General features: G+C 33.3%; 65 protein-coding genes and 1 other annotated feature (2 of these 66 running past the window's edge). Of the genes, 17 read left to right on the top strand and 48 right to left on the bottom strand.

The genetic code is table 11. The features are described from left to right. Positions 1 to 287 carry the 5' portion of a peptidylprolyl isomerase gene (locus BM319_RS00765; protein ID WP_069031815.1) on the bottom strand. The gene continues 151 nt to the left of window position 1, outside the view, so 287 of the gene's 438 nt are visible here — the first part of the coding sequence; its start codon is at positions 285 to 287; its stop codon lies beyond the left edge, outside the window. 222 nt (positions 288 to 509) lie between these two features. Between BM319_RS00765 and BM319_RS00760 the strand changes: the two genes are divergently transcribed. Continuing rightward, positions 510 to 1,343 (top strand): DUF1002 domain-containing protein, encoded by an 834-nt coding sequence (locus BM319_RS00760; protein ID WP_286143689.1) that lies wholly within the window; start codon positions 510 to 512, stop codon positions 1,341 to 1,343. A gap of 519 nt (positions 1,344 to 1,862) precedes the next feature. Here BM319_RS00760 and BM319_RS00755 read toward each other — a convergent pair. The 11 genes from BM319_RS00755 to BM319_RS00705 form a co-directional block, all read right to left on the bottom strand. Then, on the bottom strand, positions 1,863 to 3,323 hold the full coding sequence (locus BM319_RS00755) for a spore germination protein (RefSeq protein WP_069031814.1): 1,461 nt from the start codon (positions 3,321 to 3,323) through the stop codon (positions 1,863 to 1,865). Further along, the gene (gene spoVAEA / locus BM319_RS00750; protein ID WP_069031813.1) at positions 3,320 to 3,883 is read right to left on the bottom strand and encodes a stage V sporulation protein SpoVABEA; all 564 of its coding nucleotides are present in this window, start codon (positions 3,881 to 3,883) and stop codon (positions 3,320 to 3,322) included. The genes BM319_RS00755 and spoVAEA overlap by 4 nt, the downstream gene beginning before the upstream one ends. A 3-nt stretch (positions 3,884 to 3,886) precedes the next feature. Next, positions 3,887 to 4,237, bottom strand: coding sequence for a stage V sporulation protein AE (spoVAE, locus tag BM319_RS00745; protein ID WP_069031812.1), 351 nt, complete (start codon positions 4,235 to 4,237; stop codon positions 3,887 to 3,889). A gap of 11 nt (positions 4,238 to 4,248) precedes the next feature. Next, positions 4,249 to 5,256: a stage V sporulation protein AD gene (spoVAD, locus tag BM319_RS00740; protein ID WP_091021070.1), complete on the bottom strand. Its 1,008-nt coding sequence runs from the start codon at positions 5,254 to 5,256 to the stop codon at positions 4,249 to 4,251. Positions 5,257 to 5,269: 13 nt separating this feature from the next. Next, positions 5,270 to 5,722 (bottom strand): stage V sporulation protein AC, encoded by a 453-nt coding sequence (gene spoVAC, locus BM319_RS00735; RefSeq protein WP_069031810.1) that lies wholly within the window; start codon positions 5,720 to 5,722, stop codon positions 5,270 to 5,272. A gap of 12 nt (positions 5,723 to 5,734) precedes the next feature. Continuing rightward, a complete protein-coding gene (locus BM319_RS00730) occupies positions 5,735 to 6,151 on the bottom strand; it encodes a stage V sporulation protein AB (RefSeq protein ID WP_069031809.1) in 417 nt (138 codons plus the stop codon). Then, positions 6,144 to 6,767, bottom strand: coding sequence for a stage V sporulation protein AA (locus tag BM319_RS00725; RefSeq protein ID WP_069031808.1), 624 nt, complete (start codon positions 6,765 to 6,767; stop codon positions 6,144 to 6,146). Before BM319_RS00725 ends, BM319_RS00730 begins: the two co-directional genes overlap by 8 nt. 287 nt (positions 6,768 to 7,054) lie before the next feature. Continuing rightward, complete coding sequence (sigF, locus tag BM319_RS00720; RefSeq protein WP_056466881.1) at positions 7,055 to 7,810, bottom strand: RNA polymerase sporulation sigma factor SigF; 756 nt, start codon at positions 7,808 to 7,810, stop codon at positions 7,055 to 7,057. Positions 7,811 to 7,822: 12 nt separating this feature from the next. Next, entirely contained in the window at positions 7,823 to 8,263 is a 441-nt protein-coding gene (gene spoIIAB, locus BM319_RS00715; protein WP_025672021.1) for an anti-sigma F factor, read from the bottom strand. After that, entirely contained in the window at positions 8,263 to 8,613 is a 351-nt protein-coding gene (gene spoIIAA / locus BM319_RS00710; RefSeq protein WP_069031806.1) for an anti-sigma F factor antagonist, read from the bottom strand. Before spoIIAA ends, spoIIAB begins: the two co-directional genes overlap by 1 nt. 128 nt (positions 8,614 to 8,741) lie before the next feature. Continuing rightward, positions 8,742 to 9,905 carry a D-alanyl-D-alanine carboxypeptidase family protein gene (locus BM319_RS00705; protein WP_091021069.1) on the bottom strand — a complete coding sequence of 388 codons (1,164 nt, stop codon included), beginning with the start codon at positions 9,903 to 9,905 and terminating at the stop codon, positions 8,742 to 8,744. Positions 9,906 to 10,096: 191 nt separating this feature from the next. Here BM319_RS00705 and BM319_RS00700 point away from each other — a divergent pair, with 191 nt between their 5' ends. From BM319_RS00700 to BM319_RS00690, 3 genes are read left to right on the top strand one after another with little or no spacing between them, the layout of a single operon-like run. Next, positions 10,097 to 10,480: a GntR family transcriptional regulator gene (locus tag BM319_RS00700; protein WP_069031804.1), complete on the top strand. Its 384-nt coding sequence runs from the start codon at positions 10,097 to 10,099 to the stop codon at positions 10,478 to 10,480. A 1-nt stretch (position 10,481) separates the two neighbouring features. Beyond that, the gene (locus BM319_RS00695) at positions 10,482 to 11,360 is read left to right on the top strand and encodes an ABC transporter ATP-binding protein (protein WP_175495530.1); all 879 of its coding nucleotides are present in this window, start codon (positions 10,482 to 10,484) and stop codon (positions 11,358 to 11,360) included. Further along, entirely contained in the window at positions 11,353 to 12,354 is a 1,002-nt protein-coding gene (locus tag BM319_RS00690; RefSeq protein ID WP_175495529.1) for an ABC transporter permease subunit, read from the top strand. The genes BM319_RS00695 and BM319_RS00690 overlap by 8 nt, the downstream gene beginning before the upstream one ends. 76 nt (positions 12,355 to 12,430) lie before the next feature. Here the strand turns inward: BM319_RS00690 and BM319_RS00685 are convergent, their stop codons facing one another. Further along, complete coding sequence (locus tag BM319_RS00685; RefSeq protein WP_069031801.1) at positions 12,431 to 13,729, bottom strand: NCS2 family permease; 1,299 nt, start codon at positions 13,727 to 13,729, stop codon at positions 12,431 to 12,433. 357 nt (positions 13,730 to 14,086) lie between these two features. Next, positions 14,087 to 14,386 (bottom strand): YjcN family protein, encoded by a 300-nt coding sequence (locus BM319_RS00680; protein WP_091021066.1) that lies wholly within the window; start codon positions 14,384 to 14,386, stop codon positions 14,087 to 14,089. A 338-nt stretch (positions 14,387 to 14,724) separates the two neighbouring features. Between BM319_RS00680 and BM319_RS00675 the strand changes: the two genes are divergently transcribed. Further along, a complete protein-coding gene (locus tag BM319_RS00675; RefSeq protein WP_069031799.1) occupies positions 14,725 to 15,198 on the top strand; it encodes a hypothetical protein in 474 nt (157 codons plus the stop codon). A gap of 126 nt (positions 15,199 to 15,324) precedes the next feature. On the opposite strand, the gene BM319_RS00670 is transcribed toward BM319_RS00675, so the two are convergent. The 13 genes from BM319_RS00670 to BM319_RS00605 form a co-directional block, all read right to left on the bottom strand. Next, positions 15,325 to 16,269, bottom strand: coding sequence for a nucleoside hydrolase (locus BM319_RS00670; protein ID WP_069031798.1), 945 nt, complete (start codon positions 16,267 to 16,269; stop codon positions 15,325 to 15,327). Positions 16,270 to 16,470: 201 nt separating this feature from the next. Beyond that, positions 16,471 to 17,778, bottom strand: a complete 1,308-nt coding sequence (locus BM319_RS00665) for a pyrimidine-nucleoside phosphorylase (protein WP_091021065.1) — start codon at positions 17,776 to 17,778, stop codon at positions 16,471 to 16,473. A gap of 96 nt (positions 17,779 to 17,874) precedes the next feature. Continuing rightward, positions 17,875 to 18,693, bottom strand: coding sequence for a purine-nucleoside phosphorylase (locus BM319_RS00660; protein WP_069031796.1), 819 nt, complete (start codon positions 18,691 to 18,693; stop codon positions 17,875 to 17,877). A 13-nt stretch (positions 18,694 to 18,706) separates the two neighbouring features. Next, positions 18,707 to 19,888 (bottom strand): phosphopentomutase, encoded by a 1,182-nt coding sequence (gene deoB / locus BM319_RS00655; protein ID WP_069031795.1) that lies wholly within the window; start codon positions 19,886 to 19,888, stop codon positions 18,707 to 18,709. 286 nt (positions 19,889 to 20,174) lie between these two features. Beyond that, the gene (locus tag BM319_RS00650) at positions 20,175 to 20,876 is read right to left on the bottom strand and encodes a TerC family protein (protein ID WP_069031794.1); all 702 of its coding nucleotides are present in this window, start codon (positions 20,874 to 20,876) and stop codon (positions 20,175 to 20,177) included. 327 nt (positions 20,877 to 21,203) lie between these two features. Beyond that, positions 21,204 to 21,950: a type I methionyl aminopeptidase gene (map, locus tag BM319_RS00645; protein ID WP_069031793.1), complete on the bottom strand. Its 747-nt coding sequence runs from the start codon at positions 21,948 to 21,950 to the stop codon at positions 21,204 to 21,206. Positions 21,951 to 22,134: 184 nt separating this feature from the next. Beyond that, a complete protein-coding gene (xerD, locus tag BM319_RS00640; protein WP_091021064.1) occupies positions 22,135 to 23,061 on the bottom strand; it encodes a site-specific tyrosine recombinase XerD in 927 nt (308 codons plus the stop codon). Positions 23,062 to 23,067: 6 nt separating this feature from the next. Then, on the bottom strand, positions 23,068 to 23,286 hold the full coding sequence (locus BM319_RS00635; protein ID WP_056466929.1) for a YqzK family protein: 219 nt from the start codon (positions 23,284 to 23,286) through the stop codon (positions 23,068 to 23,070). 201 nt (positions 23,287 to 23,487) lie between these two features. Next, complete coding sequence (gene fur, locus BM319_RS00630) at positions 23,488 to 23,937, bottom strand: ferric iron uptake transcriptional regulator (protein WP_056466931.1); 450 nt, start codon at positions 23,935 to 23,937, stop codon at positions 23,488 to 23,490. Between the two features lie 67 nt (positions 23,938 to 24,004). Beyond that, entirely contained in the window at positions 24,005 to 24,655 is a 651-nt protein-coding gene (gene spoIIM / locus BM319_RS00625) for a stage II sporulation protein M (RefSeq protein WP_069031790.1), read from the bottom strand. Positions 24,656 to 24,906: 251 nt separating this feature from the next. Continuing rightward, a complete protein-coding gene (locus BM319_RS00620) occupies positions 24,907 to 25,773 on the bottom strand; it encodes an alpha/beta fold hydrolase (protein WP_175495528.1) in 867 nt (288 codons plus the stop codon). Between the two features lie 615 nt (positions 25,774 to 26,388). After that, positions 26,389 to 27,075, bottom strand: coding sequence for a DUF975 family protein (locus BM319_RS00610; RefSeq protein ID WP_069033358.1), 687 nt, complete (start codon positions 27,073 to 27,075; stop codon positions 26,389 to 26,391). Between the two features lie 78 nt (positions 27,076 to 27,153). Beyond that, positions 27,154 to 27,699: an NUDIX domain-containing protein gene (locus BM319_RS00605; protein ID WP_091021061.1), complete on the bottom strand. Its 546-nt coding sequence runs from the start codon at positions 27,697 to 27,699 to the stop codon at positions 27,154 to 27,156. Between the two features lie 90 nt (positions 27,700 to 27,789). On the opposite strand from BM319_RS00605, the gene mciZ reads away from it, so the two are divergent. Continuing rightward, complete coding sequence (gene mciZ / locus BM319_RS25190; RefSeq protein WP_139116353.1) at positions 27,790 to 27,939, top strand: Z-ring formation inhibitor MciZ; 150 nt, start codon at positions 27,790 to 27,792, stop codon at positions 27,937 to 27,939. Between the two features lie 37 nt (positions 27,940 to 27,976). Then, complete coding sequence (locus BM319_RS00600) at positions 27,977 to 28,885, top strand: aldo/keto reductase (protein ID WP_069033360.1); 909 nt, start codon at positions 27,977 to 27,979, stop codon at positions 28,883 to 28,885. A gap of 28 nt (positions 28,886 to 28,913) precedes the next feature. Here BM319_RS00600 and BM319_RS00595 read toward each other — a convergent pair whose 3' ends face one another. Beyond that, complete coding sequence (locus BM319_RS00595; RefSeq protein WP_091021060.1) at positions 28,914 to 29,411, bottom strand: GrpB family protein; 498 nt, start codon at positions 29,409 to 29,411, stop codon at positions 28,914 to 28,916. Positions 29,412 to 29,765: 354 nt separating this feature from the next. On the opposite strand from BM319_RS00595, the gene BM319_RS00590 reads away from it, so the two are divergent. From BM319_RS00590 to hcp, 4 genes are all read left to right on the top strand, one after another. Continuing rightward, the gene (locus BM319_RS00590) at positions 29,766 to 30,242 is read left to right on the top strand and encodes a MarR family winged helix-turn-helix transcriptional regulator (RefSeq protein WP_091021059.1); all 477 of its coding nucleotides are present in this window, start codon (positions 29,766 to 29,768) and stop codon (positions 30,240 to 30,242) included. Beyond that, positions 30,242 to 31,759: an MDR family MFS transporter gene (locus BM319_RS00585; RefSeq protein ID WP_091021058.1), complete on the top strand. Its 1,518-nt coding sequence runs from the start codon at positions 30,242 to 30,244 to the stop codon at positions 31,757 to 31,759. Before BM319_RS00590 ends, BM319_RS00585 begins: the two co-directional genes overlap by 1 nt. Positions 31,760 to 31,934: 175 nt before the next feature. Continuing rightward, positions 31,935 to 33,014, top strand: coding sequence for a glycerophosphodiester phosphodiesterase (locus BM319_RS00580; RefSeq protein ID WP_286143654.1), 1,080 nt, complete (start codon positions 31,935 to 31,937; stop codon positions 33,012 to 33,014). A 295-nt stretch (positions 33,015 to 33,309) separates the two neighbouring features. Beyond that, positions 33,310 to 34,599, top strand: a complete 1,290-nt coding sequence (hcp, locus tag BM319_RS00575; protein ID WP_069033364.1) for a hydroxylamine reductase — start codon at positions 33,310 to 33,312, stop codon at positions 34,597 to 34,599. 687 nt (positions 34,600 to 35,286) lie between these two features. Here the strand turns inward: hcp and moaA are convergent. Next, positions 35,287 to 36,294, bottom strand: coding sequence for a GTP 3',8-cyclase MoaA (gene moaA / locus BM319_RS00570; RefSeq protein ID WP_069033365.1), 1,008 nt, complete (start codon positions 36,292 to 36,294; stop codon positions 35,287 to 35,289). Positions 36,295 to 36,585: 291 nt separating this feature from the next. Between moaA and BM319_RS00565 the strand changes: the two genes are divergently transcribed. After that, positions 36,586 to 37,302, top strand: a complete 717-nt coding sequence (locus BM319_RS00565) for a Crp/Fnr family transcriptional regulator (protein WP_069033366.1) — start codon at positions 36,586 to 36,588, stop codon at positions 37,300 to 37,302. Between the two features lie 229 nt (positions 37,303 to 37,531). Here the strand turns inward: BM319_RS00565 and BM319_RS00560 are convergent, their stop codons facing one another. The 13 genes from BM319_RS00560 to asnS all read right to left on the bottom strand — a co-directional run bounded on the left by BM319_RS00560 (position 37,532) and on the right by asnS (position 49,219). After that, positions 37,532 to 37,714, bottom strand: coding sequence for a tautomerase family protein (locus BM319_RS00560; protein ID WP_069033367.1), 183 nt, complete (start codon positions 37,712 to 37,714; stop codon positions 37,532 to 37,534). A gap of 6 nt (positions 37,715 to 37,720) precedes the next feature. Then, positions 37,721 to 38,491, bottom strand: coding sequence for a 2-keto-4-pentenoate hydratase (locus tag BM319_RS00555; protein WP_091021057.1), 771 nt, complete (start codon positions 38,489 to 38,491; stop codon positions 37,721 to 37,723). A gap of 15 nt (positions 38,492 to 38,506) precedes the next feature. Then, a complete protein-coding gene (gene dmpG / locus BM319_RS00550) occupies positions 38,507 to 39,526 on the bottom strand; it encodes a 4-hydroxy-2-oxovalerate aldolase (RefSeq protein WP_069033369.1) in 1,020 nt (339 codons plus the stop codon). A 30-nt stretch (positions 39,527 to 39,556) separates the two neighbouring features. After that, positions 39,557 to 40,438, bottom strand: coding sequence for an acetaldehyde dehydrogenase (acetylating) (locus BM319_RS00545; protein ID WP_091021056.1), 882 nt, complete (start codon positions 40,436 to 40,438; stop codon positions 39,557 to 39,559). A gap of 14 nt (positions 40,439 to 40,452) precedes the next feature. Beyond that, the gene (locus BM319_RS00540; protein WP_091021055.1) at positions 40,453 to 41,235 is read right to left on the bottom strand and encodes a 2-keto-4-pentenoate hydratase; all 783 of its coding nucleotides are present in this window, start codon (positions 41,233 to 41,235) and stop codon (positions 40,453 to 40,455) included. A gap of 23 nt (positions 41,236 to 41,258) precedes the next feature. Then, positions 41,259 to 42,731, bottom strand: a complete 1,473-nt coding sequence (locus tag BM319_RS00535; RefSeq protein ID WP_091021054.1) for an aldehyde dehydrogenase — start codon at positions 42,729 to 42,731, stop codon at positions 41,259 to 41,261. Positions 42,732 to 42,787: 56 nt separating this feature from the next. After that, positions 42,788 to 43,249, bottom strand: coding sequence for a RidA family protein (locus tag BM319_RS00530; RefSeq protein WP_069033372.1), 462 nt, complete (start codon positions 43,247 to 43,249; stop codon positions 42,788 to 42,790). Beyond that, positions 43,218 to 44,255, bottom strand: a complete 1,038-nt coding sequence (locus BM319_RS00525) for an amidohydrolase family protein (RefSeq protein ID WP_175403475.1) — start codon at positions 44,253 to 44,255, stop codon at positions 43,218 to 43,220. The genes BM319_RS00530 and BM319_RS00525 overlap by 32 nt, the downstream gene beginning before the upstream one ends. After that, the gene (locus tag BM319_RS00520; RefSeq protein WP_069033373.1) at positions 44,240 to 44,779 is read right to left on the bottom strand and encodes a 3-hydroxyanthranilate 3,4-dioxygenase; all 540 of its coding nucleotides are present in this window, start codon (positions 44,777 to 44,779) and stop codon (positions 44,240 to 44,242) included. Before BM319_RS00520 ends, BM319_RS00525 begins: the two co-directional genes overlap by 16 nt. Positions 44,780 to 44,830: 51 nt before the next feature. Further along, positions 44,831 to 45,577, bottom strand: a complete 747-nt coding sequence (locus tag BM319_RS00515) for an IclR family transcriptional regulator (protein WP_091021053.1) — start codon at positions 45,575 to 45,577, stop codon at positions 44,831 to 44,833. Between the two features lie 59 nt (positions 45,578 to 45,636). After that, the gene (locus tag BM319_RS00510) at positions 45,637 to 47,136 is read right to left on the bottom strand and encodes a 4-hydroxyphenylacetate 3-hydroxylase family protein (protein ID WP_069033375.1); all 1,500 of its coding nucleotides are present in this window, start codon (positions 47,134 to 47,136) and stop codon (positions 45,637 to 45,639) included. A 259-nt stretch (positions 47,137 to 47,395) separates the two neighbouring features. Further along, positions 47,396 to 47,650 carry a YqkE family protein gene (locus BM319_RS00505; protein ID WP_069033376.1) on the bottom strand — a complete coding sequence of 85 codons (255 nt, stop codon included), beginning with the start codon at positions 47,648 to 47,650 and terminating at the stop codon, positions 47,396 to 47,398. Between the two features lie 177 nt (positions 47,651 to 47,827). After that, the gene (asnS, locus tag BM319_RS00500) at positions 47,828 to 49,219 is read right to left on the bottom strand and encodes an asparagine--tRNA ligase (RefSeq protein ID WP_069033377.1); all 1,392 of its coding nucleotides are present in this window, start codon (positions 49,217 to 49,219) and stop codon (positions 47,828 to 47,830) included. A gap of 50 nt (positions 49,220 to 49,269) precedes the next feature. Then, positions 49,270 to 49,508: a binding site (T-box leader), on the bottom strand. Positions 49,509 to 49,916: 408 nt separating this feature from the next. On the opposite strand from asnS, the gene BM319_RS00495 reads away from it, so the two are divergent. Beyond that, positions 49,917 to 50,162 (top strand): zinc ribbon domain-containing protein, encoded by a 246-nt coding sequence (locus tag BM319_RS00495; protein WP_069033378.1) that lies wholly within the window; start codon positions 49,917 to 49,919, stop codon positions 50,160 to 50,162. 20 nt (positions 50,163 to 50,182) lie between these two features. Further along, complete coding sequence (locus BM319_RS00490) at positions 50,183 to 51,100, top strand: alpha/beta hydrolase (protein ID WP_439097776.1); 918 nt, start codon at positions 50,183 to 50,185, stop codon at positions 51,098 to 51,100. 38 nt (positions 51,101 to 51,138) lie between these two features. Here the strand turns inward: BM319_RS00490 and BM319_RS00485 are convergent, their stop codons facing one another. Together BM319_RS00485 and BM319_RS00480 are read right to left on the bottom strand one after the other, a co-directional pair. Further along, the gene (locus BM319_RS00485) at positions 51,139 to 52,302 is read right to left on the bottom strand and encodes an iron-containing alcohol dehydrogenase (protein WP_069033380.1); all 1,164 of its coding nucleotides are present in this window, start codon (positions 52,300 to 52,302) and stop codon (positions 51,139 to 51,141) included. A gap of 58 nt (positions 52,303 to 52,360) precedes the next feature. After that, the gene (locus BM319_RS00480; protein WP_091021052.1) at positions 52,361 to 52,948 is read right to left on the bottom strand and encodes a GNAT family N-acetyltransferase; all 588 of its coding nucleotides are present in this window, start codon (positions 52,946 to 52,948) and stop codon (positions 52,361 to 52,363) included. A 194-nt stretch (positions 52,949 to 53,142) separates the two neighbouring features. On the opposite strand from BM319_RS00480, the gene BM319_RS00475 reads away from it, so the two are divergent. The 3 genes from BM319_RS00475 (at position 53,143) to srtD (ending at position 55,175) form a co-directional block, all read left to right on the top strand. After that, positions 53,143 to 53,352 (top strand): CDGSH iron-sulfur domain-containing protein, encoded by a 210-nt coding sequence (locus tag BM319_RS00475; protein ID WP_069033382.1) that lies wholly within the window; start codon positions 53,143 to 53,145, stop codon positions 53,350 to 53,352. A gap of 143 nt (positions 53,353 to 53,495) precedes the next feature. Continuing rightward, a complete protein-coding gene (locus tag BM319_RS00470; RefSeq protein WP_091021051.1) occupies positions 53,496 to 54,551 on the top strand; it encodes a processed acidic surface protein in 1,056 nt (351 codons plus the stop codon). A 3-nt stretch (positions 54,552 to 54,554) separates the two neighbouring features. Beyond that, complete coding sequence (gene srtD / locus BM319_RS00465; RefSeq protein ID WP_091021050.1) at positions 54,555 to 55,175, top strand: class D sortase, LPxTATN-specific; 621 nt, start codon at positions 54,555 to 54,557, stop codon at positions 55,173 to 55,175. Between the two features lie 58 nt (positions 55,176 to 55,233). Here srtD and BM319_RS00460 read toward each other — a convergent pair whose 3' ends face one another. From BM319_RS00460 to BM319_RS24480, 4 genes are all read right to left on the bottom strand, one after another. Further along, complete coding sequence (locus BM319_RS00460) at positions 55,234 to 56,163, bottom strand: aminoglycoside phosphotransferase family protein (protein WP_139116354.1); 930 nt, start codon at positions 56,161 to 56,163, stop codon at positions 55,234 to 55,236. A 134-nt stretch (positions 56,164 to 56,297) separates the two neighbouring features. Beyond that, the gene (locus BM319_RS00455; RefSeq protein ID WP_091021049.1) at positions 56,298 to 56,792 is read right to left on the bottom strand and encodes a DinB family protein; all 495 of its coding nucleotides are present in this window, start codon (positions 56,790 to 56,792) and stop codon (positions 56,298 to 56,300) included. Positions 56,793 to 56,969: 177 nt separating this feature from the next. Further along, on the bottom strand, positions 56,970 to 57,416 hold the full coding sequence (locus BM319_RS00450) for a BclA C-terminal domain-containing protein (RefSeq protein ID WP_069033387.1): 447 nt from the start codon (positions 57,414 to 57,416) through the stop codon (positions 56,970 to 56,972). Between the two features lie 217 nt (positions 57,417 to 57,633). Further along, on the bottom strand, positions 57,634 to 57,671 hold the 3' end of the coding sequence (locus BM319_RS24480; RefSeq protein ID WP_175495527.1) for a hypothetical protein. 139 nt of this gene lie beyond the right edge of the window; only the last 38 of its 177 coding nucleotides appear in the window; its start codon lies beyond the right edge, outside the window — the gene reads right to left on this strand; its stop codon occupies positions 57,634 to 57,636.

Raw genomic sequence — 57,671 nt, 5'->3', positions numbered from 1 at the left:
CCAGTATCTTTTCCAGCATGTGCCATTGATAAAGCTCCAGCTTTGTGTTTTAATGGGTTACCAACAGTTTCACATTTAATTTTGTATCCTGGGCCACCTGTTCCGTTACCGTTTGGATCTCCACCTTGAGATACAAATCCAGGAATTACACGGTGGAAAGTTAATCCATTGTAGAAACCTTCACGGATTAATTTTTCAAAGTTTTCAACTGTACCTGGTGCATGCTCTGGGAATAATTCGATTAAGATTTGTTCACCATTTTCAAATGTTATACTTGCTTTTTTCATAATAAAAATCCTCCTTATGTATGTACAATTTCATAAGACTTAATTGTCCTATATTTTTCATTACTGAATAAACTAGTAACGCTGATATAATCATACAAAAAACAAAAAGTAATGACAAGTTTTCTAAAAGTACTATAATAGTGTTGTAAGATGTAAAATTTGGATTATTGTAAAGGGAGTGTCTCTTTGTTAAAACGAAAGTTATTAGCGTTCACCATCTCAATGGGATTAATAGCTATGCCTTTATCGGTATTTGCTGATTCTGTTCCTGGTGATACGATTGTTACTCTTGGACAAAATCTGTCTGAAACGCAAAAGAAAGCATTATTAGCTGAAATGGGTGCACCATCTGATGCTAGAATTGTGACTGTTTCGAATCAAGAGGAACATAAATATTTAGATGGTACTGTACCTAGTGCTCAAATCGGTACTCGAGCTCTTTCATCTGCTATGATTACAATCGGTGAAAAAAATACAGGCATCGTCGTTCAATCAAATAACATTTCATGGGTTACTAACTCAATGTATACAAATGCTTTAATCACGGCTGGATTAAAAGATGCAAATATTGTAATTACTGCTCCATTTGAAGTCTCTGGTACTGCTGCTTTAACTGGGATTATGAAGGCATATGAGCTGAGTTCAGGTGAAGTTATACCTGATGATGTTAAAAAAGTAGCAAATGAAGAAATGGTTAAAACTGCCCAACTTGGTGATTCAGTAGGTAATGAAAAAGCTGTACAACTTGTCACTAAAGTGAAAGAAGAGCTTGCTAAAAATCCAAACATGTCAACCGATGAATTAAAATCATTAATTGATCGATTAGCAAAGGATCTTGGTATTACACTAACTGCAGATCAAAAGGCTAGTTTGATGTCTTTATTTGAAAAAATGAAAGATTTAAATATTGATTGGGATCAAGTAGGAAACCAATTAACAAAAGCTAAAAATAAAATTTCAGATTACCTAAATTCTAAAGAAGGTCAATCTTTTATTCAAAAACTTAAAGATTTCTTCTCTGCATTATTTGATGCGATTCTTTCATTCTTTAAATAATGGAAAAACAAACCCGATTACTAAAAAAGTAACTGGGTTTGTTTCTTTTATAAAGGGATTTGTCAATTTAGAAAAAGCGAGATGAGCCTCGCATAAGTAACGAGCTGAGTACATGGGTCCGAATGTGCAAATAAACGTTGAATTTTTGCAAATAAATCGTGTGGTGCAATTAAAATCTGAAAAGCGCAATTAAATTAAACAAAACTGAAATTAAATTCCATAGAACCGCAAATAAAAATAAAATTTACCTATACTAGTATAGGTATTACAGTTTCAATATTGTACAATATAAGCAATTGATAGCTCTAATTCTTTTCTTTTTACAATAAAAACTTAATAAATCGGCTAATTTCTATAAATAAGTTCGATTTTATCTACTACAAATGAAAAGTGCTGTTGAGATACCTCCTCACTAGCCCTAGTACATATTTTAAAATTAAAATGAGGGCGTCTATTCGTCAGTTAATCTAACTCCTAAGACATCCCCTCTTTTTATTTCACAATATAAGACTTACCAGATTAAATGGTAGCATCACCAATTGTTTTTCCGCCTTTTTGTTTTTGACTTTCACTAGCTTTTGTACGGATAACTAAATGCCAGAAGGCTCTTCCATCAAATGGGATGAATGGCCAAAAATAAGGTGTATTTAAAGTATTCAAGCTTGCTAAGAAAAGTATAAATAGTGTTGAACCTATCATAAAACCTTTAACACCTAATATTGCAGTTAAAATTAATATAAAAAATTTGGCCAATTTATTTGCAAGTGCTAGCTCATAACTAGGTGTAGCATATGATCCAATCATTGACACAGCCGTATATAGGACTACTTCCGGTTGGAAAAGTCCTACATCAATTGCGACTTGTCCAATCAATACTGCTGCAATAATCCCCATTGAAGTGGAAACTGCATTTGGTGTATGTATACTTGCCATTCTCAGGAATTCAATCCCCATATCAGCAATAATTAATTGTAAATAAATTGGTATATTACTTGTTTCCTTTGGACCAATATAACTTAATGATTTTGGTAATACCTCTGGGTAATTACATAATAGTAACCAAAATGGTAATAAAAAGACTGACATAAAAATTCCTATATAACGACACCATCTTAGGAATGTTCCAACTGAAGGAGTTTGTCTGAATTCTTCTGCATGTTGCATATGGTGGTAATACGTTGCAGGCGTAATGATTACGCTCGGAGATGTATCAACGATAATACATACATGTCCTTCGAGAATGTGGTTTGCAACAACGTCAGGTCTTTCCGAATATCTAACTAAAGGAAATGGATTGTATCCTTGTTTTAAAATAAATTCCTCTAATTTCTTATCTGTCATTGTAAGTCCATCAACGTGGATACCTGTAATTCGATCCCGAACTTCTTTAACAAGTTCCGCGTGCGCTAAACCTTCTATATACGTTAAACAAACATCTGTTTTTGAACTTTCACCTACTTGAAGAATTTCATTTCTTAAATTTTCATCGCGAATTCTTCGTCTAATTAGGCCAGTATTATTTATAATGTTCTCAGTAAAGCCATCTCGTGATCCACGTACTACTCGCTCTGTATCTGGTTCTGTTGGGCCACGCCCAGGATAACTTCTAACATCGACTGCAAGTCCTTTATCTTCTCCATCAACTAATACTACAATTAAACCAGATAGTACTTTCTTAATAACATCTTCAAATGTTAAAACGATCTCTACTGATTGATGGACAATCGTATCCTCAATATTTTTAAACATTGATTTATTTTTCTCGACTTTTTCTAACCCAATTAAGTCATCTAAGAATCTTTGAATAAAGCTTGTATCCGTTAATCCGTTAACATAATATAGATTAACTTCAACTTTATTTACAAATATCACACGTTTTCCGACATCAAAACTTACTCCATAACCTATACGGTCACTTATTGTATGAGCATTTGTAACTAGTTTATTTGTGAGTTTTGTCGGCTCTTTTTTCGTAGTCATTGGAGTTCACTCCTCTCGAGGATATATTCAATTGCTTTTCTTGTAATAGGTGATCCGATTTCAATATCATCTCTTCCACCCATTTTTCCAATATCGCCGATTCCTAAAATGAAAGGAATATTTAGTTGATCTAAATTATAAACGGTGTCTCCATTTATTCTTCCGATTTCAATATCAGGTACTCCATACTTATCGACACCGTATTCAGTTAAATTCCCTTCGTTATCGATACTTACATCCACTTTTGTCCATTCTTGATGATGTGTATTTGATGCTACTGCTAGTGCAGCAATAACTTCAATATGTTTATCACTTGCTACATATTTTAAAGCTTTTTCTCCAGGACCTTCTCCCATAAAGCCACTGTCATCAAACAATACAAATACTGGTTCTTTTTGTGCTTGCATTATGATTTCAACCATTCTCTTTCCAGAGAACTTAGTGGGATTACCTTGCGATTGTGATATTGTGCATCCGCCAAATTGTTTTGCCAAATACTCAATACTCCGATGCGCATAAACATCTCCGTCGGTTACGATAATGATCCTTTTCTTTTTCATAAGTTAACCTTTTGGCTTAAAAATAAGTGCAACTATAAATGAGAATAAAATTGCTGCTGAAATTCCAGATGAAGTTAGGGAAAAGATCCCCATTCCAATACCAATAAATCCGTGATCACTTGCTTCTGCCATCGCTCCATGTAATAAGGAATGGCCAAAACTAGTAATTGGAACTGTTGCACCTGCACCAGCAAATTTTATAAGCTTATCGTAAATCCCAAACCCATCTAAAATTGAGCCAATTACTACAAATATGCACATCACATGCCCTGGTGTTAATTTTGTGAAATCAAAAAATAATTGACCAACTACACAAATTAGACCACCTACTATAAAAGCATTAACAAAATCCATCTGAACACCTCCTAACAGCTTTCGAAAACGACAGCATGTGAAATAGTTGGAATTGATTCTTTTTGTTGAATCATTGTTGGGCTTAAAAGAGCGCCGGTTGCTGCTACTAAAATTCGTTTATAAGTACCTTTATTTAACTCTTGAAATAAATGACCATATGTTACAACTGCTGAACAAGCGCATCCACTTCCTCCAGCAAAAACTTCCTGATTTTCTCGATCGTAGATTAGCAATCCACAATCATTGTATTTTCCTACCATATCATATCCTTCTTCTCTAACCAGTTGTTCGCAAATCGGTGCGCCTACAGCTGAAAGATCTCCAGTTACGATAAAATCATAATCATCAGGTGTCGTATTTGTGTCCTTAAAATGTTGTACAATTGTATAGGCTGCCGCTGGTGCCATCGCAGAACCCATGTCGAATGGATCAGTCAATCCTAAATCCTGAACTGTACCAATTGTGGCGCATTTTACTTTTATTTTGCTTTTTTTATTTGAAAGGAGAACACTTCCTGCTCCAGTTACTGTAAAAGTTGCAGAATCCGGTTTTTGTCCACCGTATTCTGTAGGATATCTATATTGCCTTTCAGCAGTAGCATTATGGCTACTTGTTGCTGCCAATGCCATTTTTGCGTACCCACTATCGATTAACTGTGCACCAAGTGCAGCTGTTTCCATTGAAGTCGAGCATGCACCAAACATACATAAAAAAGGAAGTTGCAATTCCCTTGCCATAAAGTTCGCAGTAACATTTTGATTTAGTAAATCACCTGCTAAAAATACATCGATATCCTCTACGGTTTTATTTGCTTTTTTTAGCGCAACGGAAACTGCATTTCTCATTAATGCTCTTTCTGCTAATTCCCAATTATCTTCACCACAATGAAGATCTTCATAAGCATAATCAAATTTGCCACCTAACAGTCCTAAGTTCTCTCTTGGTCCGACAGCAGTTCCAGATGCTTGAACATAAACACCATTTTGAAACTCCCAAGTTTGTTTACCGACTAAAGCCATATGTGCTCACCTCCTATAAGAATACTTTAAATGCGTATCGTATCATTCCAACGACGTATGCCGAAACAACTCCATAAACAATTACACAACCAGCTAGTTTAAACATATTTGTTGCAACCCCTAGAACGAGACCTTCACTTCTATGTTCCATAGCAGCACTTGTCATAGAGTTGGCAAAGCCTGTTACAGGAACTGCAGATCCTGCACCTGCAAATTGTCCAATTTTGTCATATATACCAAACCCTGTAAGTAAGCTAGAAATTAATACAAGTGTAGCTACTGTTGGATCACCCACATTTTTTTCTGTAAAGTTAAAATAGTTAATATAGATTTTCGTAATACACTCACCTAAAAGGCAGATAAATCCTCCAACTAAAAACGCTTTAATACAATTTTTTAATACCGGCTTTTTCGGTTGGTATGGTTTTATATTCTCTTTATAATTAGCTTTTAATTTCCCACTCATTTCATCCATCCTTTACTCTATAAAATAAATCCAATGAAATAACGATCCAAAAACTTTACCTAGTGCAATTGCCATTAATAAGTACACAATTTTCTTTTGAATGCCAATACGTTTCGCTAAGATTGGAAAAACATTTAATACTTCGGTTAACGCTGCAGCTAACATTCCAATAAAAATACCTGCTAACAGCCCAATAAAAACGGAAAAGATATTTGGCAAATTAAAAACGGTATTTCGCAAACTAATCCAGCAACCAAAAATTGCTCCCAAAATAACTGCAAACTCATAAGCTCGAATTTTTTTAATCGTTTTTGTTAACTGTGTTAGTCTCGGAATGATTCCAATAACCGATAAAAATGCTACAAAGCCCGTACCAACAGCAATACCTCCTGAAAAACCTACAAACACTATAAACAATTCTCTAATCATCGGTATTTACACTTTTGTTTGGCTTTTTATTTTCGTTGACTAACACATATTCGTCCATTGACCGTTGATACTGATACATTTCTACTTCAAGAGGACTCGGTTCTTCGTTTAATCTAGTCTTAAACCACTGATTAAAAAATAAAATCATCCCAATTCCTAGACCAAAAGAATAAGGTACTTGAAGTAATAAAGGTTTATGATTATGTTCTCCTGTAATCATGTAGTAAATTCGTTGTTGAACCTGTTGCATGCTAACATCTTCGTGGAAATAAATAATCGCTAATGAAGAACCTGTAAATAGCAAGATCCAAACGAAACAAAACAGAAAAAAACGATCCTTTGAAACTTCATTTTTAAGTTCTATTATGCACATTGTCACTCCAACGAGCTCGAACGAAATATCAGGTTCAATTTCAAGAATTAATGGTAAAAGCTCTAGAATATCAATAACTGTATGTGTACCATCCTCCTTTTTTGATTCATGTACAATGATGTTTTGAATTCGGGTTAAATCAACATTAATCCCTTGTAATCGTGCAATCTCTCCAAGATGTACACGTTTACCTACTTGTACAACGATTCGATTGAGTAATTTAATATATAACACCTTATTCATACTTTCCCCTCAGTTTCAAAGCTTTATGAATTCAATTACAACTAGTATGTGAAAACTTCCCAAAAATATAAGTACAGTAAGATTGATCTAAGTAGTTCAGTTAGTAAAAATAGGAAAATGTAGTCTTTAGCACTATCGAAAAAAAGCATCTGATAGTGTAACTTGAAGATATTGATCTTTATTTGAAACCGGAGTTACAGTATAAAAACAATAATAAAGACAAAATAAAAAAGCTGAAAAATCGTATAGTATTCCCTACGATTCTTCAGCTTTTTTAGCTCAAGTTTTTATTTAATTTTGTCTTTCATTTGTTGGAGAATCTTTTTCTCAAGTCTTGAAACTTGCACTTGAGAAATTCCTAATCGTTCAGCAACTTCTGATTGAGTTTGATCTTTATAATATCTTAAATAGACAATTAATCGCTCTCGATCATCTAGTTGTTTTATCGCTTCTTTTAATGCAAATTTTTCAAACCAATTTGTTTCATGGTTATCAGCAATTTGGTCTAACAATGTAATAGGATCACCATCATTTTCATACACCGTTTCATGTATTGATGAAGGAGCTCTACTAGCCTCTTGTGCAAGTACAACATCCTCTGGCGTAATTTCCATATGAGTAGCAATCTCGTTAATTGTAGGCATTCTTCCAAGCGTTTTACTTAATTCTTCTTTTGCTTTTCGAATCTTATTATTCGTTTCCTTTAATGAACGACTCACCTTAACCGTTCCGTCGTCTCGAATAAATCGTTGGATTTCTCCGATAATCATCGGAACAGCATATGTAGAAAATCGTACATCATAAGATAAATCAAATTTATCTACCGATTTCAATAATCCGATACAACCAATTTGAAATAAATCATCTGGTTCATATCCACGGTTAATAAAGCGCTGAACAACTGACCATACAAGTCTCATGTTGTGCCCGACGATGCTGTCTCTAGCCAATTGATCTCCAGCCTGACTACGCTTAATTAACTCTTTTAATTCATGATCCTTTAACTGCGCACGGGGTTGATCTTGCTTGACTTCTACGTCCATAGGCGATTCTCCTTAATTACTTAAAACATTGCTATTTGATAAGTACTTTTTAACCGTAATCGTTGTACCAACATTAATAGTGGATACAACTTCACATTGATCCATGAAATTCTCCATAATCGTAAATCCCATGCCGGATCTTTCTAAATCTGGTTTAGAAGTGTATAAAGGTTGCATTGCTTCATCTAAATCAGCAATACCAATACCTTCATCTCGAATTGTTAAAGTTACTGTTTGATCTTCAAGTAGAACTGAAATGAATACGATACCTTCAGGATTATTTTCATAACCATGAATAATCGCATTTGTAACAGCCTCAGATACTACCGTTTTAATTTCAGTTAATTCATCTAATGTAGGATCTAGCTGTGTAATAAATGCAGCTACAGTTACACGAGCAAATGATTCATTTTGACTTAATGCGGAAAATTGAAGGTTCATTTCATTTCGCATTATGCCACCCCCAATACATTAAGTCCATTTGACTCATCATCAGCTAAATGAACAATCTTAAATAAACCAGACATGTCGAACAACCGTTTAATTGATGGAGAAATTGAACAGACAACCATTTCTCCACCTTTATTTCGAATAACTTTATATCTACCTAAAATGACACCTAAACCAGAACTATCCATAAATGTTAAATGCTCAAGATTTAATAAAATATGTTTGATAGTCTGTGACTCTAATACCTCGTTTACTTGTAAACGTAAATCCTCAGCAGTGTGATGATCTAGTTCCCCTGCAAGTCTTACACAAAGGATTGCATTTTTCACTTCAAGTTCAATATTAAGACTCACTACAATAACCTCCTTATTTGACGGTTATTGAAAGTTTCGTTAAAACTAAACCGAATTCCTTCACGCATGACAAAACTAGTGGTAAAACGCCAAATCTTTTAGTAATACTCGAAATTAGTCGGAAAAAATCAGTTGAATCCTCCAACAGTACGCTTAAATAAATCATACCAATTAGCTTTACTTACAGATTTATTAGCTACCAAGTCTGTTTTAGATAAAACTTTACTACCTTGTTTTAATATTAATACTCCGACAACTTGCCCTTTTTTAATTGGGGCTTGAATATTTTTGTTCAGCTGAATATCTTTCGTAATTTTATTCAACTCTTGACCTTTCTTTAATACAACTGAAACTGGGCTTTTAGTTATAACATTTACACCTTTAGACTTACCTTTACTAATACTAAGCCTTTCGATATTCTCACCTTGTTTAATTAATTGCTTTACTTGATATTGATTAAATGCATAATCAAGTAAATTTGTCATTTGTGCATTTCTTTCTTTAGAAGTTGGTGCACCCATAATCACACTAACTACTCGCATGTTGTTCTTCTTAGCAGTTGCTGTTAAACAATATTTTGCTTCTGCAGTAAATCCAGTTTTCAATCCATCCGCTCCTGGATAAAAACGAACTAGTTTATTCGTATTAACTAGCCAAAATTGTTTTTCAGTATCTTTTCTCAAATAATCTTCATAAGTACCAGTAAACTTTGTGATTAATGGATATTTCAAAAGCTCTCTTCCCATGATTGCCATATCATACGCAGATGAATAATGACCAGGTGCAGGAAGCCCAGTTGGATTTTCAAAATGTGTATTTTTTAATCCTAACTGTTTTGCTTTTTTATTCATTAAAGCGACAAACGCCTCTTCTGTACCTGCAATTTTCTCTGCCATTGCGACCGATGCATCGTTTCCTGATGCGATTGCAATTCCTTTTAACATTTCTTTTACTGTCATTTCTTCACCAGGTTCTAAGAAAATTTGTGATCCACCCATTGACGCAGCATGTTCACTTGTCATTACTTTATCATCTAACCTGAGTTTTCCTTTATTGATTTCTTCCATAATAATAAGCATTGTCATAATCTTAGTCATACTTGCTGGTGGAAGCTCTTTTCTAGCGTCTTTTTCATATAAGATTTTTCCAGTATCTTGTTCAATAATTACGGAAGATAATGCACTTTTTGCCAAACTTACATCATTATTTTGTGTCTCTCTTGCATTTACTTTAGGTAGTGATAAAGAAAAGATCATAACACTACTTAAAAGAGTTAGTAATACCCTTTTCATCTATAACCCTCCATTCTTTTCATACATATTTTTTCCAAATATAAGTAGTTTAATCAACCTCAGAAGAAAATATTAGAAAGAATGGAACTATTTACATACATGAAAACATATGATATAAGTAAAGTGTATTAATCATACCCATACACTTAATACACTCCATACACTTAGAAAACATTTGAGGTGGTGATCTCTTGATAATTATTTTAGACCCAAGAAGCCATTTACCCCTTTGGGAGCAAATTGTTCTACAAACAAAAGAACAAATGCTAAGAAAGATTTTGGTAAATGGAGATAAACTTCCTTCCGTACGTGAATTAGCAACTACATTAGTGATCAATCCAAATACTGTTAGTAGAGCCTATCAAGAACTAGAGCGCACTGGAGTCATCGAAACGATAAGGGGTAAAGGAACATTTGTAATTGGTTTAACAAAAGAGACTGTTACAACAGATACCCTTTTAAAATATAAAAATAAACTTTCAAATTTATTAATTGATTGTTTAACAGATGGAGTAAAAGAGGAAGAAATAATGAATTGGGTAAAAGAGTTCTATTCTAATAAAGGAGCTGAGTAGTTTGTTGAAAATCCATCATTTAAGTAAAAAACTCGATGAACATGAAGTGTTAAAAAATCTAAACTTTCAAATAGAAAAAGGTAAAATTACAGGCTTAATCGGTAGAAATGGGGCTGGTAAAACGACACTTTTAAGGACAATCGTTGGCATTCTATCTCCAGACGAAGGCTCAATCAGTATTGATGATGAAGAGATTAACTCATCACCTAATACTAGAAGACAAATTGCATATATGAGTGATTCTACAAATTTCATTAATCAATATAGTGTGAAAGAGCTTATTACAATCTATGAAAATTCATATCCAAACTTCAATAAACACAAATTTCTAGAAGCATTAAATAAATATAAATTACCTAATACTTCTTTACGTAAATACTCAAAAGGGATGAAAACACTTATCTATTTACTATTAACCTTTTCAACAGATGCAAAATATGTCATTTTAGACGAACCAACTAACGGTTTAGATCCAGTCGTTAAACGGACAGTTTTGCAACTAATCATTGAATATGCAAGCACAAATTCAGTCGGTGTGATTATTTCATCACATCATCTCGCTGAGCTAGAAAAAATAATTGATCAATATTTATTTATTAAGGATGGACGAATTAATTCAATCTCTACAATGGAAGAAAGTACGAGTCAATTTTATAAATTACAAGTAGCATTTGCAGACGGCTTACCTAAAATATTTGAAGATGACCCGTCTATATCTGTATTCTCAAAAACTGGCAAAGTAGCAATTATCATTATTAATGGAAATAAGAACGAATATATAAAACGAATGGAAAAAGAAAATCCGCTCCTTTTAGAAGAACTTCCATTGACATTAGAGGATTTATTTTTCATAAATGATGGAGGCGACTTATATGTTTAGTAAAGCATTGTGGCTAATTAATTCCAAGCAATCTAGACTTGCACTTATTTTATTATATCTTGTCTATCTGATCATTCTTCCATTTAGCTATTACAATAACACTGACGAATTAAATCGAGCATTACTAACTAATCCTAGTAATCCGTATCTTTATATATCAGACTTTAGTATGCTAGCATTTATTTCACCGATCATTGTATTAATATTAAGTATTTTATTAATAGGGATTGGACGAAATACAGGAGGAATTGATTTCCAATTTTCGCTTCCGTACTCACCTAGAAAACTTTATTTATCAAAATGGGTATTTGGAATTGCTCATATTTTTATGGCGACTGTTGGATTAATTATTTTAACTCTATTAATCCATTACAATACGAATCTACACAAATATATTGATGCTTCATCATTTGTTACCATTTTTTCTGTCATATTCCTATTTACGATTGCTTTTTTTACAATTGGTCTATCGATTGGAACAATTACAGGTCATTATTTTTCTCAAACACTTTTCACTATTTTTACGATTTTCTCACCTAGTATTATCTATTTTAGTCTTTATTCAAACTTAAATGGTATCTTTAACTATCAATTACCTGACAAAAGCTTTGAAAAAACGATCACTAGTTGGTCTATTCCATATCAAGCAGGCCAACTATCAATTTCAAAGGATTTTAATGAAAAAATCGTTCATTATCCAACTATAGACTACGGAAATTTAACGATCATTATCCTTTATATCGTTGCATTTCTACTAATTGGTTTATTATGTTATAACAGATCTGCGAATGTCAATAACGGCAAATTATTCGTTTATAAAAAATTCGGTTTATTCGTAAACGTCTTATTTGTCTATCTTTCAGCGACATTAATCGCTTTATTAACATCTACCATTGCAAATGGAAATAACATGATTATTTACGTGATTGGATTAATAATTGGTACTGTTGTTGGCTATCTCTTCTATAAACGATTAAATAAATTTTTTGATTAATGTTTTGCAAAATCTAAATTTCTAAAAACAACAAATTAAAAAGCGCTGGTTCTAGTAAAAGAATCAGCGCTTTTTTTTATGCAATAAAGTTTAATGCAAAACGTACAAAGAATAATGCTGAAATTGCCACCATATATGGTGTGATTTCAGTTTTCTTACCTGCTGCCATTTTTACTAATGGATAAGCAATAAAACCGAATGCAATTCCGTCAATAATACTATATGTTAAAGGGATGAATGCTAAAATTAAGAAGGCTGGTATTGCCTCAGTAGGATCATCCAATTGAATATCTGTAATATGTTTAACCATTAATGAACCGATAATAATTAAAATTGGTGCAATCGCAGATGTTGGTATATATGCGATTAATGGCATAAAGAGTAAACATCCTAAAAATAAAAATCCAGTTACAACAGAAGTAAGACCTGTTCGACCACCAGAACTGATCCCTGCACTACCTTCAACAGCAATAACTGTTGGACTAGTTCCAAGTAAACCGGATAAAATAATACCAAACGCAGTTCCTTGAACAACCTTTTGTTGCTTATGCTCTTGGTTCATCATGCTTAATTGACCATGAATAATACCGATTGATTCGAATAATACAACCATCGTTAACGAAAATACTGCAATCCAAAATGGAAAACTCAACACATGAGTAAAGGTCAGTTGTCCGACAACCTCACTAGCAGATTTCATTGTAATTTTTGTTGTATCATGTGCTTTTTCAATTCCACCATGTAAAATGAATGAAATGATTGTACCTAAAATAACCGTAATTAAAAAGTTTGCAGGTACATTTTTAATAAAAAGATAAATTGCAATACCTAGCGTAATAACTGTTGCTAAAACATCCACATTTGTAAAATTTGCAATCGATACAAACGTACTTTCATTTTTTACAACAATCCCACCAGCTTGAAGTCCGATAAACGTTAAGAAAAATCCAATTCCAACTGTAATTGCACTTTTTAGAGATAATGGAATCGCAGTTGTTAATTTCTTAATTAATTTTGTGAATGATAAAATTGATAATAAGATTCCACTTACAAATACAACAGCAAGTGCTTCTTTCCAATTCATTCCCATTTCTCCAACCATTGTATAAGTAAACAATGCGTTGATGCCCATTCCTGGTACTAATACTAAAGGTGAATTACTCCATAATCCCATCATAACGCTTCCAAAGAAAGCTGACAGAATTGTGGCAATCATTGCACCTTGGAACGGTATACCTGCATCATGCAAAATTGTACTATTAACGGACAAAATATAGACAAGTGTTAGAAATGAAACTGCACCTGCAATCAACTCCGTTTTAATGGTCGTACCGCTACCTTCAAGATTAAACTGTTTGTTCAATAAATTTTTCAAAGAAATTCCTCTCTTTTAGTGTCTCCCTCTCCCACCCATGCAACAAGGCACGATTACAATTATACTAAATTTAATCAAATAATTAAACAAGAAAATAATTTTCTTTAGTGTTTTAATGACAAGTGCTTCACGATCACAACAATACTAACAGTTTCTCAACTTGTTATAACTTATAGTTATTTAGTGTTTCGTTTAGAAAAATATTTTTTATGATTAAGTTGATTGGAAATAAAAAAGTACTTGATTTATATAAGAAATACATGGGCAAAAGACCTCAAGTTGTTAGGCAACACCTTAGGCCCCTGCTGCTTAGAGGAACGTGAGCATCACTAATCCCCGTAATTGAAACAATTAATATTAGGCATTTCCATAATAATCAGCCATATAGATAAAACCTTTTTTTCGAAGGATATAATTTTCTTCATTTAAAGAATAACATTTTGCGTGTTCATTTTTTAGGAATTCCTTATCACCTTGATTATGTTCTTGGTCATCTGCAATTTCAGACTTTACGGCTAAAATAGGATGACCATTAAAAAATACATGAGTCCTCAATGCAATAGATGGTGAAGAATGTAACACAAAAAATAAAATGATCGGTATTATTATTACCGGACTAAACATCAGAATGATTTCTTTCCACGTCGTTTGCCTCAACTTTTCACCTCTTATTTCATAAACTATTTATCATTCTTTTTGTTAATTAAATAAAGGAACTGATTTAAGCTCAGGTAGTCTTGCTTTTGAAGAACTTCAATTAATTTGTCTAATTTATTTTTCTTGATTATGTGTTAATTCGCTAAAAACTTTTTAACTCCTTTGTTCTGCAATCATCCTCTATTTAAACTGGAAGTCCGATCATATATTAGACTTAAATATACATTAGTTGTATACCGATTATATTAAAACAATATAAGGATTCACTAATTTCTCCTATATTTTTTTAATTTCATCTCGTAAGATGAAACTAGAGAATTAAATTAGGAGTGTGTATTTTGAAGGAATTATTAAAGAAAGTGTCAGCAACAATTGGTTTTACATTGCTAGTTACAAGTCCCATTATCTTCCCAATGTTGTTTTTTATATTTGGGATGTCCACTGACGCCGATGGTACTGGGGCAGGTGGGGAATTATCAGGATCGTTTTACTTTACGATGTACTTGTTAGTCTATTTTATTGCCATCATACTGATAACTTCTATTATTACTAAATTGATAATCAATAAAAGTATTGGATTTAAGCTTATTAGCTGTACTGTTTTGTTGTTTTTACCCTTTATTTTACAGAAATTTTCATTCACTGAAATGTATGGCTTCCTATTCATTCCAATAGGGGTTATTTTATTAATCACTTTTGCAGTCTATAATAAACTTGATACGTGGAAAAAGCCTTTTATATGGTTTTTAATCATCTTTCCATATATCATTTTTGCACTTATGTTATTGGGAAGCTTAAGCTTAAGTATTTAAAAAAAATAATAATGTAACAATAAGCAAAAACAAACCCTTGCTTAATATGGCAAGGGTTTGACAAAAGTAGCAATAAAGCTAAAGTTCGATTCAATTAATTTGATAATTTCTCTATTAATTTTTAATCTAGAATTTCTCCCCGGTCATAACAGACATAAAATCCTTATAAAACCCTTCATAATCTAATCCTACTGCGATATGTTGTTGAGGTCTCCCCTCAAATTTCTCTGGGGTATCGGTTACACGAAAATCTGCAATACTTTGACCTCTAGCCACATCGGTTGAATCAATTACAACAGCGGATTGATAAAATTTAAAAAGATCGCTACGAATTACTGCCATGAGAGTTACCGCATCATGAACTGGACTCCCTTTTATGCCGGGTACCTTCTTTTGATAGAAGTTGTAATAATAGAAATCTAATAATGGTTTTACAAGATCTGTTTTCCCTTTAGAATGAATATAATTGGCCATTGAAGGAGTAACGATGGCATTTTGTGTTACATTTAATGGGAAAATATAAGCACCTTCTACATACTTCATTACGATATTTGCTGCGATCGGATCTCCATGAATATTCGCTTCTGCAATTGGTGTAACATTTCCCGGATATAGAAAGGCCCCACCCATGATATAGTAAGAATTCACACTTTTCATCAGATCTTCGTATAAGATAAACAGGGTGGCTAGCGAGGTTAACCTCCCAGTATTTACAATAATTAGTTCATGCTTATACTGCTCAATCAAATCGATAACTTCACAAAAATTTTCTAAGTTCTCCAACTTTAAACCTGGATCGATTGGACCTAAACCGAATGGACCATGTATATCAAGGTAATAGGTTGGGACCTCCCCCGTCATTGGTTTCTCAGCACCTCCATAGACTTTAATATATTCTTTTCCTGACCTTTTAAGTAAAAACCGAACATTCCTGGTCGTTTCTAATTTAGATACATTCCCATAATCCGCCACAATCCCAATAATATCAATATCTTCTGTTAATCGTGCATAAACCAAAGCGATCGCATCATCAATACCAACATCACCGAAGAATAACACTTTCTTTCCCATTAGATTAGCTCCCTTTATATCAAAACTTTAGAACATTTCTTTTATTATTTATTCCTTTGATATAAAGGTATGTTGTTATCTTTTTGAAAAGTATAAAAAAAAGATCGTATATTATTAACTTAAAAAGTAACATGACATTTTGTTTAATAATTAGAACAAAAAAAGCTATTCTCATCTTTAGAGAATAGCTTTTAAAAATTTTTAAGCTTCCATAATTAAATCGTAAACTAATGTAGGTTCTTCTACTTTTTCTGTAGAAATTTTAATGTTTTCTAGTAAGTCTTTTTCAACTTCACTAATATCTTCTGTGCTTGAATATACAGTAACTAAAGATTCACCTTTTTTAACTGCTTCGCCTACTTTTTTGTTCAGCATTAATCCAACAGCTAAGTCAATAACTGATTCTTTTGTTGCACGTCCTGCGCCTAATTTCATTGCTGCTGTTCCGACTGCATCAGCGACGATTTGTGAAACATAACCGTCTTGCTTAGCTACTACTTCTTGAACATATTTAGCTTGAGGTAGTTTTGATGGATCATCTACTACTGAACCGTCTCCACCTTGAGCTACTAAAAATGCTTTAAATACTTCTAAAGCTTTTCCGTTTTTCATATTTTCTAGAAGTTTAGCTCTTGCTTCTTCTAATGTTTCAGCTTTTTTAGCTAATACAACCATTTGGCTTCCTAATACTAAGCATAATTCTTCTAAATCTTTTGGACCTTCACCTTTAAGAGTGTCAATTGCTTCTTTCACTTCTAATGCATTACCAATCGCAAAACCTAATGGTTGGCTCATGTCAGAAATAACTGCAACTGTTTGTCTTCCGACGTTGTTACCAATCTTAACCATTGCTTTTGCTAAATCGCGTGCATCATCAATATCTTTCATAAATGCACCTGCACCAGTTTTAACATCTAAAACAATCGCATCTGCACCAGCAGCGATTTTTTTACTCATAATTGAACTTGAAATTAATGGGATTGAGTTAACAGTTGCTGTTACATCACGTAGTGCATATAACTTTTTGTCAGCAGGTGTTAAATCTCCTGTTTGTCCGATAACGGCTAATTTAATATCATTTACTTGTTTAGTAAATTCTTCTTCTGTTAATTCAACATGGAAGCCTTCTACAGCTTCTAATTTATCGATTGTACCACCAGTGTGACCTAAACCACGTCCGCTCATTTTCGCAACAGGAATATCTAAAGAAGCTACTAATGGACCTAATACAAGTGTAGTTGTATCACCTACTCCACCAGTTGAATGCTTATCAACTTTGATTCCTTCAATGTTAGAAAGGTCAATTGTATCACCAGAATGTACCATTGCCATTGTTAAATCACTATATTCTTTTTCAGTCATACCTTTTAAGAAAACTGCCATCGCAAAAGCACTCATTTGGTAATCAGGTACACTACCATCTGTGAAACCGTTGATTACAAAATTAACTTCTTCCGTTGTTAATGTTTTTCCGTCACGTTTTTTTTCGATTAAATCTACCATTCTCATTTTTGAAACGCCTCTTTCTAATTTGTATAGATTACTTCTAATGAAAAGTGACTTCCACATAATGTAGAAGTCCTTTTATATTTGTTAACTTTTGAATTAACCAATTTTACGAATAATCTCTTTTACTAATGATAAAAATGATTCTCTTACTCTTTGTGTTGTTTCTATAACTTCTTCATGGTTTAGTGGTTGGTCTAAAATGCCCGCTGCCATGTTTGAAATACATGAAATACCAAGTACTCTTAATTCAGCATGACGTGCCACAATTACTTCAGATACTGTTGACATCCCAACAGCATCAGCACCTAATGTTCTAAACATGCGAATTTCAGCTGGAGTTTCATAAGATGGTCCTGTCAGTGCAGCGTAAACTCCTTCTTGAAGTTTTACATCTACTTCACTAGCAGCACTTTTTGCAATTTCTCTTAATTCACGGTCATATGGATAAGACATATCTACAAAACGAACGCCTAGCTCTGGGTTATTTGGTCCAATTAGTGGACTAGTACCAGTAAAATTAATATGGTCTGTAATTAACATTAAATCACCAGGTTCGTATGAAGTATTAACTCCACCTGCAGCATTCGTTACGATTAATTTTTCTACACCTAATTCTTTCATGATACGTACAGGGAATGTAACTTTTTCCATGCTATATCCTTCGTAGTAGTGAACTCTTCCTTGCATTGCTACTACTTCAATACCGTGTATCGTTCCAAAAACTAGTTGTCCTTCATGCCCTTCTACTGTTGATGTTGGGTATTCAGGAATCGTATGATACGGTATTTTTTCTTGGTTTTCTATTTCATCAACAAGAACACCTAAACCAGATCCTAAAATCAATCCAATTTTAGGCTGTCTGTCAACTTTACTTTTAATAAAATCAGCGGCTTTATCGATATTTTCTTTATTCATATGTAACTCCACCTTATCTCAATTTTTCAAAAAAACTTGATCCATGTGATGGCATTGCAACTTTAAAGTTTTCTGCAATGGTTGCTCCAATATCAGCAAAAGTTTTTGGTATTTCTAATTCTTTACCTTCTGAAAACTGTTTACTATAAACTAGTAATGGAACATATTCTCTTGTATGGTCTGTACCAGTATATGTCGGATCATTTCCATGATCGGCAGTAATCATTAATAAATCATCTTCTTTTAATAAATCAAATACTTCAGGCAATCTTGCATCGTATTCTTCTAAAGCTTTACCGTAACCTAGTGGATCTCTTCTATGACCGTATACTGCATCAAAATCAACTAAATTTAGGAAGCTTAAACCAGTGAAGTCCATTTTTAATGTTTCAACTAATTTATCCATACCGTCCATATTTGAAACTGTACGTAATGCTTTCGTAATTCCTTCACCATCGAAGATATCAGCAATTTTACCGATTGAAATTACATCAAAGTTTGCATCTTTTAATTCATTCATAACAGTACGTCCAAATGGTTTTAATGCATAGTCATGACGATTTGGTGTACGTTTGAAGTTCCCAGGCTCACCTACAAATGGTCTGGCGATTACACGACCAATCATGTACGGATCATCTAATGTTAATTTACGTGCAATTTCACAATAACGATATAAATCTTCTAAAGGAACAACTTCTTCATGAGCTGCAATTTGTAAAACAGAATCAGCAGACGTATAAACGATTAAATCGCCTGTTTTCATATGCTGTTCACCAAGTTCAACTAATATCTCGGTTCCAGAAGCAGGTTTATTTCCAATTATTTTACGATCAAAATGGGTTTCCAATTCACTTATTAATTCTTTAGGGAATCCATCAGCAAAAACTTTAAATGGTTTATCAATGTGAAGACCCATGATTTCCCAATGTCCAGTCATTGTATCTTTACCAACTGATGATTCTTCCATTTTTGTGTAATAAGCAAGTGGCTTTTCGGCCTTTGGAACCCCTTTCAATTCTCTAATATTACTTAGTCCTAGTTTTGCCATGTTCGGCATATGTAAACCATTCATTTCTTCAGCAATATGGCCTAGTGTATCTGAACCAACATCATTAAATTTTTCTGCATCAGGAGCTTCTCCGATCCCTACAGAATCCATAACAACGAGGAACACTCTATTAAATTTTCTATTCATTTGTTTTCCTCCTAACTCATCGAAACAAACTGAAACTTAAATGATAGCGTCAGATGTCTGACAACTAAAGTATACTTATTGTCCTAATTCTTTTCAAGAATTATATTTTCCAATTTGTGTCTATTGATACTATAATTCCCCAGAATCCTGTTATTTTGACATAAATATTTCATAATTATTTTCTTTTTTTTTAGTCGCTAATAAAAATGATATGCGAAAATTTCTGCTTACATACTGTATTGCAAAATAAAAAGCCCAAGCTTTATAAGCTGGGCCTTTTATCGTATTATGCTGTTTGATTTTCTGAACTTGTAACTTGATGTTTTTGTGCTTTTCTTTTAGCAACTATTGTACCAGCTGCAATTACGATTGCTGTCATGACAATTTTAAACGCTAAAGCAATTGTATTATTTTCAAAAGCATCGTTAATCATTTTTTCATGAGTAATCATACCAGCAGCAGTCCAAGCTAAGATACCTGAACCAATTGTTGTTATAATTGGGTATTTGTTCATAATTTTCATTAATAATGAGCTTCCACCAACAATAATTGGAATTGAAATTAAAATACCAATTACGATTGCAACTAAGCTACCATGTGATACACCAGCTAAAGCTAAAACATTATCAAGACTCATTAACGCATCAGCAATGATAATTGTTCGAACTGCTCCCCATAATGTTGCACCACTTTTAACTTCACCATGTCCTGAATCATCGACTAATAATTTAAATGCAATCCATAATAACATTAAACCACCGATTGCATAGATAAACGGAATTTTTAATAAATACACGATTACTGCTGCAAATACTATACGTAGTCCAATTGCACCTAAAGTACCAAATAATACTGCTTTTTTCTTTTGGTCTGCTGGTAAGTTTTTCGCTGCTAATGCGATTAGAATAGCATTGTCACCACTTAATAACAGGTCGATAAAAATTACATTCAATAGTACGCCAATACTTAATCCACCTAATAAATCCATGACTCTTCCCCCTTATGAAACTACTATTTTTAATTAAACAACCTGTACTGTGACTACAAAATAAAAAGACCTTTGCCAATAGTTGTAATTCTACGGCAAAGGTCTTGCTGAGCACACATATGTATGCCAACAAAGCCGATGAGAATTTCTTCTCATGTAATGACGACTTTGTTTCAGGATCTCTCCTGACGCTACTCCCCTTTGGAGTATTCGATTGTTTATTAATAATATAATAGTATTCTAGCTAGTCCATTATGTCAATAGATTTTTAATTGGTTTTTAATTATAGTTTTTATGCTTTCATTATCAATGCAAATAATAATTAACTTATTGCATTGTTAATATTTTTGGTCCATTACTTGTAATTGCTAAAGTATGTTCATATTGGGCTGAATTTTTTCCATCTCTTGTTCTTGCAGTCCAGCCATTTGAATCCATTGTTGATTGCCATGATCCTAAATTAATCATTGGTTCAATCGTAATGACCATCCCTTCACGCAGTCTTAAACCTTTACCTGCCATACCGAAATGAGGAACATATGGCTCTTCATGAAGAGTTGGTCCTATGCCATGTCCGGTAAAATCACGCACAACAGAATAACCTAATGACTCAGCATAAGATTGAATCGCAAAACCAATATCACCAATACGGTTTCCTACTACAGCTTGCTCTATCCCTTTATATAGGCATTCTTGCGTAACTTTTAATAAATCTTTGTTTTCTTTAGCTATATTTCCTACACCGTATGTCCAAGCCGAATCAGCAAGCGCACCATTTAAATTTACAACCATATCAATCGTTACAATATCTCCATCTTTTAATGGTTTTTTACGAGGAAATCCGTGGCAAATCTCATCATTAATTGATGCACAAGTTGCATATTTATATCCTCGGTAACCTTTTTGCTCCGGTTTTGCACCATTTTCTGCTAAAAACTTTTCAACAAATTGATCGATTTCCCATGTAGTAATCCCCGGTTTAATCATTTTGGCAATTTCCTTATGCGTAGCAGCCAATAAAGTACCTGCTTCATTCATTAAGTTAATTTCACGTTCAGTCTTAATCGTAATCATTTATTTCATCCTTTCAAGTCACCTAGTTTCAGTTCATCTATGATTAATTTAATATATTATGCTATTCACATTATAACAATCATTATCCAAGAAAAAAGAGCTTAATTTAAGCTCTTAATGTGTAAATAAAATTTTAATAATCTGAGTTTCAGGCTGATTCAAGCGTTTGGCGGACAGTCTGAAATTAAGCTCTTGGATGAAACTCTTTATAAACATCCTTAAGTCTATTTTTCGTTACATGTGTATAAATTTGAGTTGTAGATATATCTGCATGTCCTAGCATTTCTTGAACTGATCTTAAATCAGCGCCATTTTCTAATAAATGTGTTGCAAATGAATGACGTAAAGTATGCGGTGTTAGTTCATGTTGAATATTTGCTTTTTCGGCTTGTTTTTTTAAGTTTTTCCAAAATCCTTGTCTAGACATTCTATTTCCATGATGATTTAAGAAAAATGCATCATTATTTTTTTTACCCTTTAATTCATTTCTCGACAATTTTAAATAATTTTCAATTGATTCAATCGCAAGTTTACCTAAAGGAATAATTCGTTCTTTACTTCCTTTACCTAAACATCGCACAAATCCCATTGTTAAATTAATGTCAGATAGATTTAATGATAATAACTCTGACACACGCATGCCAGTAGCATATAACAATTCTAACATTGCCTTATCTCTAATACCAAACGTAGAGTGATCAGGTACTTCTAATAAAGCCTCTACTTCCTGTAGTGATAAAACCTTTGGAAGTACTTTTGGCGCTTTTGGAATTTCTATTAAGAGTGAAGGATCGTCTTTCATACCATCAACCTCACGAATTAAAAATTGATGAAATGAGCGAATTGTTGCTAATTGACGAGCCATTGTTCGAGCTGTTAAATCTCTTTCTTTTAAATATTTTAAATAACTAATAATATGTAACCTAGTTATATTTGAGAGACCATTTATATTTTCAACAACGTCCAAATATTTTCCGTAGCTTTCTAAATCCTTACCATATGATAGAATTGTATTTTTAGATAAACCTTTTTCAACTTGGATAAAATGGATAAAATCCTCCGTAGCAAAATCAAATTCTTTTTTAAAAGGTGTTTTATCAGTCGTTGTCACATTTCATTACTCCCCGTTTTGATAAAACCGTACCAATTGGTTAAAAGCACCATCCTTTTTATGAATGTCCACCTTTAACATTGAGCCTTCTGGTCGGTCATATCGATGCATATTTTCATATTCAGAATGAATCCATTGAATAGCAAAATAAAATAAAATTGTACATGTAATGAATAAAATTGTAACTTTTATTACATTAAAAACAATACTTGCTCTTTTTTTCATATGACCACCACCTTTTGCTAGAAGTAAAGACATCATTACTACATACTATGCAAAAATAGGACAAATCATACTTCAAAAAATCAACATTAATCATTCAGTGTCATTTTTAGAACATGAAAAAGAGCAGACTCTTTTTATTGAACTGCTCCGTCTTTTAAGAATCAAAAATAAAATGATTTTAATTAAATTAAAATCATTTTACTACTCTTCGTTTTGATCATGGCAACGATGACATACACCATGAAATGATAATCGATGATCTTTAATTTTAAAATTCCAACGTTCTTCAACTGTCTTTTCAACTTCACTTAATAGATTTTCATGAATTTCATCTACTGCTCCGCAAACCGTGCAAATTAAATGATGGTGAAAATGTTGCGCACCTTCATGTCTTAAGTCGTATCTTGAAACGCCATCACCAAAATTTATTTTATCAACAATTGTTAACTCAGTTAGTAATTCTAACGTACGATAAACAGTAGCAAGTCCAATTTCTGGCGATTTTTCTTTCACTAGGAGGTAAACATCTTCTGCACTTAGGTGATCTTCTTCGTTTTCTAATAAAACACGAACAGTGGATTCCCGTTGTGGTGTTAATTTGTATCCTGCTAAATGTAGTTGTTTCTTTATTCGTTCAACTCGTTCTTCCATTCTTTTCACTCCCTCGCCACTTGATAATAATTATAACAAAGAAAGAGAAAGTGTCAAAAATTATTTGTTAATTTTTTGAAACAATTATTTCTGAGATGGCTTTTAAAAAATAAGTTGAACCATATGCCTCAATAATACTTGCAATACTTAAGCAAACCGCAACAACTCCAAAGACAATAGAATACGAGACTAACTGTTTCATAATTGGTTCATTATCATTTTTAATAAATTGTTTTCGAATCATTCGAATGGATAGCTGAACTGCTAAAACTGTTAATAGTATATATAATGGTAAAACGATAACATTTTGTGGAAAAACTGAAGAAAATGCTAATAAAATACCGTGCCAACCTAATTGATTGACTAAAAATCCAACTGTAAATCCAACTACCAATCCTTTCATAAATAATAAAATAAGAATGATTGGTAATCCGATGATTGAAATCCCTAAAACCCAAATCAATGCTAAAAACTTCAAATGAGAAGAATAGCTAGAAAGGAACACTTCATTTCCGCTAATATAATCACCATTATTAACTTGTCCAAAAAAATGTGTAATAAAGGATAAAATATCCTGCTTTTGACTCACATTCATACTATTTACGATGACTGCTCCAAATACTACACCAAAAAGTAAGATCACACTAACAAAAATATAGAGTGACAAATAATCTTTAACATGTTTTTTCATCGTTGATTTGACTGAGCTTCTTGTCATGATATCATCTCCTGGACTATATTCTCTCTTCATTTTATGAATGGACAAGTAATTTATTCTATTAATTTATAAAAGTTGGAAAATTAATAATAAAGAAAAAGTGGCTTTTGTTCTTATTTTATAGAGAGGATTAATAATTTTAGTTCCAGGATTCTCGCTTTTCGTGGGGCGAAATTGGATTATTTCAACAAAATTTTTAAAAAAAATATAAAAAGCTGTTAAAGTCCGGCAACGACTAAAACAGCTTTGTTTTAATTTAATAATTCAATTTGTTTTTTTATGATATGACCAATCGATTTTGCATTTTCTTCATTATTTCCATAAATAGTTGAATGTGTGTGACCTTCTAATGTTTGACGGTTCCCTTGATTCGTTGTTTCACAATATTCATTATGATATTTTTCGACTTTATGTAGTAATTCCTTTTTTTTCTTCAGATTAAGCTGTAAACCACTTTGATTTGAAGCTGTTAATACTAGTAAAGGAATATTCATTTTAATTTTTAATGCGTCCTTTATTCGTAAGTTACTATAATTTAGGTTTTTCCACTCACTAACAACAGTCTTCCAATGTTTATAGCTTTTAACTGCACCAATCATTTCGAACTGATTATCTGGGGCCGTTTTCAATATTTTATTAATTAACTTATTTGGAATTACCTTAGTAAGATTAAATTGGTTCGCGTTCTTCATCATTATCGCGAATTGATAAAGTAACTTATCATAAAATTTCTGCTCATGCTCCTCTAGAGTCGGATGTGTTGGATCGAGTAAAATCATAGATTGGATGGCATTTGGAAAAAGACGAGACAATTGGAATACAATATATGCTCCCAGAGAATGCCCTACAGCAATTAATGGACTTTTAATATTTAATGCTAATAACATATCATAGCATTCAAAAGCTTGTTGCTCTGTTGATCGTTCTGTTGTCCATATTCCACTTTTTCCATAACCTAAGCGATCGTATGTAATAACTTTGGCATATTTACTCAACTCTTCTTGTAAATACTTCCATTGATGAAGAGTATGCATCATTCCACATTCTAAAAGAACTGTGACTTTGCCATCCCCTTTTACTCGAACGTGATATGTGCCAAGTTCACCATTAACAAACAATATTCTCACCTTCATCGTATTTGATTAGTTGTCTTATTGTATTCATTTTTCCTGTTTTCTATTTTATCTACCTTCTCAATTAAATTACCAAATTTTCGTAAAAGGAGTAGAGTGATGTTGATTTCCACTACAGGATGCTCGCTTTCCATGGGGCGAGACCTGAGCCTCCTCGGCAAGCCTGCGGGGTGGGTCTCAGCCTTCCCGCTTATCCCATAGGAGTCGAGCACCCTTCCGTTCCAATCAACTTTTTCATCAAAAAAAGTCTGCAATAGACCTTAATCAAATAGCCTTTACTTAGAGTATCTTAACTGTTGTAAATTAAGTATCTTCTAGGTCAATAAAAATGGAACATTAATTAAACTAATCAATTCAATTTGTTTTTCTTAAAATTAGTTCATAATATTTTAAACTTCTGAAAATGCCATTACTAGTGCTATTAGAATCATGAAATTACTCAAACAGATTAATATTTAAAACCATTAATAGTCATCCAGAAAATGCTAATTTCATCTTTAATTAACTGTTCATTTAATCTCCGTTTTCCTTATTGACCATTTTATATTTCAACACACAGAAAAGACGTTAAAAAAATTAACGTCTTTAGTCTTAAGATTTTTAAATTGTTTCCTTTTTTTCTTCGTAGGCTTCTTTTACTTCTGCATAGAATTGAGCCTGAGTAGTATAAAAGTATGGTGCTACATAAAACAATGCAAGCCCAAAAGTGATGATGACTAATAGACCCCAACCGATGAATGAAAGTACTAATAAAAAGTATTTCCATTTATACCCATCCATCATTCTTCTACTTAATGTAATGGCATCAAGGGCATTCATTTCTGGATAATCTTTTAAAATATAGCCAACTTGTGAATAAGCAATCGATTTGATAATACCAGGAATGATTAATAAAAGCGTCCATAATACTGTAAATAAAGTTACTAAAAACCCAACTATTATTCCTCTTATAAATTGATGACCACTTTTAAAATAGTAAAATAAGTCCGATATGCTTTTTTCCTCATCACGAATCAACTTTAAAAAGTAAACAAGTAATCCATAGCCTAGTAATGTATTTATGATCGCAGATATAACTTCAATTACTGTAAGTACCCCACCTGGAATTAGTTCTTGTTGTTTTGAACTTGGAAATAAAGTTCCAGTGTAATGCTTATCTACTGGTGCATTAAGTAACATATAAATAAGTCCTTCTAAAATACCAAAAATTACTAACGTTAAAATCGCTTTTCCCCAATTACCGGATAAATGACTTTTAGCTGTTTTTTTAATTGACGAAATTCTCATCTACTCATCCTCTCAAAAAATGTCACTTTATTTTAACATGTTTATTACCATATTTTGAGATTTATTTTTAATTTTATTTTAATTTTTTTGTAATAATTGTAAATATTGGACTGCAAAACATGTTTTTGCATCATGGATTGAACCTTTTTTTAGTTCCTCTAGACACTCATCTAATGTTAACTCAAACATTTCAACAAATTCATCTTCGTCTAACGCAGCACTATTTTCTAATTTCTTTAAACCTTTTGCTACATATATATGTATGTACTCATCTGCAAACCCCGGTGAAGTATAAAAAGATTGGATATGCTCCCAATTTGCTGCTTCATATCCTGTCTCTTCTTCTAACTCTCGTTTAGCTGTTACAAGTGGCTCTTCGCCTTTTTCTAGTTTTCCTGCTGGAATTTCTAGAAGACTTCGTTCTAGCGCTTTTCGGTACTGCTCAACAAAAACAATTTTTCCTTCATTTGTAATTGGAATAACAGCCACGGCGCCAGGATGCTTTACGATTTCACGCGTACTGGTATTTCCATTCGGTAATTCTACCTTTTGATGATAAAGAGATATAACTCTTCCTGTGAATATTTTTTCTTCTGCTAGTGTTTTTTCTTCAAATTTTTTCATTTTTTTCATCACCTTGTTCTATTTAATATGGTTGTCACATACATTTTATCATTTATTTCATTTAAATACTTTCTGAAATGAGGTAGTCTGATGAAAATGTGTATGACGGAAAATTCTGTTGTCCTCGTGGGCTCCAAAACAGAAATTTTAAAAACCCTCGAAGTTATTAGTATGCAATATAAAACCGTTCAAGAATGGATTCAAAACTCAAATGGCAAGCTTCTCTATGTTGTAAAATAATTCTCTTTTCCCTACAATTAAATTTGGAGGGATTTATATGAAAAAACGTAAGCTTGGTTCTACTTTATTAGAAATATCCGAAATTGGTTTAGGATGTATGTCTCTTGGGACAGAAGAAAATGAGGCGATTTCGACTATTCATGCCGCAATCGATGCTGGCATCAATTACTTTGATACTGCTGATTTATATGATTTTGGTAAAAATGAAGAAATCGTTGGAAAAGCTTTAAAAGGTCGTAGAGATCAAGTCGTTATTGCAACGAAAGTCGGAAACCGTTGGAATAATTCAAATGATAAATGGGATTGGGATCCATCGAGAGCATATATTAAAGAAGCTGTAAAAGACAGTTTACGCAGGCTAAATACAGATTATATCGATTATTATCAACTTCACGGTGGGACTATCGAGGATCAATATGAAGAAACTATTTTTACTTTTGATGAACTAATAAAAGAAGGCTTAATTCGCCATTATGGAATTTCTTCAATTCGTCCGAATGTTATTAATCGATTTGTAAATCATTCATCTATACAAGGTGTTATGATGCAATATAATGTACTAGAGCGTAGGCCTGAAGAATTTTTTCCGCTTTTCGAAAAACATACTATTTCTGTCATTGCACGTGGTTCCGTGGCAAAAGGGCTATTAACTAGTAAATGGGAAAAGAAACTATCTAACAAGGGCTATATGTCTTATTCAGAACAAGAATGTAATGATACAATCCACAAGCTTCTCGGGCTTCTCGATGAGAAACAATCCTTACATAGCTTAGCTTTACAATATGTTCTTTCTCATAAAGCAGTTTCATCATTAGCTGTTGGAGCTAGAAATAAAGAACAATTACTAGATAATATTAACGCTTACTTTGCAAAACCATTAAATTCACAACAAATCGCCCAAATAAAAGAAATTTCACTTCTTACGAAATATGAAGAACATCGTTAAGCCACTCCTTCCTTCCCTGGAAGGAGTGTTATTTCTTCCATCTACTTGCTTTTCTATCGATTTCATCTAAAAATTCTTTTCGTCCTCTTTTATATTCTGATTTGTTTTCAGCAAGTTCTTTTTTTAATTTTATATATTCCATTGCTTGATCAGTATGCGCAATCATATACTCCCTAAATGCAATATTTCGTTCAACAGCAGCATTTCCTTTTGCGTATACTTGAATATGAAAACTACAATTATCATCACATTTGATAAAAAATCTTCTGTCTTGATTAGATTGGTCCCCAAATTGTTCGTACCCTATTGTTTTTAGAACATCACTATACTCATCAAACTTTTTTAAGCATTTGACTACGATCATTAAGTCAATGATTGGCATCGCAAACATATTCGGAATTGAAGTACTCCCTATATGATAAATCGCTGCTTTCTCCGGTAATAATAGATCAATTGCCTTTTTTTCAGACTGAAAATCATCTTCCCAGGAAGTACGATAAGGTACAATTTCAATATTCTTATTCATCTGTTTCCACCTACACTTTTTTCATTTACTTCCTTTTATAGCATTCGTTAAAGGACACTTAATTATTGAAAAAATTAATTAGTGAAGTAAGCGCATAAAAAAAGATTTGATGACTTTTTACCTATCTCCCAATCCCTAGAATTAAGCTATTTCAAATTATATAACCTAATCCCTTTTTCCTTTGTCATACTAAAAAATGTTCAAAAATCATAATTTAATACTAAATTAAATTTTGGTTAAAATACTCACAATTTCTTCTTTAATTGGTTCCTTTGAATTATAATTATTTTAGTTACTAAGATATTTAGTTACGTTAACTTTTTAGTACTTCCTATATTTTAAGGAGAGAATGAAATGTCAGAAAACCCAATCATTCGAAGTGAATTTATTCCATCTCTAATAATGGAATTTAGAAAATTTAGCACTTCTATCGTTCTTTTTAACGAAGGGCTTGCCTCAAACCTTCATTTAAATGCGACTGATTTACGATGTCGAGAACTGCTTTGCCATACTGGTCCGATTACAGCCGGAAAGTTATCTCAATTAACACATCTTTCTACTGGTGCTATAACAGGCGTTATTGATCGACTTGAAAAAGTCAACTTTGTTGAACGTATTCAAGATCCGAATGACCGTAGACGAGTAATAATTAAACCTGTATATGAACGTGATGATGAATTAGCAGAGCTTTTTAAACCATTATCTGACTCTCTTTCTAATATTTTTAACCAGTATGATGACAAAGAGTTAACATTATTATTTAAATTTTGGAATGATATAAATGAATTGATTCCAAAAGAGACTAAAGCATTAAATAAGGGGGAAACTTAATGGTTTCAAAAGACAGCAAGGTTGGCTTTGTCGTAGCAGGTCTATTATTAGGAATGCTAATGGCAGCTATGGATAATACAATTGTTTCAGCTTCGATGCCGACAATTGTTGGAGAACTAGGTGGTTTAGATCAATTCATTTGGGTAACCTCTGCATATTTGGTTGCTACTATGGCAAGTATGCCGATATTTGGTAAGTTATCAGATATGTATGGACGTAAACGATTTTATTTATTAGGACTTATCATTTTCTTAATTGGTTCTGCATTATGTGGAACAGCAAATAGTATTGTTCAATTAAGTGTTTATCGTGCGATTCAAGGAATTGGTGGAGGCTCACTAATGCCAATTGCATTTACTATTATTTTCGATATTTTCCCACCTGAAAAACGAGGAAAAATGACTGGTTTATTTGGTGCAGTTTTTGGTCTTTCTAGTGTATTTGGACCACTTTTAGGAGCATATATTACTGATCAAATTGATTGGCGTTGGATTTTCTATATCAACTTACCTTTAGGTATTATTTCTTTATATTTAATTTCTCAGTTTTATAAAGAAAATCTACACCTTAGAAAACTTAAAATCGACTGGTTTGGTGCAATTACACTTGTCGGCTCTGTTGTCAGTTTAATGTTTGCACTTGAACTTGGTGGAAATGAATACGATTGGAATTCTGGTCCAATTATTTCCTTATTTGCAATCTTTGCAGTATTGTTTATCGCATTTATTCTAATTGAAAGAAAAGTTGAAGAGCCAATTATTTCATTTAGCTTATTTAAAAAGCAGCTATTTGCGGCAACTCAAGGTGTTGCATTTTTCTACGGTTCTGCTTTTATTATTACGACTGTATTAATCCCACTTTTTGTTCAATCAGTTTATGGTGGTACAGCTACAAATTCTGGTATCATTCTTATTCCGATGATGCTTGGTTCTGTTGTAGGTAGTCAGGTAGCAGGACAATCGGTACGTAAATTTAGTTATAGAAGCATTATGTTAGTTTCAGTTGTTTTATTCTTTATTGGAATGTATTTATTAAGCACATTAGATACTAATACAGCTCGATCAACAGTAACGTTTTACATGATTATCGCTGGTCTTGGAATGGGTTGTTCATTCTCACTTTTAAGCATGGCAACTCAACACAAAATTGAACCTCAAAAACGAGGCATCGCTACATCAACAAATACTTTCTTTAGAACATTAGGTATGACAATTGGTGTTACTATTTTTGGTACAATTCAAAACCACGTATTTAAAAACAAAGTAAGTGATTTACTTGGTAATTTAGGTGCATTTGGCGGAAAAGTTGATTCACGTGCATTATTATCCGCTGATGCAAGATCTAAAATTCCACCTGATGTACTTCATAAAATCTCGGAAGCAATGGCCCATTCTGTTGCGACTACTTTTAAATGGACACTAATTCCGATTACTTTAGGTTTTATCGCGATTATCTTAATGGGTAAAGAAAAGTTAACCTTTGAAGTAAAAGAAAATAGAGCGAAAAAAGCTCAATAAAAATAAAGCCAAATCCGATCTAAGATGGATTTGGCTTATTTTTTCATCTAAAAAACTAATTATTTTTACATTTTTCAACATTTATTTACTTTTTTTTATTATTTTAATCATTTGAACTTTAAATTCGTCATCTATTCTTATAGAGTAATAGATTTATATGAGGAGATGATTAAAATTGAATGGGAAAAAGTTAATTTTAGCAGCAATGACATCACTATTGGTATATTCAGGAGTTAGCCAAGTTTCAGCACAAACAACTACTGCGAATCAGAATACGTTTAAGCCATTTGGTCCAAAAGGATTTGACCTTCAAGCTCACCGTGGAGGACTAGGGCTTACAGTTGAGTCAACTTTAGCTTCATTCTCTCATGCACTTGAACTAGGCGTAAGTACACTTGAGCTTGACGTACAAATAACAGAGGATCATCAAGCTGTTATTACGCACGACCGTAAGATTACAGGTACAAAATGCTCTGACACGAAACCAGCGTTCGTTGGTGATTCGGAGTACCCATACGTTGGAAAATACATAAAAGATTTAACGCTTACTCAAGTAAGAACCCTCGATTGTGGTTCAAAAGGTCTACCCCAATTCCCTGGTCAGCAACTAAGTCCTGGTGCTCGTATGCCACTATTAACCGAGGTATTTGATCTTGTAAAGAAATATAAAGCTAAAAAAGTGTGGATGAATATCGAAACGAAAGTTGAAGCTGGAGCACCAGAACAAACAGCTCCTCGCGAGGAATTCGTTCAAATCGTTGCCAAACAAGTACGTGAAGCTGGGATGTTGAACCAAGTGTCAATTCAAAGCTTTGACTGGGGTTCGCTCAAACTTATGCATGAAGTTGAACCACGATTGCCTCTTGTTGCGCTAACGAACGGACCAGAATTTCTACAACCTGGCAAACCTGGTAAATCACCTTGGTTAGGTGGAATCGATATTGATGATTTTAATGGAAATCTTGTTACTGCGGCTCATTCATTAGGTGTAGATGCAATATCTCCAGTCCATGGGTTCCCACAGGATGGCAAAATTACTGATGCGAACTACACGCCTTATATTACTAAAAGTATGGTTGAAGAAGCTCATCAGTACGGGATGAAGGTCATTCCATGGACAATTGATGACCAACCAACAATGCAAAAGCTTATTGATGATGGTGTTGATGGAATCATAACCGATTACCCTGACCGACTACGTGATGTGATGAATCAGAATCATTTTAAGTTACCTAAAAGCTACTCTGCTAAGTAATTCATAAATTTAATTTCAGTCTTTTATTCTCTCATTATACAATTTTTTAAAATTATAGCTTTGTTCAATTTAAATATTGATTTTTGAAAAAAGGGTGTCTATTTAGGCACCTTTTTTTATTAGAAGATAAATATATTTCCTACTCTCTATTTGTTTTCTATGAATTTTAATTTTATATCCTTTTTTTTGAAAAAATTTATTTTTTAGTTTAGAGATTTCATGTGATTTAAGTCACAAACAATGATTATTCCCCCCCTTATAATGAAGTTAGTAAAAATTGTTAGGGGGATGAAGGATGTTTTGTAACCAATGTGAACAAACTCCGGTTGGTGGTTGTAAAATTGTAGGTGTATGTGGAAAAGATGAAACAATTGCAAGTTTACAAGATACGATGGTTTATGGGTTAAAGGGAATTGCAGCTTATCGAACACATGCAGCTCAATTAGGGTATACTGATCCATTTGTGGACCAAGTAACACATGAAGCTCTTTATATGACTTTAACAAATTCAAATTTTAATTTACAAGAACACATAGATATGGCTATGAAGGTAGGTAAAGCTGCAATTCGTGTAATGGAGCTTTTAGATGAAGCTCATATAAAACATTTTGGAATTCCTGAACCTGTACAAGTTTCTTCTAATAAAATTGAAGGAAAATGCATTGTTGTTACTGGTCACAATTTATTTGCATTAGAAGAATTGTTAAAACAAACAGAAGGTAAAGGGATAAATATTTACACTCACTCTGAAATGCTACCAGCTCACGGTTATCCTGAATTGAAAAAATATCCACATTTAAAGGGTAACATTGGAAAAGCATGGTTTGATCAACGTCGTTTATTTGAAAAATTCCCAGGAGCAATTTTAGCAACCACGAACTGTGTGATGCCAATAAAAGGTAGTTATGCAGATCGCTTCTTCTCATATGAAGTGGCGGGATTAGAAGGAGTAACAAAGATTATAGAGGAAGATTTTTCACCATTAATTCAACGTGCTTTAGAACTACCAGCAGCAAATATCGAATCAGAAGAAGTAATGACTACTGGATATCATCATGAAACAGTTTTATCGATTGCGCCTGAAATTGTAGAAGCTGTAAAAAATGGGAAAATTCAACGCTTCTTTGTTGTAGCAGGTTGTGATGCCCCAGGAAAAGGTGGAGAATATTATCGTGAACTTGTAACTTCTTTACCGAATGATACAGTGGTTTTAACAACATCTTGCGGTAAATTTCGCTTTAATGATGTAGACTACGGTACTGTATATGGTACAAATATTCCTAGATTTATAGATTTAGGGCAATGCAATAATTCAGTTTCAACAATTAAAATTGCGGCTGCATTAGCAGAAAGTTTTAATTGTAGTGTCAATGAATTGCCAGTAAGTATTATACTTTCTTGGTTCGAGCAAAAAGCCGTGGCCATATTATTAGGGTTATTTAGCCTTGGAATCCAAGATATTCGAATTGGACCAAAAGCACCTGACTTTATCAATGAGGGAGTATTGAATGTATTAGTTGATACATTTGGTTTAAAATTAATTACAAATGCTCAAGACGATTTGGAAACAATATTACAAGGATAATAGCCTGAATGAACAAGGAACTTCTCTTCAATGAGAAGTTCTTTCTGTTGAAAAAGGAAGTTGTCAATTAATTTTATCACTGATAAATAAGTTGTGTGGTATGATTTCCACTACAGTGTGCTCGCTTTCCATGGGGCGAGATTCTTTAGCCTCCTCGGCAAGCCTGCGGGGTCTCAGCCTTCCCGCTTATCCCATAGGAGTCGAGCACCCTTTCGTTCCAATCAACTTCTTAATAAAAAAGAATAATCTTAAAATCAATAGATTAGTCTATTAAACGAATGAATTTCCCTTTATTAATCTAATTGTAAGTGATAGATAATCCACGACTTACAAATCATATAAATAATGATCCCCAAAAAGATATTTGTTTAATAATGACGTTAACTATGTTAAATTTTTGCAAGTTAGTTAAAAAATATATTATCAATCAATTGTCTTTCAGGTAAGAGAATATAGATAGAACATATTTAAAAATATTGCATTTTCATCAAACATCATTTATTGTTCGTATTTTTTATATTGACCACAATATTTTTCAACACTCTAACTTTTCATTAAATGAGAAGTTTTTTTATTATGTTTGTTTCAAACCAATATCCATTTAATGCTGAATGTTTTCGGTCATCCTCTTACGAAAAGATGATTTAAAGGACAATAAAAAACAACTATTAAAAAATAGTTGAATTTTTATCCACCAATATAAGACATTTCAATTTTACGATTTTTATGACTTTCTTCTGTTCGGATCTCGGAGTATCTTTCATCTCGTTTTTCCCATATTGATTGTATTGTTGCTAATATGTACTTATCCGAAACTCCAGAACGCAATAACTCACTTAAGTCATAGCCTTCTGAAGCGAATAGGCAGGTGTATAGCTTTCCATTTGTAGATAGTCGGGCTCTCGTACATGAACCGCAGAAGGTTTCTGTAACGGATGAGATAAATCCTACTTCAGTATTCGTTCCTTTATATCGATATCGTTTTGCTACCTCACCAATATAATCTTGCTCTATAGGCTCCAACTGATATTGTTCTTGGATCATATCAAATAATTGCTTCTTTGAGATAACGTCTTTAAAATTCCATCCATTTGTACACCCTACATCCATATACTCTATAAATCGTAATGTAATATTTTTTTCTTTTAAAAAACGGACCATAGGTAATACTTCCGTATCATTTAGACCTTTCTTTACTACCATATTTACTTTGACTTCTAGCCCTGCTTCCCTAGCTGCAAAAATTCCGTTTAAAACTGTGGAAACGCTCATATTCATATTATTTATCTTCATGAAAACTTTATCTTCCAGAGAATCTAAGCTTACATTTACGCGGCAAATTCCGGCTTCTTTTAGCGCTTTGGCGTTTTTTGCCAAAAATACACCATTTGTTGTTAAAGTCACATATTTAATTCCTTCAATTTTTGAAAGACGTTTAACCAGTATTGGTAGATCTTTTCTTAAAAGAGGTTCCCCTCCTGTTAAACGAATCTTTTCCACACCTATTTTTGCAAACAATTTTGCTAATCGAACAATTTCCTCAAAGGATAGGATTTCATCTTTACTCATAAAGGGATAGTCAACTCCAAATATCTCTTTAGGCATACAATAGCTGCATCTAAAGTTACAACGGTCTGTTACAGAAATTCTTAAATCTCGTAATGGTCGATTGCGGGTATCGAAAATATTCGTCATTTTTTTCTCACCCCTTCTTTTGTACGGTTTTTAGTTTAGATTAGCACACAAAATTATTTCGCCGTATGATGTATGTCACAACCTTGTCCTTGATGGCCGAGTAACTTATCAATTTGCCACATAAAGTTTATCCCGCTTCAACGTCAATCTTTTCATATTCTATCTCCTTAGAGTTCTATGCTATTCAATAGCATGGTATTATAATAATAAATGTAATACCTAAAATACTTGTTTTCTGGATATATACATAAAAACATTAGTGTTCAATTATAACGGGGCGGAGATACTTTGATGGAAAAAAATAATAATAGAAAAAGTGACCTTTCAATCGTTTCTAAAGATTTGGCTTCCTTATTACAGTCAATCGGATCAACACGTTCAGTAAAAAAAGGCACCTTCTTATTTCAAGAAGGAGAAGATGCTAAAGAATTGTATCTAATTAAATCAGGAATTATCCAAATAAGTAAGGTGACTCTATATGGTGATGAATTAAATCTTCGCATTTGTCAAAAAGATGATTTAATTGGAGAATTGACTCTTTTTTCAGAAAATGCAAATTATATGCTTAGCGCTTATACTTTAGAAGCAGCAGAAGTACAGGTCATTCCTAAAGATCTATTGGAGAAAGAACTAATTAACCATGCTCCATTGACATTTGAATTTATGAAATGGATTTCTACTCACCTTAGAAAAAATCAATCTAAGATTCGAGACTTAGTGTTAAATGGTAAAAAAGGCGCACTTTACTCCACGCTTATTCGTATATCGAACTCATACGGGGAATTAATAGAAAACGGAATTCTTCTTAATATTCATCTTACCAATCAAGAATTAGCTAAGTTTTGTGCTGCTACAAGAGAAAGTGTCAATCGGATGTTAAGTGATTTAAAGAAAAAAAATGTTATTAGTTATTCTCCTGATGGAAAAATTATTATCAAAGACTTACAATTTCTTAAAAATGAAATAGGCTGTGATAACTGCCCAAAGGATGTATGTAACATAGATTAGTTCTCTATAAGACTATTAAAGTATTAAGCTGATTGAACTTGCCTTTACTTAATATTATTAAAAAATAAGTAACCTTAACCTAGGCACTAAATAGTTAAGGTTATTTTATTTTTTATTGCTTAAATTATTTTTAAAATAGATTGATCCACCATAGATCCCACTTGTATAATCAAAAAATCCCCTCCTTAAATTCCCAACAAGAAAAAAGCCCCTTAAAAAAGGGACTTTTTTACTCATCCTTTGCAACTCCTCCAACGGACCAATTTGCTTTTTCGAATTCGTTTATTAAAATTCTTACCTGCGCTGGCTGAACATCCAATGTACGACAAACAACTTCATTTATTTCTCTCATTAATTGTTTTTTTAAATCTGGACTTCTACCTTCAATCAGTTGAATTTGAATGATTGGCATAAAGTACTACCTCGTTACTTGTAGTGACATTGTCTCGATTCCTTCAAAACGTGCTTCTACAATATCGCCCTCTTCAACGTGGATCGCTTCTGTAATACCGCCCGTTAAGATAATCATCCCTGGTTCAATTTGGTCGCCGTTTTTACTTAGCATCTGCACTAACTTTACGACAGATTCTACAGGATGATCTAGTACATCAGAGCTTACACCACTTTGTACTTTTACACCATTTTTATATAATTCAACGTTAATTTCATCCCATGAAGTATATGTAGGTGAATATTGTTGTTTACCAATGATAAATTTTGATGAAGATGCATTATCTGCCACTACATCTGTCAGTGTAAATGAGAAATTCTTATATCGACTATCGATTACTTCTAATGCAGGTACAATATACTCAGTTGCTTCCCATACATCTTTTGCTGTTACATCATGTCCAAATAATGGTTTATTAATCATAAATGCGATTTCTGGCTCCACCCTCGGATGGATTGAACCTTCCATCTTTAATTCATTTTCTTCTAATTCCATCGATTTTGTTAAGCGTCCATAAATCGGCTCATCAACATTAACAGATTTTTGTTTAGCAATACTTGTTAGTCCCATTTTCCAACCAATTAATGGATCTCCATTTTTAATCGCATGATCAATGCTTAATTTTTGAATTTCGTAAGCATTATTAACGTTTAATTCTGGATGTTCAATCGTAATTTTATCCATTTCTAAACCATTTTTTTGGTGCATATATATTTTATTTGCAATTTCAGTTATCATAAGTACCGTCTCCTCTCAAAAAACAGACAATTTTTTATTTGCTAACATACAAGCAACTTCTTGAATCATATCCTCTTGCCCACCGACTACTTTTTGTTTTCCTAATTCAATTAAGATATCTCTTGCATCAACATTCCATTTTTTAGCTGCTCGATTGGCATGTAATAGAAAACTAGAATACACTCCTGCATAGCCTAAAATTAGACTCCCTTTTGTAATCTCTTGTGGTGTTTGAAGAATCGGTGCAACGATTTCCTCTGCTAAGTCCATCATCTTATAGAAATCAATTCCTGTCTTGATTCCTAATCGCTCTAATACCCCAATTAACACTTCAGTTTGTGTATTTCCTGCACCAGCACCTAAGCATCGTACACTGCCATCAATTCTAGTAGCTCCTTCTTCTATTGCTACTAGTGTATTTGCCATCGCTAGAGAAAGATTATTATGTGCATGGAATCCTACTTCAATATCAAGAGACCCTCGTAAAGCAGCAATACGTTCTTTTACTTCATGTGGAAGAAACGCCCCTGCTGAGTCAACCATATATACGACATCAGCACCATAACTTTCCATTAATTTGGCTTGTTCAACTAATTTTTCAGTTGGTGCCATATGGGACATCATTAAAAACCCGACTGTTTCTAATCCAAGCTCTTTAGACATCGTAATATGTTGTTTCGAAACATCAGCTTCAGTAACATGGGTAGCTATACGAGCCATTTTTGCTCCGATTTTTGCTGCCGTTTTTAATTCTTTTACTGTTCCAATACCAGGTAATAGTAAGACAGCAATCTTTGAATGATTACACGTATTTACTGCTGCTTCGATCAATTCAAATTCATTTGTTGTTGATAAACCATATTGTAGTGAAGAACCACCTAAACCATCTCCATGTGATACTTCAATATAAGGCATTTTTGCATCATCAAGAGCCTTCGCAATTCGAACGACTTGATCTACTGTATATGAATGTGCAATTGCATGACTTCCATCTCGAAGTGCTACTTCAGTTACAATAACTTCTTTTCCAAACATTGCACTCCCTCACTTTCTTTAGGCGATTTTTTAAACGGTTTTTACAACTTCATATTGTGCAATCTCTTCTGCTACTTTTACTGCTGATGCAGTCATAATATCTAAGTTTCCTGCATAGCTTGGTAAGTAGTCCCCTGATCCTTGAACTTCTAAATAAACAGTTACAGTTGAACCATCTATAATTGGATCCATTCTTAAACGGTACCCTGGAACATACGCTTGAACCTTTTTCACCATTTGCTTAACGGATTGAATCATGCTTTCATGGTTAAAATCTTCATTCGTAACTTTGCAATAAACTGTATCTCTCATCATAATTGGCGGTTCTGCAGGATTTAAAATAATGATCGCTTTTCCTTTTTTAGCCCCACCAATCTCTTCAAGTCCTCGAGCCGTTGTTACAGTAAACTCATCGATATTAGCACGTGTACCAGGACCGGCACTTCTTGAGCTAATTGTTGCAACGATTTCAGCGTATTCAACTTCTGCAATTTGACCTACTGCATGAACGATTGGGATCGTTGCTTGCCCACCACATGTTATTAAATTGACATTTTTTTCGACTATATGTGAACCTAAATTGACAGGTGGTACGACAAATGGCCCAATTGCCGCTGGCGTTAAATCGATCACACGCTTCTTTAATTCACCAAGTACTTTTGCATGATGAAAATGAGCTTTTGCAGAAGTCGCATCAAACAATAAATCAGCCAGTTCTTTTCGTTCAATGAAACCTTGAATACCATTATCGATTACTTCAATTCCTAATTCTTTTGCACGATTTAACCCATCAGATTCTGGATCAATTCCGATCATTGCTGTTAATTCTAGAAATGGATTATTCTGTAATTTCATCATTAAATCTGTTCCAATATTCCCCGAACCAATGATTCCAACTTTTAATTTATTCATAAATAGCACCTCATTTATTTAAATGAAATCGAGACGTCACCTAATAATGGAAACTTCGCAGTAAATAAGTCCCCAGCATTTACATTAATTGCAGCTGATAAAGCTCCTGATAAAATAATTTCTCCTGCATTTAGAGAGATTTCAAATTCGCTTAATTTATTGGCTAACCATGCTACACAATGAATTGGGTTTCCTAACACTGCTTCTCCCTTACCTGAATTCATCAATTCTTCGTTACGATATAATTCCATCGTAACATTCGGTAAGTCAATTTCCTTTACATCGAAACGCTCATTGCCAAGAACAAATAAGCATGATGAAGCGTTATCGGCTACTGTATCCTCTAATCGAATCTTCCAATTTTCAATTCTACTATCAACTACCTCAATTGCAGGGACAATATAATCTGTTGCATTTACTACATCCTCAAATGTAATATTTGGACCGATTAAGTCTTTTTTTAAGACAAATGCAATTTCAGCTTCTACTTTTGGTAAAATCATATTTGCAACTTGTACTTCACCGAAATTAGGAATATTCATATCTGTTAGTAAGTGACCGTAATCTGGCTCATCTACCCCTAATAACTCCTGCATGGCAATCGAAGTTAATCCAATTTTTTTCCCGATAATTTTCTGCCCTTTTTTCAATTTTTCTTCAACATTTGTTAATTGAATTTGATAGGCTTCCCTTTCAGTTAATCCAGGAAAAACTTCAGTTAAAGCTTTTATACTAACTCCACTCTCTTCTGCTTCTTGTAGCAGAATCGTAAGCTCGTCTACACTAGTAATCTTCACTTTCTCACGTCCCTTTTTAATTCTTATAATTTAATCGTGATATTCGATAATTCACTATAAAACTCAAAGCTATGAATTCCACCTTCACGACCTAAACCGCTTTGCTTCATTCCTCCAAATGGTGTACGTAAATCTCTTAAATACCAAGTGTTTACCCAAATAATTCCGGCCTCGATTTGATGAGCAACACGGTGGGCTCTGCGTAAATCATTTGTCCAAATTGTTGCACCTAAACCATAATGAGTATCATTTGCCCATTCAATCACTTCTTCTTCCGAATCAAAAGGCATAACTGTTACGACGGGACCAAATATTTCTTCTCTTACACATCTAGAATCACGACTTAGCCCAGTAATGATTGTCGGTGTGATAAAGCACCCTTTTTCAATTGATGCTGGTCTACTACCACCTGTTAAAATAGTTCCGCCTTCTTCTTTTGCAATCTCGATATAAGATAACACTTTTTCATAATGTTCTTTACTAATGACCGCACCGACTTTTGTGCCTTCTTCAAATGGATCGCCAATTTTTAATTCCTTTGTTTTTGCGACAAATTTATCAATAAATTCATCAAAGATTGATCTCTGGACGTAAATTCTAGATCCACATAAACAAACTTCTCCCTGATTCATGAAAGATGATTTTAAAGTTGTTTCAATCACTTCGTCTAAATCTGAATCAGCAAAGATGATGTTTGGATTTTTTCCACCAAGCTCAAACGATAATTTTTTTAACGTTGGAGCTGCCGCCTTCATAATTGCTGAACCTGTTTTTGTTTCACCAGTAAATGTGATGGCATCAACATCTCTGTGCTCTGTTAAAGCTGAACCTGCCGCATTTGCACCAAATCCGTGTACGACATTTACAACTCCGTCAGGTACGCCTGCATCTTTACAAATTTCAGCTAAGACTGTAGCTGTCATTGGTGTCCATTCAGCTGGCTTCATAACTGCTGTATTGCCAGCCGCTAAACAAGGTGCAAGCTTCCATGTCAATAATAATAAAGGTAGATTCCATGGGTTAATCATCCCAACTACACCAACTGGCCTACGATATGTATAATGTAAGGCAGTTTGATCTTGCATATGAGACTCAGAGCTTAACGTTGTAATATAGTCAGCGAAAAAATAAAAATTATGAGCCGATCTAGTAATATCAACTTCTAAAGCAAGATCATATGGCTTTCCAGTATCCATTGCCTCTAACGCCGCTAATTCTTCTTTTCGAGCTAATATTCCGTCGCCGATTTTTCTTAATACTGCCGCTCTTTGATTGCTAGTAAATTGTTTCCACTCACCTTTTAAAGCTCGTTTTGCTGCTTTTACTGCTAGATCAATTTCTAACTCGCCACCTTCAGAAACAGAACCTAGCACTTCTTCGGTCGCTGGATTAATATTTAAAAATGTTTTTTGATTAAAGGAAGGAATAGATTGTCCATCAATAAAATGCTTACAATCAATCGGTAATGTTTTATTTTTCTTCTCTGTAACTTGCATAATAGGCACCTACCATTCTAATAGAATAAAAGGTGACACGAGTGCCACCAAATTTTTCAATCCTCTATTTCTACTACCATTTCAATTTCGATCGCTGTATTATGTGGAAGCTGTGCCATCCCAACAGCAGACCTAGCATGTTTTCCTCTTTCACCAAACACTTCTACTAAAAGGTCAGAAGCTCCATTCATCACTTTCGGATGATCATAGAAATCTTCTGTGCTATTTACGAAACCTAATATTTTTACAATACGTTTTACTTTCGAAAGTTCACCTAATTCGTACTTTAATACACTAATTAAATTTAACATTGACTCTCTAGAAGCAGCATAACCTTCCTCGAGCGTTAACTCTCGTCCAACTTTCCCATGGTATTCATCTACACCTTGACCAGATGTAAATAGTAGATTACCAGTACGAACAGACTTTACATAATTACCTGAAGCCGGTCTTATTGGTTTAAGTGCATAACCTAAACTTATTAATCTATCTTCTGGAGTCAATACTTTGTTTTCCATGAAGTAAATCTGCCTCCTTAATATTTAAAAATTTCAGGGCATTTTTGCCTAATATCGCTTCTTTCATTTCTTTATTAATATCCATTTGATTAATCACTCTTCCGGGTGGCGTTTCCCTTAATAAGAAAGGATAATCCGAGCCCATCACAATTTTGTCATAACCAAATCGGTTAATTAAAAATTGAATATTAATAGGATCATAGTGAAGAGAATCAAAATAGAAATTATTTACATAATGACTTGGTGGATAGGCCGTTTTCCGCAAATGAGGCCATACCTTCCATCCTTGATCTAATCGAGGTAGAATAAATGGGAATGATCCCCCGCCATGTGCAAAACAAATCTTTAATTTCGGATATTTTTCAATCACTCCGCCAAATGTTAAGCTAGCTGCAGCTAAAGCTGTTTCGCTCGGCATTCCAACCGTGTACATAAAGTTATGATCTGGAGTTCGATCCTTCGCTAATGTTTCCCACGGATGAATAAACAATGGGACATTCCATTTTTCAGCCATTTCAAAAAATGGACTAAACTCATCACTGTCTAAATTTGTTCCATTTACATTTGTACCAATTTCTAGTCCACTTAATCCAAGCGTATGAATACAGCGATCCATTTCTTGAATAGCTATTTCAGCGTTCTGCATTGGTACTGTCCCTAATCCAATAAACTTTGAAGGATTTTTTTTCACTGTATTTGCAATGAAATCATTTTGAATCTGAGCCATTTCCAATGCAACTGAAGCTGGTGCCCAATACGAAAAGGTAACTGGAATTGGCGATAGCACTTGCATTGTTACATCCTCATTATTCATATCCTCAATTCTCTTTTCAGGACTCCAAACTTGATCAGTTACTTCCCTAAATACTTTTCCAGCAACCATAATATTGGCACCGCATGAACATGTCGGTTGTAAAATAGGCCATCTTTCATGACCGTATTTTTCAAAAAAATTCGGTAAATCAAAAGGAATTATGTGTGTATGAAAATCTATACGCATACCCATTCATCCGCTTCCTCTTTCATGACATGACCACAGTTTTTACATGTTCTTAATTCAAGGCTAGCATTGAAATGTTCAATTGCTTCTTTTACTTGCGTACCAATATCCGTTAATTGAACTGTCGTTTTATGCATTTCTTCATTACACTCATCACAGAACCAAACAAAGCTTTCTAATTCACCTTCTGCTCTTTTTCGTTCAAGCACAATTCCATATGAATCTTTTACTCTATGAGGTGAATGTGGAACAAAAGAAGGAAGCATAAAAATTTCACCTTCTCCTACTGTTACAACTTCACGCTTACCATCCGGTGTAATACACTCAACATAGCAATTGCCTTTAATTTGATAGAAAAATTCATCTGCAGGATCGATATGGAAGTCTCTACGTTTATTTGGACCTCCAATAATCATTGCAGCATACTCTGAATCTTCCCAAATAACTTTATTATTAACTGGTGGTTTTAATAGCTCTTTATTATCCTCAATCAATTTGAAAATATTAAAAACTCGACTTTTAAGATTCATCTCTAATCCTCCAATTAATCATTTTTATTTGAATTTAAGTAAGCGCTATCATTATGCATTAATATAACCAAGCTGATTTGAGACTGTTTTAGCAGTTTTCACAACATCCTGAATCATTCTACCAATGTCTTGGCTCATCATATACGAAACTGGTCCAACCATATTTAATGCTGCAAAAGTTTGACCGGTATATGTTTGAATTGGAGCTGCAATTCCGAATAATCCTAGATCATTTTCATTGTTGCTAATGCTATAGCCATTCTCTTTAATCGCAGTCATTTCTTTTTTTAATGCATCAATAGTCGTAATTGTATTTGTTGTATAAGCTTTAAAGCCTCTTTCAATCGTTGTTTTTAAGTATGCTGGATTATATGATAGTAGAATTTTACCGGTACTCGTACAATAGGCAGGCCGTTTAGCACCTATAAATGTTGGGACAGGGATCGAATGTTTAGAGGAAACTTTTAAGACAAATCTTACGTCCCCTTTATCAAACATTCCGATATGAACGGTACTATCATAATTTTTTAATAGATTTTCTAATAATGGAATGGCTTCACTATATATGTCTTGCTGATACATAACGTGATTACTCCATTCAAGCAGCTTCCAACCGAGTCGATACTTTTTCTTACTATCCTGAATTAAAATCCCTTCAGCACAAAGAGTTCGAACTAAATGATGGACCGAGCTTGCATTCATATTTAACTTTTCAGCTATTTCTAAATTTCCTAGGACTGGTTCTTCTACTGTAAAGCAATCTAATATTCTAGAAATCTTTTGAACTGAAGAGATCATTAGATCCCCTCCTCTTTGGTGCTTAAAAATTTCATAAAATCCCTGCTTTCTAAAATTAATCAGTTAACTTTAGAATTCGCTAGATTAGTCGATACTCCTTTTAAGTTTTTTGCTCCGTTTAACGCATCGTCCACCATACTAAACGTTTTCTTACGTTTCATTTGGTTATAGTAAATTGCTCTTTTTCGAATTGGATCACCAGTATAGTATCTTTCATATTGAAGTGCTCTTTGTCCGAAAGCTTCTCCACATAAATCCCATGCAAGTTTGAATAATTGAATTCGGTCTAAAGAGGATACACCTTCACGTCCAACATAGTATTTATCCATAGCATCTCTTAGCTCAGGATGTTCAAAGTCTGCTTCTGTTGGTGACATTAATAAGCCACCTGCACCAATTGTTTGAATCACTTCAATTGCTCTTGGGTACATAGTTGGAAGCAAGCCACGAATTGTCTCAAGTGGTTCCCATGCCGGTCTTACTTCGCCTGAAGGTAATGTCTCATACTCTATTTCAGAAACTCGAAGTAACGCACGAATTGTTTCAACTGATTGTAGTAATTCACCTAAGTCATTTTGGACATTTAAATAAACATCTACTCCAATTGAATCAGCTAACCTACATGCTACCTCTACTGCAAAAGCTAATTTTACGTAGCCTCTTACGCCAGACTGGTGAGCAGGCTGTTGTGCAATACCTGTTTTTGGGTATAGATTATTTGCAGCTTCAACATTATTATGAATAAATACACGATTCCAAGGAATTAACACATCCTCAAATACAAGAACAGCATCCATTTCTTCGAATCTAGATGCTAATGGATGATCAAAAAATGATCTTTTACCATCTTGCATCTGCTCTCTACATAAAATTTTTAATCCTGGCGTGTCAATCGGAAGTGCAAATGCTAAAGCATACCGCTCATCGCCTTCGTGGAAACCAGGGAATGAATAAATAATGACTTCATCTGTAATTGGCGCTAATGTTGCAAGCATTTTAGCTCCTCTAACGACTAATCCATCAACCGTTTCTTCAACAGCACCTAAATGAGTAAATAAATCTTTTTGTTCATAAGATGGCTTGCTACGATCATTTTGTGGATTAATAATTGCGTGCGTTAAGAAGATGTCGTTATCACGAACAAATTTGAAATAATTTTGGACATTTTTTGACCACTCTGGATTATATTTATCTAAAAACCATGAATTACTTGCCATTGAAGTTAAAACAATGTTCAAGAAATCAGGTGTTCTTCCCATTAAACCAAATGTTGACTTTGCATATGCTTCGAACAAATCTCCACGCTTTTTAATATCTTCAGATGATTTAGGCACTAGAAATGCATTAGAAATTCGCTCACCAGTTTCTTCACAAATATGTGTGATTTTGTCTTGATAAGCTGGATCGAACTGCATATCATATAATTTTGCAATCTCAAGAATCGGTTGTTTGAAAACTGGATGGTTTACGATATCTTCTACCTTTTCTCCACCTAGCCATACCTCTGGCTTTCTAGATTTTAGTCCATCAATATATTGCGCCCCTGTACGAATACCCATTTAATAATTCCTCCACTCCGATATGTAATTTTTTTAACATTTGTTTTTTAAATCGAATTCGGAAATTTTTTTAAAGCGCTTTCAAAAAGATCAATTTCACTATCTTAAATTTTTTACACCACCTACTACCTTTTTATTTAACTTAATTTCACTATAAAAAATTATAAAATTTTGAACAATCAAAAAATTTCATAATGTGAAATTCCTTATAAAAAAAATGATTAAATTAATGTAAAAAAAATAAGACGCCATTAGCGTCTTATTTAAAGTCCTTCCAAGAGATATTACTCTCGTTTAATAACTCTTCGAATGATTTATTTTTCTCACGTAATCTCTTTTCTTCACGAATACGTGCTTCTTCTTCCTCTTTTTGCTTTGTTTCATTTTCTTGTAATTGTTTTTTTGTATTTTTTAATTTTTGAAGAATTTCTTCATTCATTAATGATCCTAATGATATTTTTTCCTTCTGTTCATACGCCGGTTTTACAGGTTGCTGTGGTTTTCTTTTTTTCATTTTATTTCACCTTCCATTTCCATTATTTTATCATTAATTTATAGTAGAAAGAGAAGTATTTCATCTTTTGTTATATTATAAAACTACTATTTCTCTTTTTTCAAATGCTAAAACTCAGATTCTTTGTTCTTCATAAAAATAATAGGATGCCGCAGCATCCTATTGTTCATTTTTATATTAAAAATCTGCATTTCCTGGTGTACGTGGGAATGGTATTACATCACGGATGTTTTTCATTCCTGTTAAATACATAACAAGTCGCTCAAATCCAATTCCATAACCAGAATGTTTTGTAGCACCGTATTTTCTAAGCTCTAGATACCACCAGTAATCTTCTTCATTCATACCAAGTTCTTTGATTCGCTCTACAAGGACGTCTTCTCTTTCTTCACGTTGACTTCCTCCGATTAACTCGCCAATACCAGGAACTAATAAGTCGGTCGCTGCTACTGTCTTGCCATCCTCATTCGCTCTCATATAAAATGCTTTGATTTCTTTCGGATAGTCAGTCACGTATACAGGACGCTTGTAAATTTCCTCACTTAGGTAACGTTCATGTTCAGTTTGTAAATCTGTTCCCCATTCAACAGGGTAGTCAAACTTTTTACCAGATTTCTGTAATAATTCAACAGCTTCAGTATAAGTAACTCTACCAAAGTCAGACTCTAATGCATTCTTTAATCTTTCAATAAGAGTTTTATCAATAAAGCTATTAAAGAAGTCCATTTCTTCAGGTGCATGTTCAAATACATAATTAATGACAAACTTAACCATGTCTTCACCAAGATCCATGATATCTGGTAGTTCTGCAAAAGCAACTTCCGGCTCAATCATCCAGAATTCTGCGGCATGTCGTGCAGTATTTGAATTTTCTGCTCTAAAAGTCGGACCAAATGTATACACATTACGGAAAGCAAGGGCATAAGCTTCTCCATTTAATTGGCCACTTACCGTTAAGTTAGTTTCTTTGCCGAAGAAATCCCCTTTATCATCCACTTTTCCGCCTTCGGTTTTTGGAAGTTGGTTCAAATCCATTGTTGTCACACGGAACATCTCTCCTGCGCCTTCTGTGTCACTTCCTGTAATGATTGGTGTATGTACATATACATATCCTTTTTCTTGGAAGAATTTATGAATAGCATATGATGCAAGTGATCTTACTCTGAAAACCGCTGAGTATGCATTCGTTCTTGGACGTAAATGAGCGATTGTTCTTAAATATTCAAGAGAATGTCTCTTTTTTTGTAATGGATAATCTGTATCTGATAATCCTTCAATCACAATTTTTGTCGCTTTAATTTCAAAAGGTTGTTTCATTTCCGGAGTTGGAATAAATTCACCTTCTACTAAAACAGTTGAGCTTATAGGTAGCTTTGTAATTTCTTTGAAGTTATCTAAATTGTCCTCAAAAACGATTTGTACACTCTTAAAGAATGTACCGTCATTTAACTCCATAAAACCAATCGTTTTAGAATCACGAAGAGTACGAATCCATCCTGAAATTTGAACAGTGTTGTCTTTAAATTTTTCTTGATTTCTGTATAAATCTTTCACTACAGTCTTTATCATAATTTGCCTCCTTATATTAATTTCCAATAAAAAAAGCCTTCTATCCCTATAAAAGGGACGAAAGACTAACTTCCGCGGTACCACCCAAATTGTCATAATATGACCAACTTTAAAGCTAACATCGCTTATCCCAGTTAATAACGTGCTGGTAACGTCTAAGCCTACTTAAGTGTTCCCTTTCGGTTAGAACTCAAAGGTGTTCTTCATTCATGCTTCATCACTAGGCTTCCACCGTCCCTAGCTCGCTATCGAATATAGCAAAAACTACTTTCCTTTTCATCGATTTAAAATATGTAGTTTTTAAAGGAATTTTTCTTGTATAATTTATCATAAATCATAATCGCTTGTCTAGTTGTCCCCTAAAATATATTCATTTGAATCTCTACTTTTAAACATCTTAAATTAGTTGAATCTATTTGATATACAGCATTTCACACTTTCGCTTTTTACTTCTACATGAACACATCATGTGGAACCAAGCTCCTTCTTTTTCTCTTTGTTACTTCCTCATAGACACCTTATGGGTAATCAAACTCCATTACTCATGAATCTTGTTAGATCATTGGAAGGGTATTTATGAACATTAAGCGACAATGTTCAATTTTCAAAATTGTCATTCTTGATTTAATTGTCAAATTCCCTTTATTAAATTTTCTTCTTCCTATGATACACTTTACTAAAAAGGAGGGTTTTATTTATGGCTAGAGCAGAAGAATTGTTAAAGGATAAATTTGTTTGTTCGAAATGTAAACATACTCACGCTAAAACTAAAGAAGTATCAATGTCTGGTTCAGGTATAAGTAAGTTACTAGATATTGATTATAATCATTTTTTATTTGTATCTTGTTTAAATTGCGGTTTTGTTGAGGTTTATAATCCTTCAATTTTAGATGGTAAAACCCGCGGTGAGTTAACGACAATTCTTGATATTCTTTTTGGTTAGAGGATGATGGTTCTATTATGATGATCTGGCTTGTTGTAGCTGTTCTTTTTCTCGTTTATTTTATTGGAGTTGGCTATTATTTTACGCAGCAAGTTTTGTTTATGAAAACAAATTCACTTGAGTTTATTTATCAGCGCGAGTTGGAAAATTTCCGATTTGATGAAGGATTGTATCGTTCTGTTCAAAAACAATCCTTTTCTATTGAATCTCGTTATGGGTATGAATTAAGGGGATACTTGTTTGAGGCCTTTGATACAAATAATTGGGTCATTATTACACATGGTGTAACGGTCAATAAGAATAACTCAATTAAATATGCTGAGCTATTTTTAAAGCTTGGCTTTAATGTACTCACTTATGATCATAGGCGACATGGGGAGTCAGGTGGGCATACAACTAGCTATGGATATTATGAGAAATTTGACTTACAATCTGTGGTTCACTATTTAAAGGATTTAAAAGGTGAGATTGTTCTTGGCATTCATGGGGAGTCAATGGGAGCTTGCACAATGTTACAATATGCTGGTTTTGTTGAGGATTCTGCAGCTTTCTATATTTCAGACTGCGCGTTCTCTACATTTGAGGAACAGCTTACATATCGTTTGAAAATGGATTATAAACTTCCTAAATGGGCAATCCTTCCAGTTTCTAGCATTTGGTTAAAGCTTCGGAATGGATTTTTCATTAAGGATATTTCCCCTTTACTGGCAACTCATAATATTAAAAATCCCGTTTTATTTGTTCATAGTAAACCAGACCCTTATATTCCATTTACACATACACTTAAATTATTTGAAGCGAAAAATCAAAACAAGAGAGAATTATTCATTGCTGAAAATGGTGCACACGCTATGAGTTTAAATGAAAACAAAGATGATTACTATTCAATTGTTTCTTCCTTTTTAAATACTATTGGCGTTAAACATCATTCAATATAAAAACTGGACAGAGTTATTTCTCTGTCCAGTTTTTATTCTTAAAGAGCTGCCTCTAAAATTTTTAATGCATCTTCTTGATCTAATTTTTTGAAGTTACCAAATGGTCCATATTTAACCGTTTTAGCAGCCATTTCAGGTAGTTGCTCTTTTGTAATACCGTACTCGCTTAAACGACTTGGCGCACCGATCGAGTTCCAGAAAGTGCGTAAAGCTTTAATACCAGCCAATGCCAATTCTTCTTTTGACATTGATTCTTGCTTAATATCAAATACTCTTTCTGCAAATTGACAGAAACGATCAACATTTTCGCTCATTACATATTCCATCCAATGAGGGAAAATAATTGCTAATCCTCCGCCGTGTGGAATATCTGTTACTGCAGAAACGGCATGCTCAATATTATGTGTAGCCCAATCACCTTGAACACCCATACTTAAGATTCCATTTAATGCCATTGTTCCACTATATAATAGCGTTTCACGCGCTTCATAATCATCCAATTTCTCGACTGCGATCGGAGCAGTTTCAATAACTGTTTTTAAAATACCTTCACAGAAACGATCTTGAATTTTTGTATTCGTTCCATGGTGGAAATATGACTCAATAACATGTGACATGATATCCACTGATCCATAAACTGTTTGATCACGAGGTACTGTAAACGTATTTTGAGGATCTAGAATTGAAAATGTTGGGTAACTAAATTTACTTCCCCAACCTAATTTTTCATTTGTTTCCCAATTTGTAATAACTGACCCAGCGTTCATTTCTGAACCAGTTGCTGCAAGCGTTAATACTGTTCCAAATTTTAATGCATCTGTTGGGAATGCTTTACGTGTAATAACATCCCAAATCTCACCATCAAATTTCGCTCCAACTGCAATAGCTTTTGTACAGTCGATGACAGAACCACCACCAACAGCTAAAACAAAGTCGATATTTTCGTCTTTACAAATTTGTATACCTTTATGAACTGTTGATAATTTCGGATTTGGTTCAACTCCGCTTAGTTCATAAACTGTTTTATTAGCTTCTTTAAGTATGCCTACTATTTGATCGTATAGGCCATTTCTCTTAATACTTCCACCACCGTATACAAGTAAAACATTCTTTCCAAAGCTAGCAGCCTTTTCTTTTAACTTTTGTACACTATCTTTACCAAATATTAATTCTGTTGGATTTGCAAATGTAAAAAAATTCATATGTATCCCTCCTATTGTTCAAACTTAATTTTAACTTAAACAATCAAAAGGATGCATCTTAAACGACTTTTGTTTCGAATATTTTTTCATTTAATGGGTACACTAAATAATCGTATGAATGTTTCATAATAAATCTAACTTTCTCATATTTAAATCCCACTTTTTCATATAGTCGGCGAGCAGAAGGTTTGTCTTGATCTACATTTAATGAAACTCGTGAAATTCCTTTGTTTTTGGCAAAAGAAAGTAATCCTTCTAATAATTCAGTTCCAATTCCTTTGCCTTGATAATCTGGATGCACTGACAATGTATCAATATAAAAATCTTTATCATCTGCTTCCTTATCAACTTTAACATTTTGCATATTTAAATTACGACTTATTATTTCAAGCATCTCACGATCAAGTACTGATAGTTCCATGGAATGGTAGGCTATAATCACTCCTACAACTTTCCCTTCAATTTCTTTTACTAAACAATTATGGTAACTTAGTCTATTTTGTTCAGATTGAACATAATATTCTAAAATTGGTGTTGCTTGTTCGTATGATGATGTCCCGGTTAACATAAATACAATATCTTCAATCGCTTGTACAATTAGAGGGACAATTTGTTTGGCATCTTCTTTTTTTGCTATTCGAATCATGAATTGTCACTCCTTAACTTAAATTTTTCTTAGTTTATCTTTAATTCTTCTTAGGTAAAAAAAACAACCTTTTCATTTTATACTAAATCCAAGTTAATTTCATGAAAAAAATTAATACTTTATTAAATTACACCATTTATTTTAACATAAATGTAATATATAATAATTTTAAGATGTGTAGGAGGAAATTAAATATGTCTGATGTTCAAATTAAGGTTTTAGATAATGGTCCTTTACGTGTCACTGGTACTGTTGAGTTAGTTGATGCTGAAGGGAATACATATCCGCAAAAAGCAGCTTTCTCATTATGTCGATGCGGCATGTCAAGTAAATTACCATATTGTGACGGTACTCATAAAGGAAAATTCGAATCTGTTGTTCGAGCTCCTAAAGAATCAGAATAATTTTATTTTTCTGGCGCCGATTATTAGCAATTCTAAATAATCGGCTTTCTTATGCCCTCATACCTTTATTACCTTTGAATCATTCATAAAACTGATCTAATCACATTTACATTTAGGGAATGAACTATTAAGGGGGAATCAATATGAAAAAGGTATTGGCTTCAGTCGTTTTATCTGCAGCATTAGTAGTACCAGGTGTAACTGCATATGCAGCACCAAATGCAAATGAATTAAAATCTTATTTAGTTAGTATCGATCTAACTCAAAAGCAATTGGAGGATTATTTAAATTCTTACTACGGTGAGTCAATCTCTGATTTCGATTCAGTTGATGAGTTAAAAGATACTTTAGGTGAAAGACTTACTCAAAAAACTTTAGACGATCTTCTAGATGAGTACGGTTACACTGAAGATGAAATTATCGATCTAGCAGTCTACTATGATGATATGGACAAAAATGCATCATTACTAGATACGTATTATTTTACTTCTGATATCGAAAACTTAATTTATTTAGATGAGGATGAGTCAGGTAGCAGTAGCGAAGATGAATTCCCTTCTATGGGAGATATTTCTTCTGCTCTTTCAGAGTTTGGAATTACTGAAGCAGAAATTAATAATCTATCTTCATATATAGAAAAAGTTGTGAATGATGACCCTGCTGTTGAAGCAAAATTAGAAGCATTAGGAGAACGTGCATCTGCTTTAGAAGAAAATTATCCTGAATTTTTCTCAATGGATACTGAGGCTACTCCAGAAGAATTACCAGCTGAATTAAAAGTAGAATTAATGAATATCGTAAAAGAACTTCAATCTACTTTAAAAATCGATATTAAAGTTAAAATTGAACAAAATGGCGTTAAAACTCCTTTAACTTTTGCTAAATTACTTACTATGGATGATTCTATGGATTCTATGGAAAATATAAAAGTATATTTAGAGATTTATGACAACGCTGGTAATCTATTATTAGACGCTTTATTTTCACCTGAGGAACTTATTGGTGATGACCAAATTGTAGATATCGTTAAAGATACTCAAAAAGCAATTAAAAACCCAAAACCAACTGTTACAGTAAGAACGGAAAATGGCGGTAAACTTCCAACTACTGCAACTCATACAACTGAATGGACAATGGTTGGTATGTTAATGATGTTAACTGCTGTTGTTTTACGTAAAAAGGTAATTGTTAAACGATAAGCTATGAATCGCAAACGAAAAGTACTACTTATTTTTTCAGCACTCCTTTTTATTGTCGGATTATTTTTTGCTACAACAAATGCTTATTCTTTGATTAAAACTTATGTGCTGTATAAACAGTCTAAGGATGATTTCAAAAAAGAAATCAAAACAGAAACAGCAACTAAATTGAAGCAAATTAAAAAAGACGAACCGCTTTACAAGACTTATCCTAAATTTGGCGATGAGATGGGTTCATTAACAATTCCTCGAATTTCTGCAACTCTACCAATCTTCCACGGGACAGATGAGGATGAGCTTGCAAAAGGAATAGGTCATTATGCTAAATCTGTGATGCCAGGTGAAAGAGATAATAGTGTTCTTTCTGGACATCGAGATACTGTATTCCGTGAGCTTGGCAAAGTAAAAGTTGGCGATCCGCTAATTGTTAAAACTTCGGCTGGTACATTTACTTATAAAGTTCATAAGATTCGTATCGTTGATAAAGATGATCGCACTGTTATTATCCCAAAACCAAGACCAACTTTAACGGTAAGCACTTGTTATCCGTTTAATTTTATTGGACATGCACCACAGCGTTATATACTTGTAGCTGGTTTAGTTAAATCAGAAGTAAATAAATAAACAAAAAATGCTTACTATTTAATAGTGAGCATTTTTTATTAGTAGTTTCATATTTTCATTAATTTTCTAGTGCCGCCCAAAACTTTTCGTTATTTAAATTGCGAACGCTCCATTGGTAGTGCCCATCACTGCAAGTTTCCGAAAAGAAATTTGCCGAATAGATACTATAAAAAAGCACGTACAAATGAATTGTTCTTCTAACTTCTTCGCCTAATCGATTAACTACTTTATTTAAATATTTTTCTAGCTTTTTTTCACCCAATTCATCATATAAATCAAATAAAATCCAGCTTAATGCAACATCAAATAACGGGTCCCCATATAACGTCATTAAGCCGAAATCAATTACACCATTAATTTGTCCATCTGAATTTACTAATAGATTTGATGGATAATAATCACCATGTACTAATGAATATTCCCCTTCGTATCCAACTGAAAATGCATCCATTAATCGTTTTAATTTCACTTCGTAATCTGATACATCTCTTTTCAAATATCGATCAACTTCTGTATTTTTTCTCAGTAACGATTGTTTTAAAAAATCGTTCCAGTCCTTTGAAGAAATTTCATCATAATCACTTAATAATTTAATACCTTTAAATTGCTCTTCCAATTCAATCTTTTGAATACTTACTATTGTAGATAGATAGTTTTCAAAGAACGAATCTAATACTTGCTCATCATAATTTGATAAATCCTTTTGTATATTTCTGCCTTCAATTCGTTTTTCAATTGTTAAAACGGCATCTCTCTCTTTTATAATTTCGTGAATTTTTGGTAATTCAAAATTCACATCACTAGCATTCATTGATTCATAAAATTGCTTTAATATTTCTAGCTTTGAATATGCTGTTGGTTTATATAATTTTAAGACTCTTTTTTGATCATAAGAGTATACTTCTGCTTCTTGTCCCTTTCCTAAAAAATTCGCTTCGCTTATATTGTACTTTTTCAAAATGTAACCTCTAACATTTTGTGTTATCATCTTTTGTTCCCCATTTTCCCTTATTAATCTTTTTGCAATTCTATTCTCAACTATTCCTACTTCTTCCAAATTAGCCTACTATTTCCTATACGGCAATAAAATTATTTAATGATCTTTCTGATTATTAACGGATCTTACTCTTCCTTTGATACCCATGAGCCTTGTGCTTTTCGAATATAGAGGATTTGCCCAATATGATAAGCATTATGAGTACATAGATTAGATAATGCTCCCCACCAGATTGCATCTACTGGAAAATTTGGAATTTGTTCATAAAGCTTTGATTCATCTACTTCTTTTATAACTTGCTGCCAATTCGCTAGATTCTCATCTAACCGCTCAACAAGCTCTTGCCAATCTTCCCTCTTTAAATTTTCCATCTCTTGAAAAGTTGAAGCATTACTTTCGACCACTTCAGTTGGGATCTCTCCTTTAAATCTTCTTAACCATCTTTCATTATAGAAATATAAGTGGTATACGATTTCACCGATCGTATGAGTAGAATCATTTTGTCTCCAACTAATATTCTCTAAACTTAAATTCTCCAATGCTACACTTAAAGGTTGAATCCAGCTTTCAACATTACGACAGACTTCTAATTGATCTAATATAAACTCTTTTTTACTCATAGATCATTCTCCCTTTTAATTTTATACTTTAAGATATGTACTTTCGTGGTTATTACTAGATTCACCTTTATTACTTTATGATTTTAACCTATTAAAAAATGCACTACTTTTTAAAAAGCAGTGCATTCTTGCAACGGAATAGGGAATCTTCACGAGGAGTAATGATTAAATCTTATACTAATGAACTCTAAATAGATTAATTGTTGCACCTGCGCCTTGTAACAACTTAACATCTCCAACAAAGTCAAACAGTTGAAGTGAAATTGTATCTCCAGCGTCTAATGGTAAGATCATTTGACTACCGTAAATGGATCTATTCACTTCATTTACGATTGCTGATGCATTTATAGGTCTCCCATTTACTAATAATCTTGTAGATACGTCTAATAGCGCATTTAAATTCACAGTGTAAGTAATAAAGTAATTACCTGGTACCTGAACTGTTAATCGCTCATTTGCTTGATCAATTGTAACTCCTTCACCTAAAAACTGAAATGATGGAAAAGTTACAATTGTACCTTCTTTTATAACGGAAACTGTTCCACCACTATTCGTAACAAATGCAAAACTTTCGCCAGGAGGTATTGGTGGAAAATGATGTCTTGGCGGTCTTGGGTATCTCATAGTATCACCTTTTCTTATTATTTAGACATAAATCCTCTTAGGAGTAACATATTAAAGGCTTGTCTATAATTGTTGATATAGTTTATTAATATGAAAGTTTTTTCTTTTCGTTACAGCATGTCCACTAGTTTTTTTATTTTTTTTCAATTTTTATAGATTAAAAAAAACCTAGTCATCATCAGACTAAGTTCTTTTTAATCATATGTATTGCAAAAGTCTATGATCTCTCTAGTACATTTACAATCCGATTTAGTA

The organism is Bacillus sp. UNCCL81, from assembly GCF_900112535.1.
Taxonomy (GTDB): Bacteria; Bacillota; Bacilli; order Bacillales; family Bacillaceae_G; genus Gottfriedia; species Gottfriedia luciferensis_B.
The sequence above is the reverse complement of the archived record's forward strand: the minus strand, read 5'-3'. Positions and strand labels throughout refer to the sequence as shown.

Bases quoted from the DNA above. Each gene is read 5' to 3' on its own strand.
- BM319_RS00760 (WP_286143689.1), top strand. From the start codon at position 510: ATGGGATTAATAGCTATGCCTTTATCGGTATTTGCTGATTCTGTTCCT.
- BM319_RS00755 (WP_069031814.1), bottom strand. From the start codon at position 3,323: ATGACTACGAAAAAAGAGCCGACAAAACTCACAAATAAACTAGTTACA.
- spoVAEA (WP_069031813.1), bottom strand. From the start codon at position 3,883: ATGAAAAAGAAAAGGATCATTATCGTAACCGACGGAGATGTTTATGCG.
- spoVAE (WP_069031812.1), bottom strand. From the start codon at position 4,237: ATGGATTTTGTTAATGCTTTTATAGTAGGTGGTCTAATTTGTGTAGTT.
- spoVAD (WP_091021070.1), bottom strand. From the start codon at position 5,256: ATGGCTTTAGTCGGTAAACAAACTTGGGAGTTTCAAAATGGTGTTTAT.
- spoVAC (WP_069031810.1), bottom strand. From the start codon at position 5,722: ATGAGTGGGAAATTAAAAGCTAATTATAAAGAGAATATAAAACCATAC.
- BM319_RS00730 (WP_069031809.1), bottom strand. From the start codon at position 6,151: ATGATTAGAGAATTGTTTATAGTGTTTGTAGGTTTTTCAGGAGGTATT.
- BM319_RS00725 (WP_069031808.1), bottom strand. From the start codon at position 6,767: ATGAATAAGGTGTTATATATTAAATTACTCAATCGAATCGTTGTACAA.
- sigF (WP_056466881.1), bottom strand. From the start codon at position 7,810: ATGGACGTAGAAGTCAAGCAAGATCAACCCCGTGCGCAGTTAAAGGAT.
- spoIIAB (WP_025672021.1), bottom strand. From the start codon at position 8,263: ATGCGAAATGAAATGAACCTTCAATTTTCCGCATTAAGTCAAAATGAA.
- BM319_RS00705 (WP_091021069.1), bottom strand. From the start codon at position 9,905: ATGAAAAGGGTATTACTAACTCTTTTAAGTAGTGTTATGATCTTTTCT.
- BM319_RS00690 (WP_175495529.1), top strand. From the start codon at position 11,353: ATGTTTAGTAAAGCATTGTGGCTAATTAATTCCAAGCAATCTAGACTT.
- BM319_RS00670 (WP_069031798.1), bottom strand. From the start codon at position 16,269: ATGGGAAAGAAAGTGTTATTCTTCGGTGATGTTGGTATTGATGATGCG.
- BM319_RS00665 (WP_091021065.1), bottom strand. From the start codon at position 17,778: ATGAGAATGGTAGATTTAATCGAAAAAAAACGTGACGGAAAAACATTA.
- BM319_RS00660 (WP_069031796.1), bottom strand. From the start codon at position 18,693: ATGAATAAAGAAAATATCGATAAAGCCGCTGATTTTATTAAAAGTAAA.
- deoB (WP_069031795.1), bottom strand. From the start codon at position 19,888: ATGAATAGAAAATTTAATAGAGTGTTCCTCGTTGTTATGGATTCTGTA.
- BM319_RS00650 (WP_069031794.1), bottom strand. From the start codon at position 20,876: ATGGATTTATTAGGTGGATTAAGTATTGGCGTACTATTGAATGTAATT.
- map (WP_069031793.1), bottom strand. From the start codon at position 21,950: ATGATTACGATTAAGACTGAACGTGAAATTAACTTAATGAATGAAGCA.
- BM319_RS00635 (WP_056466929.1), bottom strand. From the start codon at position 23,286: ATGAAAAAAAGAGCAAGTATTGTTTTTAATGTAATAAAAGTTACAATT.
- fur (WP_056466931.1), bottom strand. From the start codon at position 23,937: ATGGAAGAACGAGTTGAACGAATAAAGAAACAACTACATTTAGCAGGA.
- spoIIM (WP_069031790.1), bottom strand. From the start codon at position 24,655: ATGACAAGAAGCTCAGTCAAATCAACGATGAAAAAACATGTTAAAGAT.
- BM319_RS00610 (WP_069033358.1), bottom strand. From the start codon at position 27,075: ATGAGAATTTCGTCAATTAAAAAAACAGCTAAAAGTCATTTATCCGGT.
- BM319_RS00605 (WP_091021061.1), bottom strand. From the start codon at position 27,699: ATGAAAAAATTTGAAGAAAAAACACTAGCAGAAGAAAAAATATTCACA.
- mciZ (WP_139116353.1), top strand. From the start codon at position 27,790: ATGAAAATGTGTATGACGGAAAATTCTGTTGTCCTCGTGGGCTCCAAA.
- BM319_RS00600 (WP_069033360.1), top strand. From the start codon at position 27,977: ATGAAAAAACGTAAGCTTGGTTCTACTTTATTAGAAATATCCGAAATT.
- BM319_RS00595 (WP_091021060.1), bottom strand. From the start codon at position 29,411: ATGAATAAGAATATTGAAATTGTACCTTATCGTACTTCCTGGGAAGAT.
- BM319_RS00590 (WP_091021059.1), top strand. From the start codon at position 29,766: ATGTCAGAAAACCCAATCATTCGAAGTGAATTTATTCCATCTCTAATA.
- BM319_RS00585 (WP_091021058.1), top strand. From the start codon at position 30,242: ATGGTTTCAAAAGACAGCAAGGTTGGCTTTGTCGTAGCAGGTCTATTA.
- hcp (WP_069033364.1), top strand. From the start codon at position 33,310: ATGTTTTGTAACCAATGTGAACAAACTCCGGTTGGTGGTTGTAAAATT.
- moaA (WP_069033365.1), bottom strand. From the start codon at position 36,294: ATGACGAATATTTTCGATACCCGCAATCGACCATTACGAGATTTAAGA.
- BM319_RS00565 (WP_069033366.1), top strand. From the start codon at position 36,586: ATGGAAAAAAATAATAATAGAAAAAGTGACCTTTCAATCGTTTCTAAA.
- BM319_RS00560 (WP_069033367.1), bottom strand. From the start codon at position 37,714: ATGCCAATCATTCAAATTCAACTGATTGAAGGTAGAAGTCCAGATTTA.
- BM319_RS00555 (WP_091021057.1), bottom strand. From the start codon at position 38,491: ATGATAACTGAAATTGCAAATAAAATATATATGCACCAAAAAAATGGT.
- dmpG (WP_069033369.1), bottom strand. From the start codon at position 39,526: ATGTTTGGAAAAGAAGTTATTGTAACTGAAGTAGCACTTCGAGATGGA.
- BM319_RS00545 (WP_091021056.1), bottom strand. From the start codon at position 40,438: ATGAATAAATTAAAAGTTGGAATCATTGGTTCGGGGAATATTGGAACA.
- BM319_RS00535 (WP_091021054.1), bottom strand. From the start codon at position 42,731: ATGCAAGTTACAGAGAAGAAAAATAAAACATTACCGATTGATTGTAAG.
- BM319_RS00530 (WP_069033372.1), bottom strand. From the start codon at position 43,249: ATGGAAAACAAAGTATTGACTCCAGAAGATAGATTAATAAGTTTAGGT.
- BM319_RS00525 (WP_175403475.1), bottom strand. From the start codon at position 44,255: ATGGGTATGCGTATAGATTTTCATACACACATAATTCCTTTTGATTTA.
- BM319_RS00520 (WP_069033373.1), bottom strand. From the start codon at position 44,779: ATGAATCTTAAAAGTCGAGTTTTTAATATTTTCAAATTGATTGAGGAT.
- BM319_RS00515 (WP_091021053.1), bottom strand. From the start codon at position 45,577: ATGATCTCTTCAGTTCAAAAGATTTCTAGAATATTAGATTGCTTTACA.
- BM319_RS00510 (WP_069033375.1), bottom strand. From the start codon at position 47,136: ATGGGTATTCGTACAGGGGCGCAATATATTGATGGACTAAAATCTAGA.
- BM319_RS00505 (WP_069033376.1), bottom strand. From the start codon at position 47,650: ATGAAAAAAAGAAAACCACAGCAACCTGTAAAACCGGCGTATGAACAG.
- asnS (WP_069033377.1), bottom strand. From the start codon at position 49,219: ATGATAAAGACTGTAGTGAAAGATTTATACAGAAATCAAGAAAAATTT.
- BM319_RS00495 (WP_069033378.1), top strand. From the start codon at position 49,917: ATGGCTAGAGCAGAAGAATTGTTAAAGGATAAATTTGTTTGTTCGAAA.
- BM319_RS00490 (WP_439097776.1), top strand. From the start codon at position 50,183: ATGATCTGGCTTGTTGTAGCTGTTCTTTTTCTCGTTTATTTTATTGGA.
- BM319_RS00485 (WP_069033380.1), bottom strand. From the start codon at position 52,302: ATGAATTTTTTTACATTTGCAAATCCAACAGAATTAATATTTGGTAAA.
- BM319_RS00480 (WP_091021052.1), bottom strand. From the start codon at position 52,948: ATGATTCGAATAGCAAAAAAAGAAGATGCCAAACAAATTGTCCCTCTA.
- BM319_RS00475 (WP_069033382.1), top strand. From the start codon at position 53,143: ATGTCTGATGTTCAAATTAAGGTTTTAGATAATGGTCCTTTACGTGTC.
- BM319_RS00470 (WP_091021051.1), top strand. From the start codon at position 53,496: ATGAAAAAGGTATTGGCTTCAGTCGTTTTATCTGCAGCATTAGTAGTA.
- srtD (WP_091021050.1), top strand. From the start codon at position 54,555: ATGAATCGCAAACGAAAAGTACTACTTATTTTTTCAGCACTCCTTTTT.
- BM319_RS00460 (WP_139116354.1), bottom strand. From the start codon at position 56,163: ATGATAACACAAAATGTTAGAGGTTACATTTTGAAAAAGTACAATATA.
- BM319_RS00455 (WP_091021049.1), bottom strand. From the start codon at position 56,792: ATGAGTAAAAAAGAGTTTATATTAGATCAATTAGAAGTCTGTCGTAAT.
- BM319_RS00450 (WP_069033387.1), bottom strand. From the start codon at position 57,416: ATGAGATACCCAAGACCGCCAAGACATCATTTTCCACCAATACCTCCT.